The 48,220-nt window shown below is 48.0% G+C and carries 37 protein-coding genes (1 of these 37 running past the window's edge); 18 read left to right on the top strand and 19 right to left on the bottom strand.

Going from position 1 to position 48,220, the window contains the following annotated elements; translation table 11 throughout:
• The 3 genes from KW844_RS25340 to KW844_RS25330 all read right to left on the bottom strand — a co-directional run.
• Window positions 1–2,039 (bottom strand): DUF6443 domain-containing protein (locus tag KW844_RS25340; protein ID WP_255578625.1); only part of this gene is annotated, 2,039 nt, incomplete at its 3' end.
• A 24-nt stretch (window positions 2,040–2,063) separates the two neighbouring features.
• Window positions 2,064–5,153, bottom strand: a complete 3,090-nt coding sequence (locus tag KW844_RS25335; RefSeq protein ID WP_218379584.1) for an RHS repeat domain-containing protein — start codon at window positions 5,151–5,153, stop codon at window positions 2,064–2,066.
• A 267-nt stretch (window positions 5,154–5,420) separates the two neighbouring features.
• The gene (locus KW844_RS25330; RefSeq protein WP_218379583.1) at window positions 5,421–6,479 is read right to left on the bottom strand and encodes a hypothetical protein; all 1,059 of its coding nucleotides are present in this window, start codon (window positions 6,477–6,479) and stop codon (window positions 5,421–5,423) included.
• Window positions 6,480–6,557: 78 nt separating this feature from the next.
• Here KW844_RS25330 and KW844_RS25325 point away from each other — a divergent pair, with 78 nt between their 5' ends.
• From KW844_RS25325 to KW844_RS25300, 6 genes are all read left to right on the top strand, one after another.
• Window positions 6,558–7,556, top strand: a complete 999-nt coding sequence (locus KW844_RS25325; protein WP_218379582.1) for a ligase-associated DNA damage response exonuclease — start codon at window positions 6,558–6,560, stop codon at window positions 7,554–7,556.
• 6 nt (window positions 7,557–7,562) lie between these two features.
• Window positions 7,563–9,155 (top strand): ATP-dependent DNA ligase, encoded by a 1,593-nt coding sequence (locus KW844_RS25320; protein ID WP_218379581.1) that lies wholly within the window; start codon window positions 7,563–7,565, stop codon window positions 9,153–9,155.
• A 179-nt stretch (window positions 9,156–9,334) separates the two neighbouring features.
• Complete coding sequence (locus KW844_RS25315) at window positions 9,335–9,808, top strand: Lrp/AsnC family transcriptional regulator (RefSeq protein WP_255578624.1); 474 nt, start codon at window positions 9,335–9,337, stop codon at window positions 9,806–9,808.
• A gap of 1 nt (window position 9,809) precedes the next feature.
• On the top strand, window positions 9,810–10,667 hold the full coding sequence (locus KW844_RS25310) for an AraC family transcriptional regulator (RefSeq protein WP_218379580.1): 858 nt from the start codon (window positions 9,810–9,812) through the stop codon (window positions 10,665–10,667).
• Between the two features lie 60 nt (window positions 10,668–10,727).
• Entirely contained in the window at window positions 10,728–11,123 is a 396-nt protein-coding gene (locus tag KW844_RS25305; RefSeq protein ID WP_218379579.1) for an ester cyclase, read from the top strand.
• 27 nt (window positions 11,124–11,150) lie between these two features.
• Window positions 11,151–12,188: an LD-carboxypeptidase gene (locus tag KW844_RS25300; protein ID WP_218379578.1), complete on the top strand. Its 1,038-nt coding sequence runs from the start codon at window positions 11,151–11,153 to the stop codon at window positions 12,186–12,188.
• Here the strand turns inward: KW844_RS25300 and KW844_RS25295 are convergent.
• Window positions 12,181–13,506, bottom strand: a complete 1,326-nt coding sequence (locus KW844_RS25295) for an NCS2 family permease (protein ID WP_218379577.1) — start codon at window positions 13,504–13,506, stop codon at window positions 12,181–12,183. The genes KW844_RS25300 and KW844_RS25295 overlap by 8 nt on opposite strands.
• A 53-nt stretch (window positions 13,507–13,559) precedes the next feature.
• On the opposite strand from KW844_RS25295, the gene KW844_RS25290 reads away from it, so the two are divergent.
• Genes KW844_RS25290 through KW844_RS25280 form a run of 3 tightly spaced genes read left to right on the top strand, consistent with a single transcriptional unit; the run spans window position 13,560 to window position 17,609 of the window.
• Window positions 13,560–16,013, top strand: coding sequence for a ligase-associated DNA damage response DEXH box helicase (locus KW844_RS25290; RefSeq protein WP_218379576.1), 2,454 nt, complete (start codon window positions 13,560–13,562; stop codon window positions 16,011–16,013).
• Between the two features lie 39 nt (window positions 16,014–16,052).
• A complete protein-coding gene (gene pdeM, locus KW844_RS25285; RefSeq protein ID WP_218379575.1) occupies window positions 16,053–16,700 on the top strand; it encodes a ligase-associated DNA damage response endonuclease PdeM in 648 nt (215 codons plus the stop codon).
• Between the two features lie 6 nt (window positions 16,701–16,706).
• Window positions 16,707–17,609 (top strand): histone deacetylase, encoded by a 903-nt coding sequence (locus KW844_RS25280; RefSeq protein ID WP_218379574.1) that lies wholly within the window; start codon window positions 16,707–16,709, stop codon window positions 17,607–17,609.
• Between the two features lie 77 nt (window positions 17,610–17,686).
• On the opposite strand, the gene KW844_RS25275 is transcribed toward KW844_RS25280, so the two are convergent.
• Complete coding sequence (locus tag KW844_RS25275; RefSeq protein WP_218379573.1) at window positions 17,687–18,337, bottom strand: ABC transporter ATP-binding protein; 651 nt, start codon at window positions 18,335–18,337, stop codon at window positions 17,687–17,689.
• A gap of 101 nt (window positions 18,338–18,438) precedes the next feature.
• On the opposite strand from KW844_RS25275, the gene KW844_RS25270 reads away from it, so the two are divergent.
• Window positions 18,439–18,660, top strand: a complete 222-nt coding sequence (locus tag KW844_RS25270; RefSeq protein WP_012794455.1) for a DUF2795 domain-containing protein — start codon at window positions 18,439–18,441, stop codon at window positions 18,658–18,660.
• A gap of 268 nt (window positions 18,661–18,928) precedes the next feature.
• Here KW844_RS25270 and KW844_RS25265 read toward each other — a convergent pair whose 3' ends face one another.
• From KW844_RS25265 to KW844_RS25245, 5 genes are all read right to left on the bottom strand, one after another.
• Window positions 18,929–19,744, bottom strand: a complete 816-nt coding sequence (locus KW844_RS25265) for an enoyl-ACP reductase (RefSeq protein WP_218379572.1) — start codon at window positions 19,742–19,744, stop codon at window positions 18,929–18,931.
• Window positions 19,745–19,834: 90 nt separating this feature from the next.
• A complete protein-coding gene (gene recN / locus KW844_RS25260; RefSeq protein ID WP_218379571.1) occupies window positions 19,835–21,481 on the bottom strand; it encodes a DNA repair protein RecN in 1,647 nt (548 codons plus the stop codon).
• A 41-nt stretch (window positions 21,482–21,522) separates the two neighbouring features.
• Window positions 21,523–23,010 carry a lipopolysaccharide assembly protein LapB gene (locus KW844_RS25255; RefSeq protein WP_218379570.1) on the bottom strand — a complete coding sequence of 496 codons (1,488 nt, stop codon included), beginning with the start codon at window positions 23,008–23,010 and terminating at the stop codon, window positions 21,523–21,525.
• Between the two features lie 357 nt (window positions 23,011–23,367).
• A complete protein-coding gene (locus tag KW844_RS25250) occupies window positions 23,368–24,120 on the bottom strand; it encodes a zinc ribbon domain-containing protein (RefSeq protein ID WP_218379569.1) in 753 nt (250 codons plus the stop codon).
• 3 nt (window positions 24,121–24,123) lie between these two features.
• Window positions 24,124–25,218 (bottom strand): Nif3-like dinuclear metal center hexameric protein, encoded by a 1,095-nt coding sequence (locus tag KW844_RS25245; protein ID WP_218379568.1) that lies wholly within the window; start codon window positions 25,216–25,218, stop codon window positions 24,124–24,126.
• Between the two features lie 61 nt (window positions 25,219–25,279).
• On the opposite strand from KW844_RS25245, the gene KW844_RS25240 reads away from it, so the two are divergent.
• Window positions 25,280–26,776 (top strand): carboxypeptidase M32, encoded by a 1,497-nt coding sequence (locus KW844_RS25240; RefSeq protein ID WP_218379567.1) that lies wholly within the window; start codon window positions 25,280–25,282, stop codon window positions 26,774–26,776.
• Between the two features lie 103 nt (window positions 26,777–26,879).
• On the opposite strand, the gene KW844_RS25235 is transcribed toward KW844_RS25240, so the two are convergent.
• Together KW844_RS25235 and KW844_RS25230 are read right to left on the bottom strand one after the other, a co-directional pair.
• Window positions 26,880–27,569 carry a rhodanese-like domain-containing protein gene (locus tag KW844_RS25235; RefSeq protein ID WP_218379566.1) on the bottom strand — a complete coding sequence of 230 codons (690 nt, stop codon included), beginning with the start codon at window positions 27,567–27,569 and terminating at the stop codon, window positions 26,880–26,882.
• Between the two features lie 10 nt (window positions 27,570–27,579).
• The gene (locus tag KW844_RS25230; protein ID WP_218379565.1) at window positions 27,580–28,152 is read right to left on the bottom strand and encodes a methyltransferase domain-containing protein; all 573 of its coding nucleotides are present in this window, start codon (window positions 28,150–28,152) and stop codon (window positions 27,580–27,582) included.
• 147 nt (window positions 28,153–28,299) lie between these two features.
• Here KW844_RS25230 and KW844_RS25225 point away from each other — a divergent pair, with 147 nt between their 5' ends.
• From KW844_RS25225 to KW844_RS25210, 4 genes are all read left to right on the top strand, one after another.
• Window positions 28,300–33,126: a gliding motility-associated C-terminal domain-containing protein gene (locus tag KW844_RS25225; RefSeq protein WP_218379564.1), complete on the top strand. Its 4,827-nt coding sequence runs from the start codon at window positions 28,300–28,302 to the stop codon at window positions 33,124–33,126.
• 93 nt (window positions 33,127–33,219) lie between these two features.
• A complete protein-coding gene (locus KW844_RS25220; protein WP_218379563.1) occupies window positions 33,220–36,051 on the top strand; it encodes a PKD domain-containing protein in 2,832 nt (943 codons plus the stop codon).
• Between the two features lie 17 nt (window positions 36,052–36,068).
• Window positions 36,069–37,100, top strand: a complete 1,032-nt coding sequence (locus KW844_RS25215) for a PorP/SprF family type IX secretion system membrane protein (RefSeq protein WP_218379562.1) — start codon at window positions 36,069–36,071, stop codon at window positions 37,098–37,100.
• Between the two features lie 198 nt (window positions 37,101–37,298).
• Entirely contained in the window at window positions 37,299–37,655 is a 357-nt protein-coding gene (locus KW844_RS25210; RefSeq protein WP_073077505.1) for a T9SS type A sorting domain-containing protein, read from the top strand.
• Between the two features lie 244 nt (window positions 37,656–37,899).
• Here the strand turns inward: KW844_RS25210 and KW844_RS25205 are convergent, their stop codons facing one another.
• Window positions 37,900–39,072 (bottom strand): class I SAM-dependent rRNA methyltransferase, encoded by a 1,173-nt coding sequence (locus KW844_RS25205; protein ID WP_218379561.1) that lies wholly within the window; start codon window positions 39,070–39,072, stop codon window positions 37,900–37,902.
• Window positions 39,073–39,231: 159 nt separating this feature from the next.
• Between KW844_RS25205 and KW844_RS25200 the strand changes: the two genes are divergently transcribed.
• From KW844_RS25200 to KW844_RS25190, 3 genes are all read left to right on the top strand, one after another.
• Window positions 39,232–39,792, top strand: a complete 561-nt coding sequence (locus KW844_RS25200) for a nucleotide exchange factor GrpE (protein WP_218379560.1) — start codon at window positions 39,232–39,234, stop codon at window positions 39,790–39,792.
• 113 nt (window positions 39,793–39,905) lie between these two features.
• Entirely contained in the window at window positions 39,906–41,075 is a 1,170-nt protein-coding gene (dnaJ, locus tag KW844_RS25195) for a molecular chaperone DnaJ (RefSeq protein WP_218379559.1), read from the top strand.
• Window positions 41,076–41,233: 158 nt separating this feature from the next.
• On the top strand, window positions 41,234–42,175 hold the full coding sequence (locus KW844_RS25190) for a class I SAM-dependent methyltransferase (RefSeq protein ID WP_255578622.1): 942 nt from the start codon (window positions 41,234–41,236) through the stop codon (window positions 42,173–42,175).
• A gap of 70 nt (window positions 42,176–42,245) precedes the next feature.
• On the opposite strand, the gene KW844_RS25185 is transcribed toward KW844_RS25190, so the two are convergent.
• The 6 genes from KW844_RS25185 to KW844_RS25160 form a co-directional block, all read right to left on the bottom strand.
• Window positions 42,246–43,988: a von Willebrand factor type A domain-containing protein gene (locus KW844_RS25185; protein ID WP_218379558.1), complete on the bottom strand. Its 1,743-nt coding sequence runs from the start codon at window positions 43,986–43,988 to the stop codon at window positions 42,246–42,248.
• Window positions 43,989–44,104: 116 nt separating this feature from the next.
• Window positions 44,105–44,650 (bottom strand): hypoxanthine phosphoribosyltransferase, encoded by a 546-nt coding sequence (gene hpt / locus KW844_RS25180; RefSeq protein ID WP_218379557.1) that lies wholly within the window; start codon window positions 44,648–44,650, stop codon window positions 44,105–44,107.
• Window positions 44,651–44,698: 48 nt separating this feature from the next.
• On the bottom strand, window positions 44,699–46,165 hold the full coding sequence (locus KW844_RS25175; RefSeq protein WP_218379556.1) for a glucosaminidase domain-containing protein: 1,467 nt from the start codon (window positions 46,163–46,165) through the stop codon (window positions 44,699–44,701).
• A 38-nt stretch (window positions 46,166–46,203) separates the two neighbouring features.
• Window positions 46,204–46,845, bottom strand: coding sequence for an O-methyltransferase (locus KW844_RS25170; RefSeq protein ID WP_218379555.1), 642 nt, complete (start codon window positions 46,843–46,845; stop codon window positions 46,204–46,206).
• Window positions 46,846–46,973: 128 nt separating this feature from the next.
• Window positions 46,974–47,591, bottom strand: a complete 618-nt coding sequence (locus KW844_RS25165; protein ID WP_255578621.1) for a TIGR00730 family Rossman fold protein — start codon at window positions 47,589–47,591, stop codon at window positions 46,974–46,976.
• A 503-nt stretch (window positions 47,592–48,094) separates the two neighbouring features.
• Window positions 48,095–48,220, bottom strand: the end of a protein-coding gene (locus KW844_RS25160; RefSeq protein ID WP_218379553.1) for a TIGR03364 family FAD-dependent oxidoreductase. 1,014 nt of this gene lie beyond the right edge of the window; 126 of the gene's 1,140 nt are visible here — the last part of the coding sequence; its start codon lies off the right edge, out of view; it ends in the stop codon at window positions 48,095–48,097.

The raw sequence follows: 48,220 nt of genomic DNA, 5'->3' as shown, positions 1-48,220 counted from the left end.
TGTGACTGCGTAAAACCTGTATCATAGCTGAGTACCTCGCCAAACCAGTTTCCGGTGCTACCACCATTATTTACATAGTTTGCATTAACGCTTGTTTGCCAGCCTGCCAGGTTATAGGTATTTTGCTGCGTTTCCATTTGCCCTCCGGCTGGTTTCACACCAATCCGCCTGGATTTTACACGACCCAATTCATCAAAAGTGGATGCCACAATAGTGCGCACTAAACTATCCTGATCGTTCACTTTTTGCTTTATTTCATCCAGCCTGCCTGCATGATCGTAATGCATGGTGGTAAGCGCGGTAAACTGTGGGGTAGTGCCACTTAGCAGGTTAGTTTGTCTGTGATAGGTAGCCAGCAGTTTACCGGAAAAGTCATATAAATTACTGACCGCATCAACGCCACCGGTAATATTATTGCTACATGTCTGTATTTGCCGCCCTTTATCATCATAGTAGATGGTGGAGGTAATCCAGCCATCCGCAGTACCCAGGATTTTAGTCCTTGTGCCTGTTACCAGTCCCTTTGTTTTGGTGGAAGGCGCCACACCACGTAAAGCATAAGGGTTTAGCCCTGCCGATAATTTACCCGTATCCGCAGATTGAAAAGTGATGGCTCCAGGAAAATCATAGGCTCCATACCAGGTATAGGTAAGCGGGGTAATATCAGCACTGGTGATGCCCGGCAGCGTATTGGTTACAGTTGAAGTTACGGATGTAGTGATAGCGCCAGCATCTGCAACTATTTCTGTTTCAGAGGTGCCGGTATCAAACCCATCTTCAATTACTACTGCCTGTCTGCCAATATATTGATTTCTCCCATCGTGATGCGCTACCGTCAGTACATCAGGTGCCGGCACCGAGTTAGTGAAAGTTTGACTACCAGCAGCACTATTCATAGCTGCCTGTAACGTCTCCCTGCTATTACTACTGATATAAATACCGGTCATAACAGGCCGGTTAATATCATCATAAAAAGTCGCCATCCATACCCCAGCCTGTTTTTGACTACCATCCCTCGAAAAAGCAAGCCTGTCACGATTATCATATACCATCTCCAGGGAATCCGCGTCTGGCAGCTTTTTAACCACTAACCTGTCACGGCCATCAAAGCGGTATTGAAAGCACAAACCCGCCGCAACGGTAGCCGGATTCCAGGTATTACCCATTAGCGCAACTGCTTTGGGAGGCATTACAAACCGCAAATTCCCTCTTATATCATACACATAATAGGTACAGAGCCAGCCACCATGACCAGGAGCAGGCGCCCCATCCACCTGCACCTTCCGGAGCAGCACATGATTCTCCTTGTCAGTAAAAACTACTACCTGTGCACCATTTTCATCAATAGTTACATCTTTTAGTAGCTCACCTGTATTATAAACACCATTGAATAAAGGCAGTCCGGATGCAGGCTGTTGCCAGTTCACTACAGAATCCGCCAGTGTATTGGTTAAATATTGTTTCGCCACCGGATGGCCACCTCCTGCCACAGACCAGCCATTGCCCGGTGCCCATGTTTTCAGCACCCGGTTCAAAGGAGATGCCTCATACGCCTGCTGTGAATAAAATATGGACTGTATAGAAGATCCTGCATAGTTCGCGGTATCCTGGTAAAACGACTGTTGGACAGTAAACGGCTGCGACTTAAAAAGACCATCACTGGTATTTCCATAAAGTTGTGTATAAGGAAGATATTCAAATTGAACCCGCCCATAGGAATCATACACCACCGGGGTTACCAGATCACGCCCCGCAGGACTGATACCTTTTACCACCGTTTGGACTGGCCGCCCCAGCCCATCAAAATATTGAGTAGTTTGCTGTACTTCAGCAGGAGTTCTGGAGCCGGCACTTACCACCTCGCCATCAGTAGTAATCATATTGGCAGTCCACCTACGTATGTAATTTACCGGACCGGCAATATATGCAGATGGAAGTGCTGTTGGATTCGCAGCGGGCACTCCTGGTTGTACAGGCACATTTTGTGCGTTTACCACCTGTACAAACAACAAGGATATAAGGAGAATAAAGTATCTCATAGCAGAAAATAAATAAGGAACTGATTATTGCCTTTTAATTTGGTAGCTGTTTCTTCTCAGCACATTCCCATTCTCATCCCTGACCTGCAGTAATCGCCCGAAGGCATCATACTCATAATATTCAGTTTTACCATCGGGTGTAGTCATAGAAGTCATAGCACCACTTATGGTGGAGTAAGTAAAGGTGGTAACCAGTGCATTGCTGCCAGCCAAACCTGTTCTGATCTTCTGCAATTCCGTTCTTAATGCCGCATCACCCGGCGGCTGGTCCAGTACTGAGGCGTTAACAAATCCTGCAACTGTTGCCAGGTTACTGCCTGTTACTTTCACCACCGGATACACTCCCTTATACCCCCATAGGTATACATCATTGGCATCGTTTGCCCTGGCCGCTTCCTGAATGTTGCCATACGCATCATAACTGTTGAAATTGGTTTCTACCGCTGCGTCTGAAGAATTGCGGTAAGTACGGAATTTGGTCTGATAAATCTTACTACCTGTGTTATTGAAATTATATTTCGCCGCACCTACATAAACAGGGCTAACCCCAGCCGTTTTCACAGAATCGGCAATTTCGAGCAGCGCAAGGATATTCTTATTCAGCAACAGATTTTTCATGGTTACTTCAGCAGTAGTTAGCCCCAGGCTAAAATCAATATCCGGTGTGAAACTATATTTATACGTTTGCTCCCGCGATTGATTACCATTTACAAACGTTCTGGTAATTTTAGGTATCAGCGCGCTCCCCCGCTCATAATACTCGCGCACCGTTTTAGTTACATAAGTTCCATTATCTGCAAATACAGAGTCTATAGAAGTTCCGGGAAGCGCATAGCCTCCGGAGGTAGCATATTCAGATACAACTGCCATATCAGCTATACAGTCCCGTACTAAATCCTGGCAAATCGGTGCTGCTTCCGGCCTTGTATCCGACCAGTATAATCCGTCAATATCATCTCTCGAAAAGCCCCAATAAGGCTTTACTCTAAGTCCGAGTTGCCCGCCGAAGCTTTTCCAGTAATAATCATTTACCGATTTTTTAAGCAGCTTACCACTCTGATCATATACCTTATCTTCCAGTAAACTCCCCCTGCTGAATGCATAGTCCGCAGGTGGTGTTAAGGGAAAGGCATACGTAATAAAATCAGGCACATAACTAAACAACTGATCCCTCCACCCATTTCCGGACTCAGTAGTTCTAACTTCGGTATATACCACATAGGAGCCTCCTTCAGCAGCCAGTGGATATGCGCTGCGACTAAATATTTTGCGATAGGAACAATAACAATCATTGGTGTTCTCAATGGCCGTAATATCTACCGGACAGCTGAGTACTCCACTCGTACGTGTTGAGTCTGAAGCGTATTTTTGATAGCTATAGGAAGTGGTATAACTTTTACCGGATACAGGATCATAATCCGTCACACTTTTTACGCGTATGCCACCAACCGGATACTCAGACAGTGCTGTACCTTCCGGCCACGTACAATTAAGCTGGTTAGGCCCACAGGTGGCAAAGTCCGCAATAAATACATCTATACGATAATTGCCATTCTTAAGCAAAAAGGACCCGGATTGAACATCCTGTAGGGAGGCAATCTCGGCCCCTCCATATAAATCTCCCGGATAGGCCGGAATCATAATCTTTACGTTGTAACCACAACCAAAAGAATAATAAGAAAAATCAAAATTAAACCGCGTGATGCCGTGGTGGGTATTTACTGTAAAGAAGCGGCTGGCTGCGGGATATCCGAACAGCTGGAAATCAGATACCGCTTCTGAAAATTGCTGATAATTGGTACTAACGGCGTTAATATGGTATTGGAAAAAATCGCCGGAAGGTACGGCCGTATTACCTTCATACTCAATTGTACGACTGCCTCCGGTAGGATAAGTAATCTGGTTAAGTACTCCCTGCATAGCGTAAAAACTGGAAGCAGTGCGATTCCCATAACCATCATAATAAGCATCTCCCAACCCATCTGTAATTGCTACATTTGGAAACAATGACCCAAGATTCCCATTGTAAAACCCCCAGATATCCATCGCCATAGATCCGGGCGCTGGAGGTCCACCCGGGTAATAATCAAAAGAATGAGTAAGGCTGTCTGTACCTGAAGCACCAAACTGCGAAAATGAAACCAGACGCCCCCTGTTGCCAGCGTAGTCTTCGCCATAGTTTAACCGGTACCAGCCCTGAAGATTCCCCCAGGTATCATATCGGTTGATAGTATATAAACGGGGACGCCCCGAAAGATCATTGGCAGTTGTAAAGGTTGCATATCCGCTGTTACCGTCTATCCTTGACACCAGCATTTCCGCCGCTCCGGAAGTAGCATAGACTCCCCCGGAAAAAGTACTGATAGCCCGGCAATCCCTTCCCCCTCCTGTACTTACAGGCATGGCAAAGCCCTCTAATGTGACATTTCCACCTAATGCTGAGATATAAGTATACTTCAGACTATTTTCTTCATTGGCATCATAAACTTCAGATAAATACCAGCTGTCAACTGTAGGAACGGTTCCATCAGGCCCGTAATTAGTACCCGCACTCATTTTAAAGGCGCTGCCACCACCACCGGATTTCGTTTTTCCGAAGTAATAGGTATTCCCCTTTTCATCCGTAATAATCCACTGGGCATAACTTAAGGCACCAAATTCAGCACCGGTTAATACATAACTAATTTTTATAGGGTCGTTAGACATTAACACAATCTGACCGTTTTCCCGTACCTGGAACCTGCCAGTCCTGCCATGAAAATTATACAGGTAAATGTCCGGTTCCAAATCCAGCAGACCGTATCCCAGCGCCCACATCTGCGCCACATCACTAATATGAAAAGTGGAAGGCTTTGCGTATGCATTGTTGATCATCCCCTGTGGAGATTCATCCGGAGCACCGTTAATGATCCTGGTTATTCTACCCGCACCGTCATTCAGATTAAAACCCAACCCTACACAACTTGCCAGTTCTTCTACTTTCAAACCGCCTGTACTATTATAACTCAACCCTACATCCGCACTCAACCGCCCACTGGACACAGAAAACAACGGGAAATTAATTGGAATGGTGCCTGTAAAAGTACCAATAGGCCTTTCAAGCACTTTAAACATGGCCGCCGTATTCGGAGGGATGGGTTTGGGTCTTAATACATTATCCTGATACTGGGCACTGGAGTGAATACGAATACATATCAATAATAAAATAATAACCGGCAACTTGCTCATAGGTAAGGGGCTTAATTCGATAATGCTAAATCACCTGGCTATTTTAAGATCGTTCACTGCTATTATTTTGCAGTCATTATGCTTGATAAGTACAAAAAATACCCTTGAAAAGACAAGGCTTTTCAAGGGTATTAAAAAAATAATAATTACGTCCTACACCGGCAGTTCATAACTCCTCAACTCCCCTTCAGCTGTTGTCAGCAACAGCTTACCATGTACCATCATCACGTTGATCACATTACTGCTGTAATCATAAATTTTATCTCTGTTAGTGGTAGGATTGCCTTCCATATCATACGCCGTAAACACAATACCTTCCGGCATCACCTCTCCCTTTACCAGCAATGAAGTTCTGTCGAGCAGGAGTAAACGCCCAAACTGGGAAACCACCAGCAGATTTTGCTCATCTATAAAATATACCGTGAAGTTAATATTGTCCGGTTCTGCCGCAGGAAAATCAACACTGCCGGCAAAGATAGACTCCTGGTCCTGTTCAGCCACTTTCTCTATCGCAGGGAAGGAGAATATTTCTACCGGCCCTTCATAATGAGGAGCCATAACAAACTCTTTCCCGGAAGGAGCAAAGTTACCCATGATCACATTTTCACACTGGCCCAGCTCTGTCAGCTTAATCACGCCATCGTTGAGTTGCAGCTGCATGAGGGTGGATTGCTCCTGACCTGCGGAGGCCTCCAGCAAAATGGTGGATACATCAGGTGTAGCGTGGAAAGTGTATGCATGCTGCTGACTTTCTAACAGCGGGTAGGAGGCTATTACCGTAAAGGATTGCGCGTCCATAACCTGTAATTCATCGGTTTCATTTTCATCACCCGGCAATACATACCAGATAGTTTTATTATCTGCCGAAAAATAACAGGCAGCCCCCAGAAACCAGCCCCAGGAGCCATGTTCCACTGTATGGAGGAGTTGCGTTCCATCAGCGTTGAGGATGCGCATGTCCGTCATACCGGCAATGGCAATCAGTCGCCCGTCAGGGGAAGCCGATAGTTTGCTGCTCACATAATTGGCATTCTGTCCCTGCATAATTTTTTCCCAAACAATCTCCAGATTACTGTTCAACTTAGTAATCAATGGCTGGCTGGCGAAGTTCATCAGGATCTCTCCACCCGGTATCGGTACTACGTTTACCGGGTTGGCAGTAAAGGTCAGCTTAGCTTTTAACGGCAGGTTTATATGCGGAAATTGACTCATATCTTTTGTTTGTAACCACGCAAAGGTATATACAAACAACTTTTCTGGCAACCTGCATCTTTTTAAGTAAATTCAGGTATGATCACATTTACCAACAGCGGCCTCTACTGCGCTGCGGGTGATTTTTATATTGACCCGTGGAAACCCGTTACCCGAGCGGTTATCACCCATGCCCATTCGGATCATGCCCGGTTTGGTTCCCGCTATTATTTATGTGAGCACGCCACTGTGCCATTGCTAAAATTACGTCTGGGACAGGATATCAACGTACAGGGCGTTGCCTACAACGAGGCGGTCTACTTCAATGGCGTTAAAGTCTCCCTGCATCCTGCCGGCCATATCATTGGCTCTGCACAGATCCGTGTGGAAAAAGACGGAGAAGTATGGGTAGTGAGCGGCGATTATAAACTGGAAAATGATGGGCTGTCGGTCCCATTCGAACCTGTGAAATGCCATACGTTTATCACAGAATCTACCTTTGGCCTTCCCATTTACAAGTGGGCCCCCCAGGATGAAATTTTTGCCGGTATAGGCCAGTGGGTAGATGATAACCGTCAATCGGCCAAAGCCAGCGTATTGCTGGCATACAGCCTGGGGAAGGCCCAACGCGTGATGCAGCATTTGCAGCACAAAACGGAGAAATTCCTGGTGCATGGTGCCATTGCCAATACCCACGAAACCCTGGTACAAAATGGCTGGAAACTACCAGCCATAGAGCATATCACCCCGGATACACCCAAGAGCGCCTTCCCCAATAGCATCATTATTGCACCTCCCTCCGCAGACGTGAGCTGGATGAAAAAATTCAGTCCATATGCGCTCGGCATCTGTAGTGGCTGGATGACGGTACGGGGGAATATGCGCCGGCAAAATGCGGACGCAGGATTTGCGCTGTCGGACCATGCCGACTGGCCCGGGCTCCTGTCAGCCGTGAAGGCCACCGGCGCACAAAAAGTATACGTTACCCATGGCTTCAGCAGCGTATTTGCCCGTTACCTCAACGAGCAGGGCATCCCCGCGGAAGAAGTAGTGACCGCCTATGGCGAAGAAGAAAACGGAAATATTGTTAATAACTAGAACCATATGCAGCAGTTCGCAAAATTAGTGCAGGTAATCAGTAACAGTACCAAAACCAACGAAAAGCTGGCCGCCCTCAGTGAGTACTTCGCTACAGCACCGGGCCGTGATAAAACGTGGGTGCTGGCGCTGTTTACAGGCAGGAGACCTAAGCGTACTGTAAACACCACGCAGCTTAAAAACTGGTGTATCCAGCTAACGGGGCTGCCTGAATGGTTGTTTGACGAAAGTTATCACACCGTTGGGGATCTGGCAGAAACCATTGCACTCCTGTTGCCCGCACCCACGGACCGGAAAGCCGCTCCGCTGCATTATTGGATGGAACAGCTGCTGCAACTGGATAAGGCCGGAGAAGCCACCAAAGAACAGTTCATCAAAAATGCCTGGACCTCGCTGGATGAAAGTGAACGTTTTGTATTTAATAAACTGATCACCGGCGGATTTCGTATAGGCGTGTCCCAGAAAATGATGGTAAACGCCATGGCTAAAACCTGGGACATCCCACCCGCTACACTATCCCACATGATCATTGGCAGCTGGGACCCCAGAGAGGCCACCATTGATGACTTACTGCACCTGCATACCACCGGCGCCGATGCCTCGCGGCCTTATCCCTTTTACCTGGCCTACCCGCTGGAAACCCCGCCAGAAGAGCTGGGCTCACCGGAAGAATGGCAGGCAGAATGGAAATGGGACGGCATCCGCGGACAGATCATAAAGAGAGAAGGTAAGCTCTTCGTATGGTCACGCGGGGAGGAACTGATCACCGAAAAATTTCCGGAATACCAACCGCTTACCAATGCACTGCCGGATGGGGTAGTATTGGATGGGGAGATATTAACCTACGCGAATAATACCCCACTGCCCTTTCAAACATTGCAGACACGCATCGGTCGTAAAACTATCACCAAAAAACAACTGCAGGATGCGCCGGTAGCTTTTCTGGCGTATGACCTGTTGGAATGGGAAGCCGCAGATATCCGCGACTATCCATTATCCCGGCGCAGGGCATTGTTGGAAGCCCTGGTGCAACAAGTACAACAACCCATGCTACAACTTTCACCCGTGATTAATTTCCAGGAGTGGCAACAGCTGGCTGCGCTGCGCGAGGAAGCACGTGCCCATGTAAGCGAAGGTGTGATGCTGAAAAAGCTGGCAGCACCTTATCAGGTTGGCCGCAAACGGGGCGACTGGTGGAAGTGGAAGATAGATCCGTTTACAGTGGATGCCGTAATGTTATACGCGCAAAAAGGCCATGGCCGCAGGTCTAACCTGTATACGGATTATACCTTCGCGGTACGGGACGGGGACAACCTCGTACCTTTTGCCAAAGCTTATTCTGGCTTAACAGATAAAGAAATTGCGGAAGTAGACAACTGGATTAAAAAACATTCCCTGGAAAAATTTGGGCCGGTACGTACCGTAGAACCCTTGCAGGTATTTGAAATTGCATTTGAAGGCATTGCCGCTTCCAACCGGCATAAATCAGGTATAGCGCTGCGTTTCCCACGCATCGCCCGCTGGCGCAAGGATAAACCGGTTTCGGAAATCAACACCCTCGACGATATGAAGAAATTACTCGCCCTGCACCAGGGCTGAATGCCTGCGCTGATATATTGCCAGTACAGCAATGGCCAGCGCTTCAAATATCAGCAGCATCAGCTACAGAACATAAAACTAAATAAAAAACAAATTTTGGAATAAATTACTTTATATTTATCTTTATGTAGATTTTTATTCCATAAAAATCATTATTCTTTTACTAAATCAGGAAAAAATTGGAAACAACACAACTGGTATTGGATGAAAAGGACATGAACATTCTCCGCCTCTTGCAACAAGATGCCAAGATGACCATGCGCGACATTGCTGCCCAGCTGAATATGAGCACCACGCCTGTGTATGAGCGCATCCGCAAAATGGAACAGGCAGGGATTATTAAACAATATGCCGCCATCGTAGACCCCAGTAAAATTGGTAAAGGATTAACAGTACTGGTTTACATTACCTTAAAAGAACATAACAAAAAATACGGAAAAAAATTCATCCAGGAAATCCTCAACTTCCATGAAATTACCGAGTGCCTCAACATCTCCGGTGAATTTGACTTCATGATCAAAGTGCAGGTACGTGATATGGACGAATACCGCGAATTTTATGTGAATAAACTGGGCGAACTCGACAACCTCAGTCATACACAAAGCATTTTCGTGATTTCTGTAATCAAAGCTACTCACCAGGTAGTATACTGATATGCTGCTTAAATTTCCACAGGACTTTCCCGGTCAGCAACTGCTGAAAGTGGGCAACACGCACTACGCTATGCTCAAACAAAGGCGCATGGCGGAAAAGCGACGCGTATTCCTCAAGGAAAATACCCTCATTTTTGTACTCAACGGTTATAAAATACTGCACACCAACGATGGCGCTATCAAAGTAGCTGCAGGCTCCGTATTTATACTCCGCAAAGGGTTTCACATCCTGTCCGACATCGTGGAAGACGGCACCGATTTTAAAAGTCTGCTCATCTATTTTACCGATGAACAGGTTAGCAGGTTTATCCACAAATACGGCGCTCATTTTCCGGCCGCCGCACCATCCGTCACTAACCTCGTCATTCCTATTACTGGTGCGTTAGACAGCTTCCGGGAACAATACCTTCAGTATTTTACCACCGCCCCGGCAACCATTGCCGAACTGCTGCCACTCAAAGTTTTCGAACTTTTCCTGCTACTGCTGGCAGCACCACAAAAAAACCAGGTAGCAGCACTGCTCCATGACATCGCCAGTGGCAGCGCCCCTGACATTGACTGGGTTGTGAAACATCACCTCTTTGAGCCACTCACTTTACCGGAGCTGGCTAAATTGTCGCATAGAAGTCTCGCCGCATTTAAGCGCGACTTCCAACAGCATTTCCAGAGCAGCCCGCGGCAATGGATTACTGCTGAGCGACTCAAATACGCCCATACCCTCCTGCTAAATTCACAGCTGCACATCACTGAAATAAGCCTCGAATGCGGATTTGAACACACACCGCATTTTATTTCCCTCTTCCGTAAACAATACGGCACCACCCCACAGGCACTACGTACCAAAACTGTTATGATCTGAGCCGATCACGCTACCGCTACCATTACGGCCATGCTACCTTTGCATTAAATCATTTTTACTATGCAACACACCGCTGAACAAAACATGGCCACAGTACGACTTTTCAACGAAGCCTGCCTCCTCAACAAAGACATGGAAACCCTCGACGCCATTGTGCATCCCGACTTCATTAATCACACCGCAGCACCTGGATTTGCAAAGGACATCCAGTCACTCAAAACTTTCATCCTCACAGGACTCAGTAACATCGGCGATCTGAAACTTGATATCCATGCCATGTATACCGACGGTGACACCGTGATCACTCACAAAACATTTACTGGTATATTGAATGCACCGTTCCTGGGACTTACTGCCATCGGCAAACCTTTAACCATGCGGATTATTGACATCGTGGAACTAAAAAACGGACAGTACATCGCACATTGGTCCGTTCGTGAAGTACGGCAGGCATAATTCATAAAATATGCTTACTTTAATCCAATGAACCGTAAGCATTTTTTATCTGCCTTAATATCCACCGGTGCCGCCTTTCCGGCCGTAAGGGCAGCAGCTGCCATACTGCCGGCAAATGAAACGCCCGCTACGCCCATACTGCCGCCCTATCTCAAAAAAGGTGATGTCATAGGCATCACCTGCCCGGCAGGATATATCACCAGGGATGAAATTGCTGCGGCGGTACGCATTATGGAAAGCTGGGGATTTGTTATTCGTATAGGCAGCACCGTTGGATTGAAAGATGGTTCATTTGGCGGTACGGATGCACAACGTGCAGCCGACTTCCAGGACATGCTCAACAACCGGGACATCAAAGCCATCATGTGCGCCCGCGGCGGATACGGATGCGCCAGGATGATTGACCGGCTTAACTTCGACCAGTTTACAAAGCATCCTAAATGGATCATTGGGTTCAGTGATATCACCGCCTTACACAGCCATATCAACAGCACGTTTAACATCTCCAGTATTCACAGTAAAATGTGCAATAGCTTCCCCGATGATTTTCGTACATCCGATGCCGTGATGCAGGATACCATCTCTTCCATATACCAATCCCTCATAGGTACAACCATGCAATACACTGCACTGGCCGACCCTAAAAACCGCCAGGGCAGCGCCACCGCACCATTGGTAGGCGGTAACCTGAGTGTGCTGCAAAGCATGTCGGGTACCCCATCCGAAATAGATACCAAAGGGAAAATTTTATTCCTGGAAGAAGTAGGGGAATATTTGTATAGTCTCGACAGGATGCTGGGTACACTGGAAAGATCCGGCAAGCTGAGTGAACTCAAAGGCCTGATCATCGGTGGTTTTAACCGTATCAAGCCCGACGATCCCGGAGAGGAATTTGGCAGAACTCTATACGATATGATCTACGAACGTGTAGGGAAATACGCCTACCCGGTATGCTTTAACTTCCCGGTAGGACACCAGCGTAATAACTATGCCCTGAAATGTAATGCCATACACACGCTACAAGTCAGCAACACCGGTACTACGCTGGTGGAAAAAACTATTTAACAAAGAACGTAACAATAAACAATATCGCCAGCACATACATCACCGGGCTGATTTGCTTATGCTGTCCGGTACATACTTTCAGCAGCACATACGATAACATACCAAACACAATGCCCTCTGCAATACTGTAGGAATAAGGCATCATGGCGATGGCCAGGAATGCCGGCAGTGCCTCGGTTACATCATTGAAATCAATTTTTGTAACGGCTCCCATCATCAGCATACCCACGATAATCAATGCAGGCGCCGTAGCCGCAGTAGGGATCATGGCAAATACCGGCGCAAAAAACAGGGCCAGTAAAAACATGATGGCTACCGTAAAGGCGGTGAGGCCCGTTTTACCACCAGCAGCAATGCCGCTGGCACTTTCCACATAAGCCGTTACCACGCTGGTGCCTAATAAACCCGCGGCAGTAGTACCTACGGCATCGGCCATCAGGGCTTGTTTGGCGCGGGGCATACGGCCATCCTTATCCAACAGGCCGGCTTTGTTACAGAGCCCTATCAGCGTACCCACGGTATCAAACAGGTTCACCATGAGCAGGGTAAACAGGATCTTGAGCATGTCCACCGAAAATATTTTATCGAATTGAAGCTTAAAAGCTATTGGTGCTACTGACGGTGGCCAGCCTATCAGGTGGCCGTTTTCAGGCATATGGGTAATACCCAGCGGAATACCTGCCAGGGTGGCTGCCATGATACCTATCAGCAATGCCGCATTCACGCCCTTGTACATCAGCACCGCACTTACAATCACCCCAATCAGCGCCAGCAGCGGGCCTGCGGAGGTAAGATCCCCCATTTTCAGAATCACCCCTTCCAGCTTACCATCGCCTACATGGTGCATCCCCGTTTGAATAATGCCCGCATTGGCCATGCCTATCAGCGCAATCAACAATCCTATGCCCACGGATATCGCATGTTTGAGATTGGACGGAATACTGTTGATAATCGCCTCCCGTATCTTAAAAAGAGAAAGAAAAATAAAAATGATCCCTTCCAAAAATACCGCTGTGAGCGCAAACTGCCAGCTATACCCCATGGCCGAAACAATGGTGTAGGCGAAAAACGCATTAAGGCCCATACCAGGCGCCACGCCTACGGGCAGGTTGGCATAAAACGCCATTACCAGCGTACCAATGGCTGCTGCCAGCGCCGTAGCCGTAATAAGTGCATTAAAATCCATACCCGTTTGGGAAAGAATACTGGGATTTACCGCCAGTATATAAGCCATGGTGGAGAAAGTAGTGAGGCCTGCCAGGACCTCCTTTTTAAAAGTGGTCTGGTTTTCTTCCAGCCTGAAAAATTTAGAGAGCATGTTGCAAAAATAGTGTCTTAATTTTATCCAATAACCCGGTAAGGAAATTGTGCATGAAAGGACATCAGGTAATCACGGAATGGCTCGCCGGTAAAGAGCTGCAACCTTTTCAATTCCAGCAGGAAGCCTGGGAAGCATACCTGCAAGGCAAATCAGGCCTCGTAAACGCGCCCACCGGCTTCGGTAAAACGTTCTCCCTGTTCCTGGGAGCCGTGATCGCGTGGATTGATGCGCACCCCAAAGACTACCAGAAAAAAAAGAAAAACGGCCTGCAGCTCATGTGGATCACTCCACTGCGCGCGCTGGCAAAGGATATTGCCCGCGCCATGTCCGAAGTGCTGGACGAGCTGGGCATCCCCTGGCAGGTAGGCATCCGCAGCGGTGATACCTCCACCGCTACCCGCGCTGCCCAGAAAAAGCAGATGCCGGAAATCCTGCTGATCACACCGGAGAGCATGCACATCCTGCTGGCACAGCGCGACTACCCCGCGCACTTCCAGCACCTGCATACCGTGGTGGCCGACGAGTGGCATGAACTCATCGGCACTAAAAGGGGCGTGCTGGTGGAACTGGCCCTGAGCAGGCTGCGTGGACTGGCCATCCAGGAAAACCGCCCACCCCTGAAAGTATGGGGCATTTCCGCTACCATCGGTAACCTCGACGAGGCCATGCAGGTACTCCTGGGCCCATACCATAACGATGGCATCATCATAAAGGCCCTTTTAAGGAAGAAAATAGCCCTTACCAGCGTTATCCCTACAGAGATGGAGAATTATCCCTGGGCCGGCCATTTGGGCCTTAAAATGCTGCCGCAGGCGATTCCGATTATTAAAGAGAGTCAAACCACGCTACTGTTTACCAACACCCGCTCCCAAAGTGAAATCTGGTACCAGTCACTGCTCACCCACTGCCCCGAACTGGCAGGCGCCATAGCACTGCATCACGGCTCTATGGATATGGAACTGCGTGTATGGGTGGAAGAAGCACTCCACAACGGTATCCTGAAAGTGGTCGTGTGTACCGCCAGCCTGGACCTGGGTGTGGATTTTCGTCCGGTAGATACCGTTATACAGGTAGGCAGCCCCAAAGGGGTAGCCAGATTCCTGCAAAGAGCCGGCCGCAGCGGCCACCAGCCCGATGCCGTGAGCAAAATATATTTCCTGCCCACCCATGCACTCGAACTCGTGGAAGCCGCCGCGCTTAAAGCTGCCATGGAACAGGAACTGATTGAAAGCCGCATGCCCGTGCTGCTCGCCTGGGATGTACTGCTGCAATACCTGATGACCCTGGCCGTGTCCGACGGATTTCATGCTACCGACATATGGGAGGAGGTACGGAAAACGTATTGTTACCAACATATCACGCCTGAAGACTGGCAATGGCTGCTGGCCTTCCTCACCACCGGCGGGGAAGCCCTTTCAGGATATGATGAGTTTAAAAAAGTAGAGAGAAGCGGGAACTACTACCGCTGTACCAGCCGCGTGCTGGCCATGCGCCACCGTTTGCACATAGGCACTATCGTCAGCGATGTGATGATGAAAGTGAAATTCCTTTCCGGTGGCTACGTGGGCGTGATAGAAGAAGGCTTCATTTCCCGGCTGCAACCCGGCGAGTCTTTTACACTGGCAGGGCGTAACCTGGAATTTGTAATGACGAAAGACATGACCGCCCTCGTTCGCAAATCGACCTCTAAAAAAACGATTGTACCGTCCTGGCAGGGAGGGCGTATTCCACTGTCATCCAACCTCGGGAAAATGCTCCGCCAAAAGTTCAACGAAGCGCTGAGCCGCCGCACCAAAGATCCCGAGCTGATTGCGCTCCAGCCGCTGTTTCAACTCCAGGAAGACTTATCACATGTACCGAAAGACGATGAACTGCTCATAGAACATATCGATACCAAAGATGGCTATCATCTCTTCTGCTTTCCGTTTGAAGGCCGGCTGGTACATGAAGTAATGGCAGCCCTGCTGGCTTACCGAATCAGCAGGATACAGCCCATTACCTTCTCCATAGCGATGAACGATTATGGGTTTGAGCTCCTCTCCGACCAGCCCATCCCCGTAACAGCGGAGAATGCGAAAGCTTTACTATCGCTCGAAAACCTGAATACAGAACTACAAGCCAGCGTGAACTCCACGGAAATGGCACGCAGAAAATTCAGGGACATAGCCGTAATTGCAGGCCTTATTTTCCAGGGCTACCCCGGCAAAAGCAAGGCCAACAGGCACTTACAAGCATCCTCCTCCCTGATATTCAACGTATTCAGGGATTATGATCCGCACAACCTGCTGCTCCAACAGGCTTTTAACGAAGCCTTCTTTTACCAGATGGAGGAGGCCCGCCTCCGCGAAACACTGGAACGCATCGCCATCAGCAAGATCGTGATCACCCGGCCAGAGCGACTCACGCCCTTCTGCTTTCCTATTAAAGTGGATAGCTTACGGGATACAATGACCAGTGAAAAACTGGAAGACCGCATTAAAAAATTGATCGCCGCAAACGCCTAATAATTGATAATTTGCAGCCTGATTAAAAAAGAGGAAAGCGTGACAGGGGAAATATTCGTTTACCAATCGCAGCACTGGCACCTGTTGCCGGAACGCGCGATCTACTGGCAGGAAGAACAGGCACTCATTATTTCAGATCTGCATCTGGGCAAGGCTACACATTTCAGAAAGGCCGGCATTGCCGTACCTACGGGCATTGTGGAAGAGGATTTGCTGCGATTACAGCGGCTCATCACCCGCCTGCAGCCAACACAGATTATTATTGTAGGTGATATGTTCCATAGCCGGGAAAACAGCGAGGTACAGTATTTCAAGATCTGGCGCCAGCAGTTTCCCCATATCATTTTCCACCTGGTAGTTGGCAATCATGACATTATGCCGGCAGAGATATACGGCAACCTTCAGATCACCACTTCGCCACATCTTACCATCCGCGATATTCACTTTATTCACGAACCCTGCGAAGATGCTAACGGTTACACCTATACGTTTTCTGGGCATCTGCATCCGGGATATGTGATGGCAGGTCCGGCCAAACAGCGTTTGCGGCTTCCCTGCTTTTATTTCGGCCGTCACTGCGGCATATTACCTGCATTTGGCGATTTCACCGGTATGGCCAGCGTAGATGCCTCACCGGGAGAAGCGGTTTTTGTAATTGCCGGACAATCCGTAGTCAGGGCCCAATAAAGTTTTATGAAGATAGCCTTCCATGACGTTTACGTACATCCGTTGCCGGCGGACCATCGCTTTCCGATGGTAAAGTATGAACTGATCCCCCAGCAGCTGCTGCGCGAAGGCATCATTCAGCCGGAGCACCTGTTTGCACCGGCGCCACTGGAGGAAGCCACCATCCTGCTCACCCATGACAAAGCATACTGGCACAAACTGCGGGATCAGCAGCTTACCTACCGGGAACAGCGGGTAATCGGCTTTGAGCAGAGCGGGCAACTGACCCTGCGCGAGATCACCATTGGCCAGGGAACCATCGATATCTCCCTCCACGCCCTGGATCATGGCATCGGCTTTAATGTGGCTGGGGGCACCCACCATGCGTTTGCCGCCAGAGGTGAGGGCTTTTGCCTGTTAAACGATATTGGTTTGGCGGCTAACTACCTGCTGGAGCAGCGCAAAGTGAACCAGGTATTGGTGGTGGACCTGGACGTACACCAGGGCAACGGCACAGCAGCACTCTTTGAAAATAACGCCAGCGTATATACGTTCAGCATGCACGGCGCGCATAACTATCCGTTTCATAAGGAGCGCTCCGATTGGGATATTCCCCTGCCGGATGGCATCACTGACGGACCATACCTTCAGGCACTGAAAGCTGCATTGGAGATTTTGATAAACAAGGTGAGGCCCGATATTGTATATTATTTATCCGGGGTCGATATTCTGGAAACAGATAAGCTGGGTAAGCTGAAAATCACCGCGGCAGGCTGTCTGGAAAGGGACATCCTGGTATTTGACATATTGAAAAAACATGATATACCCGTGGCCGTAGTCATGGGTGGTGGGTATTCGCCAAAGGTGAAAGACGTGGTGGATGCGCACTGCCGGACTTTTAGTGCGGGTATTGATACATACGGCTTTTAGCCGGGAGTTGGACCAGGGCCTGTGGCCCTGGTCCAACTCCCGAAAATCCTCCGGCCAAGCCGGACGATTTTCGGGAGTTAAATAATTTTGCCATCCTTCATTACCAGCTGGCGGTCGCTAAGCGGCGCCAACTCTTCGTTATGCGTAACGATAATGAAGGTTTGGTTCAGTTTTTCGCGGAGTTCGAAAAACAGGTTATGCAGTTCTCTGGCATTGCGGGAGTCCAGGTTACCGGTAGGCTCATCGGCCATTACCACGTCCGGAGAGTTGATGAGGGCACGGGCAACGGCCACGCGCTGCTGCTCACCACCGGACAGGGCACCGGGTTTATGATCCAGCCGGTCCTTCAAACCGAGGGTTTCAAGGAGGAAAACCGCTTTATCCCGGATAATATTTTTGTTAATACCGGCGATATAGCCAGGAATACAAACATTTTCGATGGCGGTAAACTCCGGCAGCAGGTGGTGAAACTGGAAAATAAAGCCAATATGGCGGTTGCGGAAGTCGGCCAGGCGATTGCCTTTCAGTTCCGTCAGGTTCACATCATTGAGCAGGATTTCGCCGGAACTGGGCTGGTCCAGCGTTCCAAGGATGTGCAACAGTGTACTCTTGCCGGCTCCGGAGGAACCAACGATGGTTACTATTTCTCCTTTACTGACAGTTATATCAACTCCCTTTAAAATCGGTAAGTTGGAATAATTTTTGGTGACATTGCGAGCGGTTAGCATAACCCAAAGAAAAGTAAATAACCAATAAAATAGTAAAAGTTGTTTATTTCAAATTAAATAATACTTTTGCGGAAAATTAAAAAAGTAAAAATTTTAATAAGATGTACTGGACATTAGAATTAGCTTCATACCTGGAGGATGCTCCATGGCCAGCTACGAAAGACGAACTCATTGACTACGCAATCCGCTCCGGTGCACCGATTGAAGTGATTGAGAACTTACAGGAGCTGGAAGATGAGGGGGAAATTTACGAAGGTATTGAGGATATCTGGTCCGATTATCCGTCACAGGATGACTTCTTCTTCAATGAAGATGAGTATTAATCGGATAATCCGTTGTTACTTATAGGCTCCTGAGGGTCCTATACCAAAAGAACTGCAGCCGTTCCACCGAGGTGGAGCGGCTATTTTTGTGCCTATTTGAAGCTATTCTTCCATTTATCGGGGTTGACCAAAAGGGGACCTCCTCCCGGGCGGTGCTTCACGCGGTTCTCAGTGCCTTCATTTTAGTTGGTAGCCAGGGGGCATGCGTGCAAAAAAAAGGCCGCTGCAATCGCAGCGGCCTTTTTCATATAGTGATACTATTAAATCATTATTGTTTTTCCATCTGGAGCACTACTCCTTCAGAAACACCGGTGTAAGAGAAACCACCATCGTGGAACAGGTTCTGCATAGTCACCATTTTCGTCAGGTCGGAGAAGAGGGTAACGGCATAGTCAGCACATTGGTCAGCGGAAGCATTACCCAGCGGGCTCATTTCTTCTGCGTAGGTCATGAAACCATCGAAGCCTTTCACACCACCACCTGCAGTTGTTTTAACCGGAGATTGGGAGATGGTATTGATACGTACTTTTTTGTGTACGCCGTAGTGATAACCAAAGCTACGTGCGATAGATTGCAGCAATGCTTTAGCATCAGCCATTTCACCGTAGTCAGGGAATACGCGTTCTGCAGCGATGTAGGACAGCGCAATCACAGAAGACCATTCGTTCAGTGCATCCAGTTTGTAAGCTGTTTGCAGCACACGGTGTAAGGAAATGGCGGAGATATCGAATGTTTTGTGGTTAAAGTCGTAATCCAGATCGGTATAGCTTCTGCCCTTACGAATGTTCATACCCATAGCCACAGAGTGCAGTACGAAGTCAATCTTACCGCCAAAGTGCTCCATGGATTTAGTAAACAGGTTATTCAGATCATCCATGTTGGTTACGTCAGCAGGAATTACCGGTGCATTACAGGTATCAGCCAGCTTTTTGATTTCACCCATACGGAGGGCAATAGGAGCATTGGTAAGCACGATTTCAGCGCCTTCTTCTACACAACGCAGTGCAGTTCTCCACGCGATAGACTTTTCGTCCAAAGCGCCAAAGATGATACCTTTTTTCCCTTTTAATAAGTTATGAGCCATTTGGTCAAAAATTAATTTCGGCAAAAATAGTCGTTATAGTTGAAAAAAGCTATTTGATTTATTTACCGGCCGTTTTCAGGGATTTACCTGTTACCGCACCATTTCGCGGGCATTTTCCAAAGCTGCTGCGGTCGGCTTCTCTCCGCTCAGCATCTGGGCAATTTTGCTGATACGCTCTTCCAGTGTCAGCAGGCGTACGCTGGTGCGTACTTTATCGGCAGCGGCATCTTTATATACAAAGTAGTGTGCATCTGCTTTTCCGGCGATCTGTGGCTGGTGCGTAATGCAAATAATCTGATGCTCTTTGGCAAGGTCTTTCAGGATAACGCCCACCTGTTTGGCCGCCTCACCGGAAATACCGGTATCGATTTCATCGAAGATAAGCGTAGGCAGGTGAACGGATTTTGCTACCAGGGACTTCACGCAAAGCATGATACGACTGAGCTCACCACCGGAAGCTACTTTACCTACCGGCGCAAACTGGTTGCTTTTGTTGGCATCAAAGAGCAGGTCGATGGTATCTTGTCCGTATGCATTCAGTTCTCCGTTTAAGATTTCCACTTTCATGCGGGCGTTGGGCATGCCTACCTGAGCCAGCAGCTCGTTTACTTTTTTCTCAAACGGTTGTGCTGCGGAGGTTCTGGCGGCGGTAATGCCGGCTGCCAGTTCCTGCAGGCGCGTTTTCAGTTCGGTTTGTTGTTGTTCCAGTGCTGCCAGTTCTTCATCGAGGTTAAGTACGCTGGATACTTTTTGTTCCAGGGTAGCCTTGATTTCGAGCAGCTCAGCGGTGGTTTGCACCGCATGTTTTTTGAAGAAGCGGTAGCCCATAGCCATGCGCTCGTTTACCTGCTCAATGCGGGCACCGTCGAACTGCACCTGGTCGCTGATGTGGTCAATGTCGCCGGCAATGTCCTGCAGCTCAATATAAAGGGATTGCATCCGTTCTGCTACCGCTGGCACATCTTTATGAAATGCGGAGATAGTTTGCAGGGACGATTGCATTTGTTTGAGCTGTTGCAATACCGGCTGCTCATCTTCTTTTAGCTGGAAGTAAACGCGGCTGAGGTTATTTTTGATTTCTTCGGCATGACTGAGTACCTGCAATTCATTATCCAGGTCTTCGATTTCATTTTCCTTGAAGTCAGCCTCTGTGAGCTCATCCAGCAGAAATTTGTTGTAGTCCAGTTCTTTGTTGGCTACTTCTTTGCTATCGAACAGTTCTTTATATTTCTTTTGTACCTGTATGTATTGCTGAAACTGTTGCTGGTATTGCTGTAGCGCTGCAGGTTTGGCAAGTGCGTCGATTACTTCCCGCTGAAATTCGGCGTTGCCGAGTTCCAGTGTATCGAACTGCTGGTGCAGGTCTACCAGGTACTGGCTGAGTGCTGACAGCTGGGAGATATTGACAGGCGTATCATTGACGAAGGCCCTGGACTTCCCGGCAGCACTGATTTCCCGGCGGATGATCAGCTGATCTTCCACATCGAGTTCATGCTCATCCAGGAATACGGATACCTGTCTGTCTTTAAACTGGAAGATCCCTTCCACGTAACATTTTTCTTCTTTATTAAACAGCACGCCGGGGTCTGCTCTTTCACCAAGGATGAGCGAGAGGGCGCCTAGCAGGATAGATTTACCTGCGCCTGTTTCACCGGTGATGACATTCAGGTTTCCTGAGAAGTCAACTTCCAGGTGATCGATAATGGCGTAATTTTTTATAATTAAGCGCTGTAACATAAGTCAGGATAATAAAAAATCTATGCAAGTGCTTTATTTCCTCAGCTGCCGCTTATACGCTGGATCCCAGCTTTAGCGCGCGCGTCGAGGGAATTTTTATAGTCGTGCCCTTTCATATCCATGCATCGCTGATAGCATTGGACAGCTTTGGCTTTTTCGTTTCGTTTTTCGTAGATCATCCCCATTTGCAGGCTGGCGCGGGCGGCATAATATTCAGGCCTGTTGGCGCCAACTTTTACGGTTACATCATACATCTGAATCGCTTTATCATCCTGGCCGGTTTCATCATAGATACGGCCGAGGCGGTAGGCGTATTCGAGCTTTTCATCCATGGCATCAAAATCAGCTGCTTTTTTGGTGAGCAGTAATTTCAATGCATCGCTGAAATAACCACCATCACTGAGCAGGCGTACTTTCAGTAAAAAAGCATTGGGCCATCTGCCACTTTGTGCTTCCTTCAGTGCCTGCTTGTCCGCATCCGTTTCGGTACCGCCTTTGGAGAGTATCATCTCCCTGTACTTATTGGCAGCCCCCTGATTACCTTCCAGGTAATAATACCAGCTAAGTCGTTGCAAACATTCTTTCAGGTAAAACTTCCCTTTAAAGTTGTTGATAAACCTTTCCAGGTAAACGTGTGCATCATCATCGAGCCGGGTGAGCTTCAGCAGTCCGTATACATAATTGTAATACTGGATATCTGCATAATCTCCTGAATCATTTCTTTCCTGTAATACCCTGATTCCGTTGGCGGCTTTCTGGTTATTCATAGAAAGATTAGCCACCATCAGGGCAAAGAGATAATTATTTTTCGTGTCCAGCTGCTTGCGTTGCAAAAACTGCCAGGTATCCTCCGGCTTATTGACCACAAACAGTGTCAGGTAGCAATAGTAGTAATAGGACTCCTCTCTGAAATACCTGGCTTCCGGTGCACTGCTTTCAATAAAATCATTGACGTTGCCCATCCCATCCTTAATACTGCCTTTCATACCCAGTATGTTGGTGATCCACTTATAGCCTTCAGGAATAGTCCCGAAAACGGTTTGCATGGCGCCCAGCAACATTTTGTTAGGCATAAAGTCCGGAAAGCGTCGTTGATTTTCCTTCAGCGTCATGTAGGCCTTACGTACCTCCCATGCTGCATCCCATTTTTCGTTGAACTTCACTTTTACCATCGCCCAGTGGAACTTGATCGCCGCCTGGGTATACAGGTAGTAAGGGGAGTCCGGTGATCCTTCCGCCATCTTATCAAGGCGGAAGCCACGCATATTTCTTTTCCGTGAGTACTCCGATGGATCTTCATTAAAGAACAACGGAAAAAAATCAGCGTAATCATCCAGAAAATAAGGCATCAGGTTATCCGGATGCTCCTTTTTTTCTGCTTCCAGCAAAGCCTTTCCGGCATTGATACGCAGTTGCATGATGGCATCATACGCCTGCTCACACCGGGCATTAAAGTCATATACTTTCGGACCCGCACTAACGTTCAACGCTACACTCAGTACCAAGATTATTGAAACTACGATTCGCATACCGACAAAATTCCTGAAATTAAAGGTCATCATTTGATCAAACAATTCACAATTCTCAAAGTTGCCTTATTCCAGCGAATTTCCTGCCACAAATAAAAAGAACTTGTACGCATGCTATATGCGCGGAGCAATAAATTACAGCAAAACTAATATTTTTAGTAACATGCCGCTAATTATATTAGTTTATTTTTTTTATTTTCAGGGAGATACAAATGCCCCTTTGCCAAAGTGCTCAGGCACCTGCCCAACCGGAATGGCTATACGCAGTTCCAACGTCTGCATCAGGCAGACCGTAAAGGCAAAAAAAAGACCTTCGCAGCATGCGAAGGTCTTTTATAAAAAACTTTAAGTCAGTGCTTAGATAGTCACAGAAGCTTCCAGGTCGTTGTCAACCAGGATACGTCCGCAATGCTCACACACAATGATTTTCTTGTGCTGACGGATTTCCGCCTGACGCTGAGGAGGAATTGCGTTAAAGCAACCACCGCAGGAATCACGAACAATAGTTACCACGGCCAAACCGTTACGGTAATTTTTACGGATTTTTTCGTAAGCAGCAAGTAAGCGCGGATCAACTTTACCACGTGCTTCATCACTCTGCTTTTCGTATTCGTTTTCTTCTTTCTCAGTTTCGGCAATGATCTTTTCCAGCTCACCTTTCTTGTGCTTCAGGTTAGCTTCTTTATCGCCAACTGCTTTTTTAGCACCTTCCAGCACACGGCTCTTTTCCTTGATCTCTTCGTTGGCATCCTTGATATGCTTTTCTGCCAACTTGATTTCGAGGTTCTGCATTTCCACCTCTTTGGTAATTGCCTCAAACTCGCGGTTGTTCTTCACATTGTCCTGCTGCTTCTCATATTTCTTGATCAGCGCTTCCGCATCTTTAATAGCCGCTTTCTTGTTGGAAACAAAATCCTGGATACCCTTGATCTCATTCTCAATGTGTGACTGACGGGTATTCAATCCCTCGATCTCATCCTCCAGGTCTTTTACCTCAATCGGCAACTCCCCTTTCAGCACCTGGATCTCATCCAGCTTGGAATCAATCTTCTGCAATCTGAGCACAGACGCTAATTTTTCTTCAACGGAGTATTCTTTTACGGTAGCCATGTATTATAAATAATTTACCGGGTTTGTTTTAATCGTAGATTTAAGAGGCGCAAAATTACGGAATTTTTCAGTCAATATATGATAAAATAATTCTACTGTAAACTGCTCGCTCTCAAAATGTCCAATATCTGCTATAACTATTTGATTATCAGCATCAAAAAATTCATGATACTTGAAATCCGAGGAAATGTATACATCCGCACCAGCACCTATAGCCCGCTTTAATAAAAAGCTGCCCGCTCCCCCACACAACGCCACCCTGCGCACCTTCTTACCCCTAAGATTCGTATACTTTACACATCCGGCCCCAAAACGCTCCTTTACCAGCCTCAAAAACTCCAGCTCATCCATATCTGCCGGTAACTCGCCTATCAGGCCAGAACCTACTTCATTATATGTATTGTCCAGATTTACAATGTCATATGCCACCTCTTCGTAAGGGTGACTCGACAACAGTGCGGAAATCACACGACCTTCCAAATATAACGGAAAAATCACTTCCAACTTCGTTTCCTTTTCAAAATGTCGCTCCCCCACCTGGCCCACATAAGGGTCCGTACCCACACCGGCCTTAAACGTGCCCTCACCGGCGCCATTGTAACTACACTCGCTATACTGCCCTATGTGCCCGGCACCCGCCTCAAAAAGGGCCACCCGCACCTTTTCCGCATCCCCCTCCGGCACAAATGTGTATAACTTCTTCAGCAACCCCTTCTTCGGCTGCAATACCCGGCACTTTTCCAGCCCCAGCCGCGCCGCCATCTCCGCACAAACGCCATTACGCACATTGTCCAGGTTTGTATGCGCCGCATACACCGCCACCTCATGCCTGATCGCCTTAATCGCCACCCGCTCCACATAATTACTCCCCGTAATCTTCTTCAGCCCCCCAAATACAATAGGATGATGCGCCACCACCAGGTTACAGCCACGCGCAATCGCCTCGTCGATCACCTCCTCCGTGGCATCCAGCGTCAGTAACACATTCGTCACCTCCCTGGAAGCATCCCCGAAAAGCAAGCCCGCATTGTCATAACTCTCCTGGTATTGTAACGGCGCGAAACTTTCTATCGCCTGAATAATCTCTTTTATCTTCATAATGGGTAAAAATTAATGGTTCATTCGGGTCATCCCCTACATTTGTAAAAAAATATAAGTTATGCCAGGAAGCAAATCTACAGCAGAACAATATGCGGCGTACAAACTAAAGATGCAAAAAATTGCAGACGTCAGAAATGCCATCGCCGTACTCGGATGGGACCAGGAAACCTACCTGCCCGAAAAAGGCGCCGGTTTCAGAGGTCAGCAGATCACCACCCTCAGTACCATCGCACATGAACTGTTCACCTCCCCGGAGCTGGGAAACCTCCTGCACGAACTGCACAACAACCCGGAACTGGATGCTGTTCAACAGAAAAATATTCATCTCTCCCTGGAAGACTACGATAAAAATAAAAAATACCCGGCAACGCTCGTGGCAGCATTATCTGAAGCCACCAACCAGGCCTACCACGCCTGGATAAAAGCCCGCAAAGCCAACGACTATAACATCTTCGAACCGGCACTGGCCCGCATGGTGGAACTGAAAAAACAGGAAACCGCCATCCTCGGCTATAACGACCACCCCTACAACGCCCTGCTCAACGAATATGAAAAAGGCGCCAATGTAGATATGCTCGATACCATCTTTGCAGAAGTTAAAACAGCCCTATCCCCGTTACTGGAGGATATTGCGAAACAAACACCTGCCCGGCGCGACTTTCTGCATCTCCATTTCGATCGCGACAAGCAATGGAAACTCGGCATTGACCTGCTCAAAGAAATGGGCTACGATATGAACGCCGGCCGCCAGGATATCTCCGAGCACCCGTTCACCACCAGCTTCAACCCACTGGATGTACGCGTAACCACCCGCATCGATGAAAAGGATTTCAGCAACATGACCTGGAGCTGCATCCACGAAGGCGGCCATGCCCTCTACGAACAAGGACTGCCTACCGAACAATACGGCCTCCCCTGCGGTGAAGCCGCCAGCCTCGGTATCCACGAATCACAATCCCGCCTCTGGGAAAACAACGTGGGCCGCAGCCTCCACTACTGGAAATTCCAATACCCACGCATACAGGCGCTGTTCCCCGAACAACTAGGCAACATATCCCTGCAGCAATTCTATAAAGCCATCAATCACGTACAACCATCACTGATACGCACTGAAGCGGATGAAATCACCTACCACTTCCATATCATGATCCGGTACGAAATTGAAAAAGGACTCATCGATGGCTCCATCAGCACTAAAGACCTGAATAAAACCTGGAACGACTACTACCGTCAATACCTACACGTAGAAGTACCCAACGACGCCCAAGGCGTACTCCAGGATATCCACTGGTCCCACGGCAGCTTCGGCTACTTCCCTACCTACTCCCTGGGAAGCTTCTATGCTGCACAGTTCTTTACCACCGCACAAAAACAGGTACCAGACCTCGACGCCAGCATTGCCAGCGGAAATTATCAGCCGCTGCTCGATTGGCTGCGTAATAATATTCATCCCTTCGGCAGATTTTACACATCCAATGAGCTGTGTAAGAAAATCACCGGAAACCAACTGCAGTTCAGCTATTTCCTGGACTATGCCGCAGGGAAATTTTTATAATCAGGCATCCCGGAAAGTAAGAAAGGGCCAGCAGCCCTTTCTTACTTTCCGGGAGTTAGCTTTGCCAAAGGCACAGCTAACTCCCGCCCATATGTAGCATTGATTATTTCATCATCGCATTCAGTTCCTCCTTACTCACAACCCCCGTAAGCCTTCCCTGCTCCTCTCCATCTTTATAAATAATAAAAGTAGGCAACTTAGCTGCATTAACAGACTGCATCACCTCTGTATCATTACCACCATCTACTTTTACCAGCTTCACATCTTTCCGCTCACGCAGCAGCGCCTGCAACACCGGCTCCATTTGCTTACACGGCGGGCACCAGGCAGCACCCACATCTGTAAGCACCCAGCCTTTTGTTTGCACCTCCTGTAAATAAGTGCTGATCCCCATCTGCGGCTGTTGACCCTTCGCTCCCGATACTGTCATCCCTGCCTGCTTCCAGGCATTGATGCCGCCTTCCAGCTCCACCACATTGGTGAAACCATTTTCACGCATCCATTTGGCGGCCGCGCTACTCCTGCCTCCACTCAAACAGTAGATGTATACCGGCTGGTCCTTGTGCAGGTACTTCACCCGGTCCAGAAACTCGTCTTTCCTGGTATAATCGGCCTGTAGTGCATTGGGTAAATAGCCGGTTCTGAACTCCGCTGCCGTACGTACATCGAATACCTGTACACCCGGCTGGGCAATATCCCTGGCAAAGGCAGCTGCATCCTCCCGCTGTTTGTCCTGGGCAAAAACGCCCAAACCTGCCAGCAACAGGACGGATATGGTCAACAATTTTCTCATAAACAATCTCTTATTTCGGTATAAAATTAATAAATACTTCCGTGCCCTGCCGGGCAGGGTGGGAATTGTAACATGCTTCCAGGGTATATAACTCAAAATGAGGGGAAAATATTTCCCGGTATTCGTTAATATCTCCCCCAAACGGTGGACCCTCCTTCGGAAACTGCCGGTTAAACAACACACCGGCCAGGTGCCCGCCAGGTGCAATCAGGCTACGCATATGCAACACATACTGCCGGCGCAAACCCGGCTCCAACGCACAAAAGAAAGTTTGTTCCAATACAAGGTCATACGGTGCCGCATGTACGAAAAAATCACCCTCCAATACCTTGATCCCCGTACCCTCAAAACGCTGCCGCAACCGCTCCGCCACCACCGGTGCAATATCCAGCACCGTAACATCACTAAACCCCTGCTGATGCAGGTAATCCGCCTCATAACTGTTGCCACCACCAGGAATCAGTATACGCAAATCTTTATTCTCCAATTGATCAATATATGCTTTCAACGGCGGCGATACCATCCCCATATCCCAGCCAGTTTCATTATTCAGGTAACGGTTGTTCCAGTATTGACTATCCATGATTTTAATTTAAGTGCTGCTTCAATTTACAGATATAATATAGCTATACCGATTATTATATTATTTTTAACCCACTAACATACCTATGACCTGCCTGCAAAGGCCACCTATGCCATGAAAAACTTTTATTGTCGTATAACCATAACAGTGAGTATCTTACTGTTATTAACATTTGCCAATTGTCAGGCGCAAAACGTGTCGATCAGTGCAAATAAAACCAGCGGCTGCGTACCTTTACTGGTGAGCTTTTCCGCCACACTCGACCCGGGATATACCAGCTACGAATGGACGTTCGACCAGGGCGCCGGTATCAATAACATGCTGGCACCCATGAAAACTTTTGATGTTCCTAAAACATATAAAGTCAACTTCACCGCCGTATATCCATCAGGGCCCGTTACCAGAACACTGGATGTAGTTGTACACGACGTACCTGCACCCAGCTTTACAGGACCTGCCACAGATGCCTGCCAGTTCACCACGCTCGCTTTCACCGACAACTCCACCACCCCCGATGGTAACATCACTTCCATTGAATGGGATATGGGCGATGGCACCCTCTTGACAACTGAACAGGGAAAAACCGTGAGCCACAAGTTTAACGCATCGGGTACCTATAACGTTAGCAGCATCGCCATCAACAACTGGGGATGCCGCGCCAGCAGCGCTCCAATACCTGTCCGCATCAGAACAGCACCGGATAAGCCCGACTTCCAGGCCGTTAAAGCCAGCAGTTGCACCGCCCCCTTTGATGTCATGTTTATCAATAAAACACCAGACCCCAACAAAGAATTTACGTTTACTTACGATTATGGCGACGGTACCACCGGCACCAGTGCCACACACCAATACAGCCAGCCGGGCAAATATTCGGTAACATTGACCGCCACCAATGGCGACTGCCAAAGCAGCAACACCATCACGGACTATATCAGCATCGGCAACCTTAAGGCATCGTTTACCTATTCCAACTCCTGCATGGGTCAAACTGTGCAGTTCACCAATACCTCCACACCTGCGCCATCCTCCAGCATATGGACCTTCCCGGATGGCAGCACTGCCACCACGCAGGATGCCACCCATGGCATAGGTGTAAGTGGCCAGCAGGTGGTACTATCCGTAACATTAGACGGCTGCTCGGATGTTGTTATACTGCCGATTACCATGTATGATAATCCTACGGACCGGCCCACCGTTACACCTAACAATACCTGCCAGTTGCCAACAGCTACCCGGTTTACTGTTACAAACAGTAACGCCACTTCCTGGTCGTGGACATTTGACGATGGAACACCCCCATCTACCGAACAAAATCCAGTACATACCTTTACACAAAACCGGGCCTATAATGTGGTAATGAACGCCACTACCGACCATGGCTGTACCGTCAGCCTTCCGTTGGCAGTAGATTATTCCCTGCCCACTGTAGAAATTATGGCAGAAAGGCTGGACAGCTGCCTCCCTTTTAATGCCAGGTTATCCACACGCGTTACCGGCAGACCCTATGAGCCTGTTGTGGATTACAATTGGAATTTTGGTGACGGCACCACCGGCACAGGCCCTAACCCAACGCACCTGTACACCACAGAAGGTATATTCAATGTAGTATTAACTTTTACTACTGCCAACGGCTGCCAGGGCACCTCCAACATCACACTCAGAGCAGGCCGCAAGCCGGTAGTGGACTTTACCGCCACCCCGCTGACCGTATGTGCGAAAGATCCGGTACAGTTTACCAACCGCTCCGTACCTCCCGGCCAACAATGGCTATGGACATTCCTGGAAGATATAGATGACCCGAGAACACCGCAAAACGATATATACAGTTCAGTAGAAAATCCCGAGCATTATTTCCGCGCCATCGGCCTGCATGATGTAAGGCTGATTGTGGATAACTACGGTTGCAGGGATACGCTTATTAAAACAGATTATATCAACGTAAATCCACCTATTGCAGAATGGGCTACCACAGTGGATTGTACCCAGCCGGCATACAGGAAATTTACTGACATGACAAACTGGGGCAACAATCCCGGGGCTCCTAAAAACTATCTTTGGGATTTCGGGGATGGCACTACCAGTACAGATCCCGGGCCAGCACATACCTACACGAAGCAAGGCCGTTTTTATGTGTCCCTGAAAGTAAATAATGGTGATTGCGATAATGAATTCGGCGACAGTGTAATCATTGTAAACCAAACGCCGGCGATCACCACCAACCTCGCGTCAGTATGTGTGGGGAAAAGTCTTACCCTCACCGCTACTATCCCGGCAGACACCCTTCAGCAAGGATACTTCATTAACTGGGGAGATGGTACACAGGATTATAAAACCGGCTGGGATCAGCCAGCATTGCATCAGTACAACGTTCCGGGGGAATATAAAGTGCAGGTGAAAACCACAGATCTGAACAATTGTGTAACCGAATCAAGCATCGCAGATGTAACGGTGAACGGTCCTATTCCTGATTTTACCTTCACTGGCAAACTATGCCGCAACAGCGATATCCTGTTTACCGATAAATCCGGTATGAACACAGGCAATGCACTCACCACATGGAATTGGAATTTTGGAGATAACAGTACCGATGTAAGCGCTACCACACCGCCGGTGGATGTAGCACACCAGTATACAAGAGATGGCAGTTTCCCTGTTACACTAACGGTAACGGATAAGTTCAATTGCGCGGCAAGTATCACGAAACAAGTGCAGCTGGATAATCACAAAGCAGCCTTTACTGTTACCAGTACAGAGCCCTGCCTCAATGAATCCCGCGTGTATTACAACACTTCCACCGGTTACAATACTGTTGCATGGGATTTTGGAGATGGCACTACCAGCACGGCTTTATACCCAGGTAAAAGCTTTACTGCGCCTGGTACCTACGACATTAAACTGAAAATCACTTCTCCTTCCGGTTGTGTGGATGAAACCACGCAAAAAGTTAGGGTCCCTGATCCGAAAGCGGATTTTGTGTTACCGGAAACCTTGTTACCTTGCCCGCCGGCCAATGTAACGCTTACAAATACATCCATTGATTTTATCCGCTCCAGGTGGGACTTTGGTGATGGTACCAATACCGGCAACAATAACCCTGACGGACATATTTATTCCCGCCCGGGGACCTACAATATTGTGCTGACCGTTTATACCCGCGAAGGTTGCAGTAATCAGATCAGTAAGTCTATCACTATTGACGGACCTAACGGCACGGCCACCGCAGGTCCGGATCATGGCTGTGCTCCGCTGGAAATGAACATGACAGCTACGGCTACCAAAACGGTGAAATATGCGTGGGACTTCGACGATGGTTTGGTAGAAATAACAACTACACCGCAGTCGCCCAAACATATATATGCTAACGGTGGTATCTATACGCCGCGGGTGATCCTCATTGATGCGAAGGGCTGCGAAGTACCGGCTATCATCAACGATAAGGTAATTGTGGATAAACCGGTGGCTGATTTCAGTATTGATAATTCTGCTGCGTGTGGGGGTGGTTTGGTGAGATTTACAAATCTCTCCAAAACGCTGACAGAGGAACAGCTTGGCATGCCCCTGAGCAGCACCTGGGATTTTGGAATGCCTGGCAACCCGGGTAATACCAGCACCATCCGCCACCCTTCGTTTAACTATCCGAATCCAGGTAAGCATGCCATCAACCTGAAAATCGTCACCGCTTATGGTTGTACAGCAGAAGCCACAAAGGAGCTGACCATACCTACGCAGCCACGTGCAGCAATAGATCCCATAGGAGATATTTGCCAGGGCTTTTCCACTACCATTACAGGCCATGAAATTACCGGCCAGGCGGATGCCAAATGGCAATGGAATATTGCACCTGATATTAACACCACCCAGCAAACACCGATCAGTTACGAAGCAAACATTGCCGGCATAAAACCAGTGCAGCTCACAGTTACCAATGCAGATGGCAGCTGCCCGGATGTAGCCGGTACACAGTTTACCGTACAGGTATCACCCCTATTGGCGCCTACGCCCAACAAAGTGAATGTATGCCGTGGCACACCGCTCCAGCTGATGGCTAATTCAGAAGCCAATGCCACCGTGCTTTGGACTAATTACAACATCAGTGATCCTACCAGCCACTCCCCATTGGTAACGCCCGACAGAGATACCTCGTACACCGTAACGGCTACTAACCCTTACGGTTGCACGAATACAAAGATTATCAGTCTTACCGTTACGCAACCTATCACCGTCCAAACTACGGACGGGGTAATCTGTGATGGTACTTCTACCAGGCTGATGGCCACCGGTGCCGACCGCTATCAATGGACACCTGCTGCTACTTTGAGCGACGCTAATATTCCTGATCCGATTGCGCGACCAACGGTATCTACCGATTACACCGTAACCGGCCAGGATAAATACAACTGCTTTACTGCTTCTGCTGTGTCGCATGTGATCGTACACACTTCACCTACGGTGAATGCAGGACCGGATATCACTACCTCCAACGGTAGTATTATTCCGATGCGGCTGGAGTTAAGCGAAGATGTAACCACCGTACGATGGACCCCGCAGGATGGGCTTAGCTGCAGCGTTTGCGCCAATACTACCATTACGCCCAAAAACGATGCTACTTATTATATCGAAGTAACTAACCGTTACGGCTGTACGGCAAAAGATGAGCTGAATCTGAAAATTGTGTGCGACAATGCTAACATCTTTATTCCTAATTCCTTTAGTCCTAACCGCGATGGCGTCAACGATATTTTCTATATCCGCGGGCGCGGCGCGCAGGAAGTGAAATCGTTTAAGATTTTCAACCGCTGGGGACAGCTGGTTTACGAGCGGTATAGTTTTACTACCAACGACAGTAGCAAGGGCTGGGATGGCACCTTCAAAGGGCAGGCTGCCAACCCGGACGTATATGTGTACTTTACGGAGGTGGTTTGCGATAAAGGTGGCGCGCAATTACTGAAAGGGAACATCACTTTATTAAAATAATTAATTGATAATCAATCTACAATAGATACAACAGGTCGTTTATTATTTTTTTCATTAATTTGTGGTCTGATTTATGAAAAACCGCCCGAACCTATGAAATATCCTTTCAGGACATTATTGTTACTGTTAGTGTTGTTATTTGGAGGAAAGCTCTATGCGCAGCAGGCCAACTTCAACTACACTGCTTCACCGTCAACATTATGCTCACCTGTAACCGTAACATTACAGAACACCACCACTGGTTCTCCGGTAATGTACACCTGGGATTTCGGGGATGGCAGAACCTCACACGACTTAAATCCACAGATCACCTATACAACGGGCGGGTTAAAACGTATTACCCTCACGGCAAAATATTATAATACAGAAAGCAGCTACTACAGGGAATTTACCGTTGCCGGCACTCCGGTTCCTGATTTCAGGGCAGATGTTACCCAAAGCTGTAAAGTGTATACCGCTAATTTCACTGATCTCACGCCGGATGGCGCGGTCAGAACCTGGACTTTTGGAGATGGCAGTGCACCTGTTACCACCACTGCCGCCACCGTGGCACATGCGTATACCAAGGCAGGTAAATTTGATGTAACGCTGAAGGTAGCTAACGCAAACGGATGTACGCAGCAAATGGTAAAAGCTGCCTATATAAACATTTCGCTACCGGAAGTAAGCATCAGTGCACCGGTGGCAGGCTGTGTACCGTTCCTGGCTGCGCTTACCGCCACATCGGCCAATACCACCAATGATCCGGTAACCGGCTACACCTGGGAGTTTGGAGATGGCGTTACACAAAACGGCAATGCTGCCATTACGCACACCTATGCGCAAACGGGGAGTTACAACGTGACCCTTACCGTAAATACCAGCAGTGGCTGTGTAATCAAAAAAACTTTCGACCGCCAGGTTCGCGCAGGGAACCCACCTGCCAACGTCAGCTTTACTGCAGCTCCTACCGCCGCCTGTACGGGCGAGCCGGTACGGCTCATTGCCAATGCGCAGTACGCGGATACCTACAGCTGGGATTTTGGTGATGGCACCCAGCAGGAAACTACTTCCAACGATATCAGGCACAGCTTCAATGCCAACGGCAACCTTACCGTACAGCTGAAAGCCGGCAGCAACGGCTGTTACACGGCAGCTACGCCGGTGCCGGTAACTATCAATGGCCCGGTATCGGCATTTACCTATACCAGGAACTGCAGCAACAAAAGCGAATTCAGTTTCACCAACACCAGCACCAATACCACCGCCAATTCCACTTATCAGTGGGATTTCGGGGATAACAGTGCTGTTGAAACCTCCAGGGACGCTGTACACAGTTACACCACCCCTGGTAAATACACGGTGCGGCTCACCGTACAAGACAATAACGGCACCTGTACCCACAGCAGCTTTCAGACAGTATACTACTTCCATGCGGATTTCACCACTGGTGTGAGCGCTATTTGTCGCGGCAGCAATGCCACCTACGAAGTACTGAACGTGCCACTGGAACTGGTAGCCAGCTATACCTGGACTTTCGGTGACGGCACTACGCAGAATACTAACGCACAAAGCTATACGAAAAACTGGCCCGCCACAGGGATATACGATGATCAGCTGACTATCCACTACAGCAATCCCGCTTATTGTGATGACGTAGTGCGCAAAACAGGCAACATCAGCATACTGGCGCCGGTAGCCAATTTTAACCTTTCCGGCGGCACATGTGCAGGTCAGCCGGTTGCTTTCAGCAATACTTCGGTTACATCTCCCAATATCCCCCTAACCAATTGGCAATGGGACCTCGGTAACGGGCTGGCGTCCGCATCCCAAACACCACCTGCCACCAAATACAGCGCCAGCGGTAATTACAGCGTAAAGCTGGTGATCACCGATGCCCGCAACTGTATGGATAGCATCACCAAAACCGTGACGATCAATCCATCACCTTTCCTGAAAGTAAACGCTACCAATCCAAAAATATGTGAGGGTGCCGGTACGGCCCTGAATGCCATTACTGACGGGAATGTGCAGTGGTTAAGCACTGATAATATCAGCTGTACCTATTGCAATGCACCGGTAGTATCTCCCGTAACCTCCACAAAATATGTAGCAGAAGCAACTAACGCTTACGGCTGTACGATGCGTGATTCACTGGACATTACCGTGGTACCTAAAACCAATATCACCGTGGCTGCCAGCGATATTATCGTTTGCTATGGCAGCAGCACAAAATTACAGGCCACCGGCGCTGCCCTCTACAACTGGACACCGCTGGACGGGCTCACCAACAACAAAATTGCAGATCCTATCACCACGCCCACGCAGGATATCACCTACCAGGTAACCGGTACCAATGATCCTATGTGCCCATACAGCGCACCTGTAACGGTAAAAGTGAGTGTAAAACCAACGCCCGAAGTAAACGCCGGCAAGGATCAGACGATATCTGTGGGTAGCACCACCACCCTCATGGCCACCGGCTCGCTGGATGTGATAAAATGGGAATGGTCGCCGGCGGAATACATCAGCTTCCCTTACAGTCCGGTAACCACTGCCAGTGTACGTAAACCGATGACCTACAGCATTACCGGCACTAACCGTTTCGGCTGTACGAAAATTGATGTAATGGAAATAAACCTGGTATGCGGCAGCGATGCCATGTTTATCCCTAACAGCTTCAGTCCCAATGGTGACGGCGTCAACGACGTTTTCTACCCACGTGGAAAAGGGATCAGCTTCGTGAAGTCGCTCCGGGTATTTAACCGCTGGGGACAAGAAGTATATCACCGTGAAAAATTCAATACCGACGATATCAGCAAAGGCTGGGATGGCAACTTCAAGGGTCAGCCGCAGTCGGCCGATGTATACATTTATTTCCTGGAGGCTTATTGCGATACCAACGAACTATTGCAGCTGAAAGGCAACTTAACCTTACTGAGATAACATCATAACCTGGATACATGAAACACCTGTACCGATTTCTGCTTATATCGTGCATGGCCCTCTGCGGAACGGGCGTCCTGGCGCAGGACATCCATCTGTCACAATTCTATGAAACGCCTATCCTGCGTAATCCGGCGCTGATAGGGATTTTTAATGGAGATGTCAGGGTGCAGGCGGTATACCGCAACCAATGGAACCAGGTGACAATTCCGTATCAGACCGGGAGTTTGAGTGGAGAAATCAAGTTCCCGGTGGGTAACGCCAACGACTATGTGACCACTGGTTTGCAGCTGACTTACGACCGGGCGGGTACCAGCAGGCTACAGTCCACCCAGATACTTCCGGCGATCAACTATCATAAGTCGCTCAACGCTGACAAGGCCAGCTTCCTTTCCCTGGGCTTCATGGGCGGATTTGTGCAGCGGCAGTTTGATCCGGCAAATATGACTTTCGACAACCAGTATACTGGTGGCCGCTTTGATCCGTCCATGGCTACCGGCGAGGAGGGCAAGCTGGCTTTAAGGGGCTATAGTTATTTGGATGCCGGTGTGGGCCTGAGTTATAATAGCGTGATCCGGGAGGAGGTGAATTACTATATAGGTGTTGGCTACTTCCATTTCAACAGTCCGAAGGTTTCATTCTATAATGATAAATCTATCATGCTCAATCCTAAAATCACGTTCAATGCGGGTATCTCTATTCCGCTGGAGGAAAGAGTTAAGCTGGTGGCGGAATACAACCAGTTGCATCAGGGCAGCTATTCCGAATATATCGGGGGAGCCATGTTACGTTATGCGTTGATGGATCAGGGGTTGGAGTCTACGAAAGGCATATACGGCGGCCTCTTCCTTCGCTGGAACGACGCGTTGATTCCGACGGTGAAACTGGATATGGATAAGTACGAACTGGGGATGAGTTATGACGCGAATATTTCACAGTTGAGGACGGCAAGTCAGAGTTTCGGGGGATTTGAGATTTCGCTGGTGTTCAAGGGCTTCCTCAACAGCCGGAACAGCACGCTTGAAAGCGTGAATTGTCCAAGATTTTAATTCGGACAACGAATTGAATGTCAAAAGATTGTATAGACAGACGAGAATTTCCGTTAAAATTTACATAAAAACAAGAAAAAAGCTAACAAAATGGCTTTGTATTTGTTAAATTTACATAGAGGTGTGCACAGGAGATAGTGTGATTTATCAATCAAAAAAAGTTAATATATTTGAAAATAATTTTATCTTTATAATACTATGTTAAAATCCTCTACCCTCATTTTATCTTTGGTTTTTTGCCTGTTTTCGTTAGTGAGCAGTGCGCAGACCGACAAATCCCAGCCGGCAACGGACGGGGGTAGTAAAATTGTCAGATTATATCCGAACCCCGCTACCTCCGCTATCAACTTCGAAATTCAGCAACTACATAATAACGAGCGTTTATACGATCTTATTGTATATAATTTTCTCGGAAAGAAAATTGATCAGCTGAAATCGATTGGCCAGCGTACAACGGTAAATCTGGATAATTATTACAGCGGCCTGTATATTTATCAGTTGCGCGACAGGCGTGGTAACCTGGTAGAATCCGGGAAGTTTAACGTAGTAAAATAGAGATGAATTCCCCACGATATTAAAAAAGCCGGTGCTGTGAAAGCATCGGCTTTTCTTTTACCCTTTTACATACATGTTCGACGTGTGGCCCATAAGATAGTTCGGCCTTCTAACCATATTAAAGGTAAGCACCTGCGGTGCTACCCGCCAGCACCAGATAGCCGGCAGTAAGTAACCTGGTGCAACTCTCCGCACGCAATGCGGAAATTAAAAAAGGCGCCGAAGGCGCCTTTCTAAATGTTAATTATTGCACCTCTACAATCAAAAACTTCAGGTACGTTGTATTTTCAATATTCCAGAGAATCGGGTGATCCTGTGCCTGGGTTTGGAAAGTTACCTGGCGTAGTTTCTTTTTAGCATCTTTCGCGGCCATATCAATAATCTCCAGGAACATGCTTGGCGGTACCAGGTTGGTACAGGAAGCGGTTACGAGGAAACCTCCTGGCTTCAGGAGCTTCATACCACGCAGGTTGATCTCTTTATAGCCGGTAACAGCTTTCTGGATATTTTCCCTGCTCTTGGTGAATGCCGGCGGATCAAGGATTACGACGTCAAATTTCTTTTCATCGCGGGTCCATTGTTTCAGCTGGTCAAAGGCGTTCACTGCCTGGAATTGACAGATATCCTGCAGGTTGTTCAGCTCTGCGTTACGGCGGGCGGTATTTACTGCGTGTTCAGAGATATCAAGTCCCATTACGCTTTTAGCACCATAGTAACCAGCATGACAGGAGAAAGTACCGGTATAGCAGAATGCCTCCAGTACGTCAGCACCTTTCACGATGTGCTGGATGGCGCGGCGGTTATCCTGCTGATCGAGGAAATAGCCCGTTTTCTGGCCATTTACGATATCCACATGGAATTTGAGGCCGTTTTCGTTGATGATCACGTTGGTATCAAACGGCGCACTCAGGAAACCCTTTTGCTGTTCCATACCTTCCAGTTCCCTCACCGGCACATCATTTCTTTCATATATACCTTTTGGGGAGAAGATACGGTTTAACGCATCTACGATGGCGCCTTTCCATTTTTCCATCCCCAGTGCCAGCGTCTGGATCACCAGGTAATCGTTAAATTTGTCGATGATCAGGGCTGGCAGCTCATCCGCTTCCCCAAACACGAGGCGGCAGTTTTCCACATAGCCAATTTTCTTACGGTATTCCCAGCATTTGAGCAACCTGCGGTAGAAGAACTCATCATTGATTTCCTCTGATTTATCGCGGGTGAGCAGGCGTACCAGGATCTGGGACTGAGGATTGATGTAACCACGGCCTACAAAGTGGCCCTGGTGCGTGAACACGTCCACAGTATCGCCGGCGTTTACCGGACCATCAATTTCTCCCACTTCGTTGCCGAAAACCCAGGGATGGCCTTGCAAAACCCTGTTTTGTATCTTTTTCTTTAAAAAAACTTTAGTCATTTATTGCAATTCGAGGTGCAAAGGTAAGCATTCGGCAGCAGCCATTAACATACATTCAACCGCTAATGTCAATTTGTCGCCAAATCAGCCCTTGGCAAAATAATTGACAACGTATCTTTGCAGACAATCATTACAATTATGACAGAAAACGAAAAAGACATGCATCAAGAGGAAATTAACAATACCGAAAATGAGCACAGCATGCCAGATATTAACGCTGATGAGAATATGAGTGGTACTTCGCATATGAATAATGAGTTGGAAGAATCTGGTGAACTGGAGAAAAAAGACCAGGAAATCAGAGAGCTGCGCGATAAATATCTCCGTTTGCAGGCTGAATTTGACAATTTCCGCAAACGCACTGCAAAAGAAAAATTAGAATTAATGCAAACTGCCGGCAAGGATGTTATCATATCTTTGCTCGATATACTGGACGATAGCGAGCGCGCTTCCAAACAAATGGAATCAGCCACCGAACTCCAGGCCGTAAAAGACGGTTCACAACTGGTTTTCAATAAACTGAAAAATTCACTGTACGCCAAAGGACTGAAAGAAATGGAAGCATTACACCAGCCATTTGATACAGACCTCCACGATGCCATCACCGAAATCCCTGCTCCCACTCCGGACCTGGAAGGTAAAGTGCTGGACGTGCTGCAAAAAGGCTACTATATGAATGACAAATTGATACGTCACGCGAAAGTGGTAGTAGGCAAATAAATGACGATGTGGCATATGCCACGTCGGTTGCTATGCTGACAACTGACGGAATTGCAATATTTTTTCACAGCACCAAAAACTCCACTCCAGTGGAGTTATAAGTTTTTTATATAATGTCTACCAAAAGAGATTATTACGAAGTCCTTATTGTTGCGAAAACAGCGTCGCAGGATGAGATTAAGAAGGCTTACCGCAAGGTAGCCATGCAATATCACCCGGACCGTAATCCAAACAATACTGAGGCAGAAGAGAAATTCAAAGAAGCCGCTGAAGCATATGAAGTGCTGAGCGACCCTGATAAGCGTGCGCAGTATGACCGCTTCGGTCATGCCGGCATGAATGGTGGCCGCGGCGGATTTGGAGGCGGTGGCAATATGAATATGGACGACATATTCTCCAACTTCGGTGACATTTTCGGTGATGATATCTTCGGCTCCTTCTTCGGAGGCGGCAGACCAGGTGGCGGCGGCGGCGGACGCCGTGGCAGAGGAACCCGCGGTTCCAACCTGCGCGTGAAAATCAAACTCACCTACGAAGAAATCGCTAAAGGCGCCAACAAAAAAATTAAGGTTAAAAAATACGTGTCCTGCCAGCATTGCAGCGGCCTCGGTGCGAAAGACAAAAACTCTTTCCAGGCCTGTAACACCTGCGGCGGCTCCGGACAAGTAAGAAAAGTGACTTCTACCTTCCTCGGACAGATGCAGACAGTTACCACCTGCCCTAACTGCCACGGCGAAGGACAAATCATTACCAGTAAATGTAACCACTGTAAAGGCGAAGGCCGCATGTATGGCGAAGAAACCGTCAGCATCGACATCCCAGCAGGTGTAGGCGAAGGCATGCAGCTCAGCATGAGCGGCAAAGGTAACGCAGGCGAAAGAGGCGGCGCCCCCGGTGACCTCCTCATCCTCATCGAAGAAGAACCACACCCGGAACTTCAACGTGATGGCCTCAACGTAGCCTACGACCTCTACATCTCCTTCCCTGATGCCGTATTCGGTACCTCCGTTGAAGTGCCTACCATCGACGGGAAAGCGAAAATTAAAATTCCTGCCGGTACACAAAGTGGTAAAATCTTCCGCCTCAAAGGCAAAGGCTTCCCATCCGTAAACTCCTACGACCGCGGTGATCAACTCATCCAGGTAAACGTATGGACGCCGCAAAACCTTACCGGTGACGAAAAAGATATGATCGATAAACTCAACGCCTCCGAAAACTTTAAACCTAACCCGGAAAAATCTGAAAAAGGTTTCTTCGAAAAGGTGAGAGATATTTTCAGCTAAGCGGAGTAATAAATACATTTGTATGAGGAGAGCAACAACCTAAGGTCGTTGCTCTCCTCATATTTTTTCCCGAGCTCACCAAATGCCACGCTCCTGGTGGGCTCGGGAACTGGCCTGATCCGAAGGACCAGGCCAGTTCCCACTACAGAAACAGTACTATGGACAATAAAATGCAGATGTTCGAAAACCGGCTGACGAAAGTTTACCGGCATATTTCCAAACTGGCCCGCCGCCAGCATATCACCTGCTACCGTATATACGATGACGATATCCCTGAATTCCCATTCAGTATAGAAATGTATGAAGACTACGTCTACATCGCAGAATACCACCGTAAACACGGTATGGAAGAAGAAGCGCATGAGGCATGGCTCGACAACTGCCTGGAGCTGATCAGCAAAGTGCTCAACGTGGAACCTGGTAAAATATGGGTGAAACAACGCCAGCGCAAAGAAAACAGACAAAGCCAGTACGAAAAACTCAGCACGGAAAGCCATGAAATGGTGGCCCATGAGGCCGGACTTAAATTTAAAGTCAACCTGTCCGACTACCTCGATACCGGCCTGTTCCTCGATCACCGCATGACCCGCGCCATGGTGCGTGAGGAAGCGAAAGATAAAAAAGTGCTTAACCTCTTCTGCTATACCGGCTCCTTTTCCGTGTATGCAGCCGCAGGCGGCGCTTCCCATGTTACCTCAGTGGACCTCTCCAAAACCTACCTCGCATGGGCTGAAGATAACTTCCGCCTCAATGATATCGATCCCGCCAACCACGAATTTGTTCACGCAGATGTGCTCCAGTACCTGGACAATCTCAAACTGAATACTTTCGACCTCGTGATCATGGACCCTCCTACCTTCAGCAACAGCAAGCGAATGAAGGAATTCCTGGACATTCAGCGTGATCACGTGATGCTGCTCAATAAAGTATTGCTCGCCACCAAAAAAGGAGGCGTTATCTACTTCAGCAACAACTACCGCAGGTTTGTAATGGAAAGTGATCAGATAGAAGCCAGTTCCATCAAGGATATTACGGCACAAACATTACCGTTCGATTTTCAGCAGAAGATGATCAGGCAGTGCTATAAAATTATCAAATAATATCGTTTTGCCCGGGAACCTTCGGTTCCCGGGCAAAACGAATTCCTCCGCCCAAGGCGGAGGAATTCGTTCAATTATTTCTTTTAGCAAGTTTCACCAACTTCAGAAACTCATGGCGATAGCCACTCTTATCCACTCCCACGGCCTTTTTCGCCATCGCCTCTACCATCTCCCAATTACCACAACCGCGATAAGCAGAATTACGTAACAACATACCAAACAACGCAACCGATGCTGCAAAACGATAGTCCGTTGAAGCCTCACTAAAAGCTGCGCAACCAGTCGTAATATGCAATTCCTTCTCTTCCTTAATATCACTGAAAGGGCTACGGTATGAAACCCTGATGCCCGCCAGCACACTATCGCCTACGGCTACACTATCGACAGGCAATATTTCGTATAAGGCTACCGCACTATGCCCGCTGCCTACAATACCGCCACCAATGGAATCCTTGCCGGCTCCGGCATCCGGCAGCACTTTATTTTCATAACCTATCAGCCTATACGATTTTACAGTTGCAGGATTAAACGTCACCTCGGCTTTTACATCTTTAGCGATGGTAAACAGTGTGCTGCCAAACTCCTGTGCAAAAATTTTATTGGCCTCGTCGAGGTCGTCTACATAGGCGAAGTTCCCATTGCCTTTGCCCGCCATCACCTTCAGTTTGGAGTCTTTATAATTTTTCATACCTACGCCCAGGCAGGTAAGCAGCACTCCACTTTCCCTGGCCGTGGTAATCAGCTCTTCCATCTCTTCATCACTGGAGCGCCCCACGTTGAAGTCGCCGTCTGTAGCCAGTATCACGCGGTTGTTGCCATTGGGAATAAAATGCTGACCAGCCACTTTATACGCCATTTTAATAGCCGCTTCGCCGGCGGTAGCGCCGTTGGCATTGAGGTTATCGATGGCATTGAGGATTTTTTCTTTCTGGTCGCCACTCGTAGAAGGCAGTATCACACCGGGCTCGCTGGCATAAGCCACAATAGCTACCCGGTCTTTGGCCCGCAGGTTATTCACCAGCACACGAAAGGCTGCCTGCAACAACGGGAGCTTGTTGGATGAGCCCATAGAACCGGAAGCATCGATGAGGAACACAAGATTGCTGGCTGGCAAACTATCCAGTTGCACTGCCTGCGCGCGTATCACAATCTGCAGCAGGTGGTGCATGGGCTCCCAGGGGCAGGTGGTGTAACAGCCCGATAGCTTCAGGGTTTCACCGTTGCCGGGCAGTGGATAATTGTAATGGAAATAATTTACCATCTCCTCAATCCTGACGGCATCCCTGGGCACCTTTTCCTTCTGACGCAGGAAGCGGCGGATATTACTGTAGGAGGCCCTGTCCACATCCACGGCAAAGTTGGACATAGGCGCCACACCTGTACGCTGGAATTTATTTTCGTAAGTGGCGCCGTAGGTTTCGTTGAAAAAGGTATACTCCCCAATGCCGGTATTCGTATAATTCGGGTTACTATTCCGGGAGATATTAGCCCTGGCTTTTGCCAGTGCAATCGCGTCAGCAGGAGGGCGCTGTGGCAGGAGCCTGATCACCAGGTACTCATTAGGGCGGGCATAAATGACTTTCGTTTGATAACCTTCCAGTTCCAGTTTAAGCTGTACCAACGCCTTGGTTACAGCAATGCGAAACAGGCCGTAGCTGTTCGATACCGCCAGGGCAGTATCGTTCATAACGCTTACGGAAACTCCGCTTAGGGGTTTATGGGCGGCACTGTCTTCTATTGCTCCGGAAATCCAGTTGTTTTGAGCGCTGGCGAGGTTACAGCAGAAGATCAGTAGCAAAAGCAACTTTCGCATGGATCAAATTAAATATTTCTGATGAGAAATCCATGCTTGCCGACTCATCCTGGCATAAAAAAGCCTGGTTTTTTGAGTAAAAACCAGGCTTTTTAGTCAATTTTACCGTTATCGGGTTAGATTTCCGGCTCTACCAGCTGGTAGATTTCCGGCAGGTTACGACCCAGACCATCATAGTCGAGCCCATAACCCAGCAGGAATTTATTAGGTACGGAAAATCCGAGGTAATCGATTTTGATTGGATGCACCATTGCTTCCGGTTTGGTCAGCAACGAAGCTACCATCAGTTTCTTAGGTTGCTGATGCTCGAGCTGTGGTAGAAATTGGCTTAAAGTTTTACCGGTATCCACAATATCCTCCAGGATTACAACGGTACGGTTATAGAGGTCTTCATCCAAACCGATGGCCTGCACTACATTTCCGGTAGATTTGGTGCCTTTATAAGAGGCCAGTTTAATAAAGGATATTTCTGCATCGATGTTGATATACTTAAACATATCAGCAGCGAACATAAAAGAACCATTGAGGATAGCAATAAACAACGGGCGTTCCCCTTTCAGGTCTGTATTGATCTGGGCCGCCATTTCCTTAATACGCTGCTGCAAATCGGCCGCATTGATATAAGGTTGAAACTGTTTGTCATGCACTGTGATTACCGACATAAATACTCATTTCCATTTTAACAATTAAAAGCACAAAAAGATGCGTGCTTACTTTCCCACAAGCAGGCGCTGGCCGATTTTAATATCGAAGCCCTGCAAATTATTCCACTCCTGTAATTGCGTTACAGTTCTGTTATACATTTTTGCGATGCCGTACAGTGTTTCTTTAGGCTGTACATCATGGTACTGCTGACCACTGGATTTTACCGGTGCAGGCGTGGTTCTCACTGGTGCCGGCGCAGGCCCTGCAGGCGCTGGTTTTGGCATAGTGGCTTTTACCGGCACAGTGGTTTCGGCATTGTCCGGTTCTACTACCACTGGTACAGGCACACCGCCTGGTTTAGAAGGAGGTATGGACGCAACGCCGCCGGTAGCAGGTTTGGCCATCTCCTCTTTAATATCTTTAACCATTTTACCAGGTGAAAAATCTTCCGGTTCCTGTTCTTCTTCTTTTAAGATCCTCGTAGCTTTTGCCAGTGCAGGTGTTTTGGAAGAATAGCCATTCAGCGCCAGTTGCTGGCCGGAAGCCGCTTCTTCTCCTTCATGCAGTTTATTTCTGCGGCGCAGCCATTTGATCTGGATACCCTCTGCCTGTGCTACATCATGGGTAGTTTCATTACCTGCTACCACATGATAATCCTTACTACCGCGTTTAGATTTCTTTTGCAGGAATATGATCATATCTTTCTTCAGTGGTGCATCGCTGGGCAGATCGTTGAAGCGAACCAGTTTGCTGAGGCGGATATCCCGCTGACTTGCCAGGGCAATCAGTGAAGTACCTGCTTTAGCGTAAATCACTTTACGACCATTGATTTCAAATACTCCTTTAGGGTAATTTCCTGCTACCGGCTTACTGGATTTAACCGGGCGGGAGGCGGTGCTGTTATTATTCACAGGAGCAGTGCCCGTGTTGTTATTTACCGGCCTTGGCTTAGGATTCACTACAGTACCGGCGATAGCAGCATTTTCAGCAGCCACGGCTTCCGGTGATAACTTGCCTAATGCCACCAGTGAGTAGCGTTGCAGGTTATTGTCCTCAATTACTTTTATCAGCTGCTGCGGATAGGTTTTATTAGTGGCGTAACCTGCCTGTTTGAGGCCATAGGCCCATGACTTATAGTCTTCGCCATCAAACTGAAAGAGAAAACCATAACGGGGGTTGTTACGCAGAAAATCGGAGTGATCCCGATACGATTCACCAGCCGTTTCGTATACACGAAAACATTCCTGCGCTTCATCGTCATCGTATTTAATGGTTTTGCCGGTCCAGGTATTTTTACATTTAATACCGAAGTGATTGTTGGACTGCTGGCAGAGCGTACCGTTGCCGGACTGGGTTTCCACCACTCCCTGCGCCAGTGTAATGGAAGCAGGAACGCCGGAGCGGCGCTGCTCATCAATAGCCAGCTGGTAATAGGTGGCTATATATTGCTGGGTGGTAATTCTCTGTGCCTTCACCAGCAATGCGGAGCCAAGAAGAAAACAGACCACCAACAAGAATTTTCTTACTTGCATGTATGTTAGAATTTAATGGGCATGATTCATTGTGATGCCTACTTCTTCCTGATCAACAACACACCATCACGGATAGTTAATAATACTTGTTCGGCCCTGTCATCTGCGAGCACTTTTTCACAGAACCTCACCATCGCCTTAGCCTGGCTGCCACGCTCATTTTCAGGCAGCAACACCTGGCCATGATACAATACATTATCAGCGAGGATAAAACCACCTGGGCGGAGCTTATCCCAAACCTGGTCGTAATAATGTTCATATCCGGCTTTATCGGCGTCAATAAATACCAGGTCAAACACTTCATTCAGTGAGTTAATTACCTCCGCTGCCTTCCCGATATGCAGCTGAATCCTGCCAGCATTTCCGGTGGCCTCCCAGTATTTACGACACAATGTTTCCAGTTCTTCATTTACATCTACCGTATGTAAAATACCTTCCGGCTGCAGGCCCTGTGCGAGACAGATAGCGGAATAACCGGTGTAGGTACCCAGTTCAAGAATACGCATGGGGCGTATCATATGACTGACCATACTGAGTAATTGCCCTTGTACATGGCCGCTCAGCATGTGCGGCTGCTCTACTTTCAGATATGTTTCCCTGTGAAGTTGGTATAATAACTCACTTTCAGGGGTTGTATATTTTTCTGAAAATTGCTCCACAGCTACCGGTATCAGCTCCATATATAAAATTTCTGCAAAGCTAAAGAAAACCGCTAAGCTTTGAACACCTGCCTATAAATAGTAAACGCCACAGTATAGCAGTTTATGCGTAACTGTGGCGTATAAATGAGCAATTATGGCCTGTTTTATCAGAAGTTTGGTCTGAGTTTATTGGTGGTATAAAACACCCGGAAATACTCCACCACTTCATCAGCAGTATCAAATAGCTGCAGCAAATCGAGGTCTGCCGGATTGATATTGCTTTCCTTTTCCATCATGGTGTTGCGAATCCACTCCAGCAGTCCGCTCCAGTACTCTCTGCCTACCAATACCATGGGTGTTTCTTCCATCTTTTTGGTTTGAATGAGGGTGGCTACTTCAAAAAACTCATCCATTGTGCCAAAGCCACCAGGCATCATCACGAAGCCCTGGGAGTATTTGGTAAACATCACTTTCCTTACAAAGAAGTAATCGAAATTGAGCCGTTTGTCGTTATCGAGGTATGGATTAGGGTATTGCTCGTGTGGCAGGGTAATATTGGCGCCTACCGACTTTCCACCGGCACGCTGAGCGCCTTTATTGGCGGCTTCCATCACGCCGGGTCCTCCGCCGGTAATGATACCAAAACCTTCCTCTGCGAGACGGAATGCTATTTCCTCAGAGAGGTCATAGTAGCGGTTTCCAGGCTTTGTACGTGCGGAACCAAATATAGAAATGCAGGGACCTATTTTTGCGAGTGATTCAAAACCATCGACGAATTCCGCCATGATCTTGAAGATTTGCCAACTTGAATGAGCTCTAGTTTCTGTCCAATCTCTTTCCTTTAAATTCTTTAATCTATCATTCATGCTTTGTCATTTATGCTAAGGCTCAATTTAGGATTTTTTTGCGGGAAAGGACCTTGTTTTGTTTACTGGCCGGGAGTTTCTTTCGCACCTTCGGTGCGAGAGAAACTCCCGGTTCGGAGAAGGGCTACTGGCCCTTCTCCGAACCGGCAATAGACGCAGGATATAAAAAAAGCAGGTAACTCAAAAGAAACCTGCTTTCCATTTAACACGTTATGAACGTGCAGCAAAGCTCTTCATACTATGCTGCAGAAACGTTGCGAAGCTGGCTAATTTTCATAACGGTTAATAGGGGCTTAAATTATTGCATATTTAGGCAATAACCTAATTTTAGTTTTACGTATATACACTAAGTATAGAAACGGGAATGCCCCACAGTGTGCATACAGCACACACTGCAGGGCATGTTTTGATTGTTCACTGTACTATTGGTAGCGACCAGCTACAATTTCTTCTGCGAGGCCGAAGGACAGCGTCATACCGGCGCCACCAAGGCCATTAACGATGGTCACATCCTTTTCCGGCGCAAAAACCAGGTCAGTATTGCCATT

Source organism: Chitinophaga sp. sic0106 (assembly GCF_019219075.1).
GTDB lineage: Bacteria > Bacteroidota > Bacteroidia > Chitinophagales > Chitinophagaceae > Chitinophaga.
This window is presented reverse-complemented; position numbering and strand designations above follow the sequence as displayed.

Bases quoted from the DNA above. Each gene is read 5' to 3' on its own strand.
- KW844_RS25185 (WP_218379558.1), bottom strand. From the start codon at position 43,988: ATGCGAAAGTTGCTTTTGCTACTGATCTTCTGCTGTAACCTCGCCAGC.
- KW844_RS25205 (WP_218379561.1), bottom strand. From the start codon at position 39,072: ATGACTAAAGTTTTTTTAAAGAAAAAGATACAAAACAGGGTTTTGCAA.
- KW844_RS25295 (WP_218379577.1), bottom strand. From the start codon at position 13,506: ATGCTCTCTAAATTTTTCAGGCTGGAAGAAAACCAGACCACTTTTAAA.
- KW844_RS25280 (WP_218379574.1), top strand. From the start codon at position 16,707: ATGAAGATAGCCTTCCATGACGTTTACGTACATCCGTTGCCGGCGGAC.
- KW844_RS25300 (WP_218379578.1), top strand. From the start codon at position 11,151: ATGAACCGTAAGCATTTTTTATCTGCCTTAATATCCACCGGTGCCGCC.
- KW844_RS25335 (WP_218379584.1), bottom strand. From the start codon at position 5,153: ATGTTTAAAGTGCTTGAAAGGCCTATTGGTACTTTTACAGGCACCATT.
- KW844_RS25170 (WP_218379555.1), bottom strand. From the start codon at position 46,845: ATGGAGCTGATACCGGTAGCTGTGGAGCAATTTTCAGAAAAATATACA.
- recN (WP_218379571.1), bottom strand. From the start codon at position 21,481: ATGTTACAGCGCTTAATTATAAAAAATTACGCCATTATCGATCACCTG.
- KW844_RS25330 (WP_218379583.1), bottom strand. From the start codon at position 6,479: ATGAGTCAATTTCCGCATATAAACCTGCCGTTAAAAGCTAAGCTGACC.
- hpt (WP_218379557.1), bottom strand. From the start codon at position 44,650: ATGTCGGTAATCACAGTGCATGACAAACAGTTTCAACCTTATATCAAT.
- KW844_RS25305 (WP_218379579.1), top strand. From the start codon at position 10,728: ATGCAACACACCGCTGAACAAAACATGGCCACAGTACGACTTTTCAAC.
- KW844_RS25210 (WP_073077505.1), top strand. From the start codon at position 37,299: ATGTTAAAATCCTCTACCCTCATTTTATCTTTGGTTTTTTGCCTGTTT.
- KW844_RS25215 (WP_218379562.1), top strand. From the start codon at position 36,069: ATGAAACACCTGTACCGATTTCTGCTTATATCGTGCATGGCCCTCTGC.
- KW844_RS25245 (WP_218379568.1), bottom strand. From the start codon at position 25,218: ATGAAGATAAAAGAGATTATTCAGGCGATAGAAAGTTTCGCGCCGTTA.
- KW844_RS25250 (WP_218379569.1), bottom strand. From the start codon at position 24,120: ATGGCTACCGTAAAAGAATACTCCGTTGAAGAAAAATTAGCGTCTGTG.
- KW844_RS25235 (WP_218379566.1), bottom strand. From the start codon at position 27,569: ATGAGAAAATTGTTGACCATATCCGTCCTGTTGCTGGCAGGTTTGGGC.
- KW844_RS25175 (WP_218379556.1), bottom strand. From the start codon at position 46,165: ATGCAAGTAAGAAAATTCTTGTTGGTGGTCTGTTTTCTTCTTGGCTCC.
- KW844_RS25190 (WP_255578622.1), top strand. From the start codon at position 41,234: ATGGACAATAAAATGCAGATGTTCGAAAACCGGCTGACGAAAGTTTAC.
- KW844_RS25200 (WP_218379560.1), top strand. From the start codon at position 39,232: ATGCATCAAGAGGAAATTAACAATACCGAAAATGAGCACAGCATGCCA.
- KW844_RS25265 (WP_218379572.1), bottom strand. From the start codon at position 19,744: ATGGCTCATAACTTATTAAAAGGGAAAAAAGGTATCATCTTTGGCGCT.
- KW844_RS25320 (WP_218379581.1), top strand. From the start codon at position 7,563: ATGCAGCAGTTCGCAAAATTAGTGCAGGTAATCAGTAACAGTACCAAA.
- KW844_RS25165 (WP_255578621.1), bottom strand. From the start codon at position 47,591: ATGGCGGAATTCGTCGATGGTTTTGAATCACTCGCAAAAATAGGTCCC.
- dnaJ (WP_218379559.1), top strand. From the start codon at position 39,906: ATGTCTACCAAAAGAGATTATTACGAAGTCCTTATTGTTGCGAAAACA.
- KW844_RS25255 (WP_218379570.1), bottom strand. From the start codon at position 23,010: ATGCGAATCGTAGTTTCAATAATCTTGGTACTGAGTGTAGCGTTGAAC.
- KW844_RS25310 (WP_218379580.1), top strand. From the start codon at position 9,810: ATGCTGCTTAAATTTCCACAGGACTTTCCCGGTCAGCAACTGCTGAAA.
- KW844_RS25220 (WP_218379563.1), top strand. From the start codon at position 33,220: ATGAAATATCCTTTCAGGACATTATTGTTACTGTTAGTGTTGTTATTT.
- KW844_RS25230 (WP_218379565.1), bottom strand. From the start codon at position 28,152: ATGGATAGTCAATACTGGAACAACCGTTACCTGAATAATGAAACTGGC.
- KW844_RS25270 (WP_012794455.1), top strand. From the start codon at position 18,439: ATGTACTGGACATTAGAATTAGCTTCATACCTGGAGGATGCTCCATGG.
- KW844_RS25325 (WP_218379582.1), top strand. From the start codon at position 6,558: ATGATCACATTTACCAACAGCGGCCTCTACTGCGCTGCGGGTGATTTT.
- KW844_RS25275 (WP_218379573.1), bottom strand. From the start codon at position 18,337: ATGCTAACCGCTCGCAATGTCACCAAAAATTATTCCAACTTACCGATT.
- KW844_RS25240 (WP_218379567.1), top strand. From the start codon at position 25,280: ATGCCAGGAAGCAAATCTACAGCAGAACAATATGCGGCGTACAAACTA.
- KW844_RS25290 (WP_218379576.1), top strand. From the start codon at position 13,560: ATGAAAGGACATCAGGTAATCACGGAATGGCTCGCCGGTAAAGAGCTG.